The sequence below is a fragment of the Wenjunlia tyrosinilytica genome (assembly GCF_014646055.1).
GTDB lineage: Bacteria > Actinomycetota > Actinomycetes > Streptomycetales > Streptomycetaceae > Wenjunlia > Wenjunlia tyrosinilytica.
Window position 1 is genome coordinate 57,672 of record NZ_BMMS01000003.1, and the last position, 57,671, is coordinate 115,342.

Sequence of the window (57,671 nt, forward strand, 5' to 3'; positions counted from 1 at the left end):
CGAGGCGGACGACGGAGGCGTCCACGCCGTTGTCGGCGAGGTGCTTGGCGACCAGGCCGGAGAACGAGGTGGCCACCGTCATGCCGCCGAACTCGCTGACGTCCTTCGCCGTGCCCGGGAGCGTGGCGTAGCGGAACGTGGAGCGGGCGAAGCCGAGCTGGAGGATCTCCTCGGCGCAGGCCCCCGAGTCCAGGAGGAGGTCGCGGCCGGTGATGCCGATGTCGAGGCGTCCGGATCCGACGTAGACCGCGATGTCGCGCGGGCGGAGGAAGAAGAACTCGACGTTGTTCTCCGGGTCCACCAGGACGAGCTCGCGGGAGTCCTTGCGCTGGCGGTATCCGGCCTCGTGCAGCATCGCCGACGCAGGCTCGGACAGTGAACCCTTGTTGGGAAGTGCGATGCGCAGCATGGGAGGTCAGACCCTTCGGGAGGTTGTTCGCGGGATGCGGGGATGAGGGGATGCGGCGGATGTGCTGGACCTTCGCGGTGGCGGTGGGCCCGGACGGCGGGACCCGCCCGCCGTCCGGGCCGACGGCTCACAGATGAGCGTAGACGTCCTCGAGGCTGATGCCGCGGGCGACCATCATCACCTGAAGGTGGTACAGGAGCTGGGAGATCTCCTCGGCGGTGCGGTCGGCGCCCTCGTGCTCGGCGGCCATCCAGACCTCGGCGGCCTCCTCGACGACCTTCTTGCCGATCGTGTGCACACCCGCGGCGACGAGTTCCGCGGTACGGGACGAGGCGGGGTCGCCGGAGGCGGCCTTGTGCTGGAGCTCGGTGAAGAGCTCGTCGAATGTCTTCGCCATGGTGGCTACAACCTACCGGGTCGCGCGGGCGCCCCCGTCACCGCCATGGTTCGGAGACGGACCTCAGCGTGGCCGCGGTGGCGACGGCCGCGGTGACCGCCTCGTGCCCCTTGTCCTCGGTGGATCCGGCGATGCCCGCCCGGTCCAGGGCCTGCTCCTCGGTGTCGCAGGTGAGCACGCCGAAGCCGACGGGGACGCCGGTCTCGACGCCGACCTGCGTCAGTCCGTTGGTGACGCCCTGGCACACGTACTCGAAGTGCGGGGTGCCGCCGCGGATGACGACGCCGAGGGCGACGATCGCGTCGTAGCCGCGGGTGGCCAGGACCTTGGCGACCACCGGCAGCTCGAAGCTGCCGGGGACGCGCAGCACGGTGGGCTCGTCGATGCCGAGCTCGCCGAGAGCGCGCAGCGCGCCCGCGACCAGCCCGTCCATGACCTTCTCGTGCCACTGCGCGGCGATGACCGCCACACGCAGGTCCGCGCAGTTGCGTACCGAAATCTCGGGTGCGCCCTTACCGCTCACGTCTCTCCTCGGTCGTTCACAGCGTTTCAGTGCTTCGGGTGGTGCGTCAGGCGGGGTCGCCGAGCCACGGCAGGTCGTGGCCCATGCGGTCGCGCTTGGTCTGCAGGTAGCGCAGATTGTGCTCCCCGGCCTGCACGGGCAGGGGTTCCCGGCCGAGGACCTTCAGTCCGTGACGGGTGAGGGCCGAGGTCTTGTCCGGGTTGTTGGTGAGCAGGCGCAGCGAGTGGACACCGAGGTCGGCGAGGATCTGCGCGCCGGCTCCGTAGTCGCGTGCGTCGGCGGGCAGGCCGAGCTCGAGGTTGGCGTCGAGGGTGTCGCGGCCGAACTCCTGGAGCTCGTAGGCGCGCAGCTTGTGCATCAGGCCGATGCCGCGGCCTTCGTGCCCGCGCAGGTAGAGCACGACACCGCGGCCCTCGTCGGCCACCCGCTTGAGCGAGGCCTGCAACTGCGGGCCGCAGTCGCAGCGCTGGGAGGCGAAGACGTCGCCGGTCAGGCACTCGGAGTGCACTCGGACGAGGACGTTCTCGCCGTCGGCGAGGCGGCCGTACTCCAGGTCGCCCGCGACGAGCGCGATGTGCTCGACGCCGTCGGTGGTGCTGCGGTAGCCGAACGCGCGGAACGCGCCGTGGACGGTGGGCAACCGGGTCTCTGCCTCGCGGCGCACGGTCGGCTCCGCCTTGCGGCGGTAGGCGATCAGGTCCTCGATGGAGACGATCGACAGGCCGTGCTTGCGCGCGAACGGCACGAGCTGCGGCAGCCGGGCCATGGTGCCGTCCTCGTTGGCGATCTCGCAGATGACCGCGGTGGGGTGCAGTCCGGCCAGGCGGCACAGGTCGGGGCCGGCCTCGGTGTGGCCGTTGCGGGTCAGCACCCCGCCCTCGCGGGCACGCAGCGGGAAGATGTGGCCGGGGCGGACGAAGTCCCCGGGGACGGAGCCCGGGTCGACGAGCTGCCGGATGGTGCGGGCGCGGTCGGCGGCGGAGATGCCGGTGGTGGTGCCGTGCTTGGCGTCCACGGAGACCGTGAAGGCCGTGCGCATGCTCTCGGTGTTGTCCTCGACCATCTGCCGCAGCTCGAGCCGGTCCACGTCCGGGCCCTGCATGGGCACGCAGATCAGGCCCCGGCACTCGGTCATCATGAAGGCGACCAGCTCGGGGGTGACGAGCTCGGCGGCGAAGACCAGGTCGCCCTCGTTCTCGCGGTCCTCGTCGTCGACGACCACGACGGGCCGTCCGGCCGCGATGTCGGAGACGGCGCGCTCGATCGGGTCCAGACACAGGTCGTCCTCGCCGGCCAGTGCGTGCAGTGCGGCTGTTGAGGCGCTCATGCTGCGATCCCTTCGAGAACAGGCTGCTGCCTTGCGTTGACGCGCGAGCGCTGCCACCAGTCGCGCAGGCCGAACAGGACCATCACGAACATCACCCCGTAGACGAGAGCGGAGAAGATCAGACCGCTGTTGATCTGGAGCGGGATCCCGACCATGTCGACGGCGATCCAGACGAACCAGAACTCGACCCAGCCCTTGGCCTGTGCGTACATGGCGATGGCGGAGCCGACGAAGATGTAGGCGTCGGGCCAGGGGGCCCAGGACCAGCCGACGGTGTCGAGGAAGAGCGCGTAGCCGACGGTGGCGGCGCCCATGACGGCGACGAGCCCGAGGCGCTCGGCGTTGGTGGCGAAGCGGACCTTGACCGCGCCCTCGTCGCGGCGGTCGCGGTTCCAGCGGGCCCAGCCCCACAGGGCGGCCACGATGATGACGACCTGGCGGGTGGCGTTGCCGCCGAGGTGGGCGGACAGGCTGGCCGCGATGAGGAGCAGGGAGCCGGTGATCTGCACCGGCCAGCTCCACAGGGAGCGGCGCATGGCGAGGCCGATCGTCGCTGTGGCCAGGATGTTGCCGAACATGTCCGAGTACGGCACGGGCTTGCCCAGCGCGTGGAACGCGGGGTCGTTGAGCCAGGACAGGACGTTCACGCGGTCACCTCTCCGGGGACGCCGACGGCGGCGGGACCGCCGTGGGCGAGCAGCCGCTCGACGTACTTGGCCAGGACGTCGACCTCGAGGTTGACCGGGTCGCCGGGCTGCTTGATCCCGAGGGTGGTCAGTTCGAGCGTGGTGGGGATCAGGCTCACGGTGAAGTGGTCGGCGGCGGCGTCGACCACGGTGAGGCTGATGCCGTCCACCGTGATGGAGCCCTTCTCGACGACGTAGCGGGCGAGTTCGGCGGGCAGGGCGATCCTGACGATCTCCCAGTGCTCGCCGGGAATCCGTTCGAGGACGGTGCCGGTGCCGTCCACATGGCCCTGGACGAGGTGTCCGCCGAGGCGGCCGCCGAGCGCCATGGGGCGTTCGAGGTTGACGCGGGAGCCCGGCCGGAGCGCGCCGAGGCTGGAGCGCTTGAGAGTCTCCGCCATCACGTCGGCGGTGAACTCCCCGTCCGCGGTGTCGACCACGGTCAGGCAGACCCCGTTGACGGCGATCGAGTCGCCGTGCTTGGCGCCTTCGGTGACGACGGGGCCGCGCAGCCGCAACCGGGACGAGTCGCCCAGTTCCTCGACGGCGACGACCTCACCCAGTTCTTCGACGATTCCGGTGAACACTCAGCTCTCCTCGGTGGTGGCGGACGCCGCGGCCGTGACGCGCGTGTCCGGTGTCGCGGGCCGTGGGTAGGCGGTGATGCGCAGGTCCGGTCCGAAGCGCGTGGTTTCGGCCACATCGAGGCGCAACGCCCGTCCGATGGAAGTGATTCCGGCACCGCCCAGGGCGGTGGGTCCGGCGCCCAGCAGGGCGGGCGCGAGGTAGCCGACGACCTTGTCGACGAATCCGGCGCGGACGAAGGCTCCGGCGAGGGTGGGGCCGCCCTCCAGCAGGACCGAGCGCACATCCCGGTCGTGCAGGGCGGCCAGCAGCGCGGTCAGGTCGAGCCCGGTGCCGTCGGCGGCGCGCGGGAGCCGCAGGAGGCTGCCCCGCGGAAGGTGGGCGGCCTCGGCGTCCTCGGCCACGCAGATGAGGGTGGCGGCGGCCCCGTCCAGGACGCGGGCGCCGGCCTTGGTGGCGGTGGCCGCGGTGTCGAGGACGACGCGCAACGGCTGCGGCCGGCCGGGGTGTTCGTGGTCGCGGACGGCCAGGTGCGGATCGTCGGCGGCCATGGTGCCGGAGCCGACGACGACCGCGTCCGCCTCGGACCGCAACCGGTGGACGTCGGCGCGGGCCTGCGGCCCGGTGATCCAGCGGCTGCTGCCGTCGAGGGCAGCGATCCGGCCGTCGAGTGTGGCCGCGTACTTCCACAGCACGAACGGGCGGCCCCGCAGTACCGAGATCAGCCAGGCCTCGTTGGACGCGGCGGCCTCGTCGGCGAGCAGGCCGCCCTCGACGTCGATGCCGGCGGCGGCGAGCGTCGCGGCGCCGCCGTTCGCGAGGGGGTGGGGGTCGGCGACGGCGTGGACGACCCGGGTGATCCCGGCGTCGATGAGGGCGAGCGCGCAGGGGCCGGTGCGGCCGGTGTGGTTGCAGGGCTCGAGGGTGACGACGGCGGTGCCGCCGCGGGCGCGCTCCCCCGCCTGCCGCAGGGCGTTGACCTCGGCGTGGGGGCCTCCGGCGCGCTCGTGCCAGCCCTCGCCGACGACCTCTCCGGCGGGGTCGAGGACGACACAGCCGACGATCGGGTTGGGGCTGGTGGAGCCGAGGCCGCGCGCGGCGAGCAGGATGGCCCGGCGCATGGCGTCGGCTTCGGGGAGCGGTGCCACCGGAGTCCTCCTGCCGCGTCTTGGGCGCGGACTCCGGGGTGGCGGGAAAAGACGGGTCGCCGATTCGGGACGCGGCACCGCGGGGGCGTCCACTGGTCCTCGCGGACAGGTGGAACCGCTGACGGCGGCGTACCGGCTGACGCCCGCCGCGCACTGCCTCCCATCCGGACTTTAACCGTCGGTCCAGGAATTTCACCTGGTCAACCGGCCGCTGGTTGCGGCCGGGTCGCGGACTGTAACCGCCGGTTCGGAATTTCACCGACCCCGGAGTGCGCGAACGTCACTGATACGCGTCCAGTGTGCCACGTCCCGTCCACGCCGGTGGAGGGCACCGTCCTGTGGGCTCGATCACTCGGGCCCCGCTCCAGCGGCCCGCCACCGGCGCTCTGCGGTTGCTCGACGCGTTCTCCGCGCGGCCTCGGCCGGAGCATGCGGTCCCGGCCGAGTTCGGGTCTTCAGCCGAGGATGTTGTCCAGTTGCTCGGCGCCCGGGCGCAGGAGCCACAGGTCACCGCCCGGCGGGGGCTGGAGCCCGGCGACGGCCGCGCGGGCCTCGTCGTCCCCCTTGTCGGCGGCGGCGTGGACGATGTCGTCGGCCGCGTAGGCGTGGAAGTCGAGTTCGGGATGGGGCCAGGGCTGCTCGCCGGTGGCGGAGGGCAGCAGGAAGTCGACGGCCTTGAACAGCCCTGCGCCGTTGGGGCCGGTGTGGTGCCACAGGTCCACGCCCACGCGGTCCCCGACGGCGGCGAGCCGGGTGAACGCCACGAGGTTGAAGGTCGAGTAGTGCCAACTGCGGGTCCGGGCCAGCTCACCGGGCTGGCTGCCGTCGGCCGCGATCTGGGCGTCGACGCGCTTGGCGCGCGCCCGCGTGACGACGGAGCGGGCGAGGTCGCGCCGTCCGACCGCGGCGGCGAGGGCGGCCACCTGCATGTCGGCGAAGGTGCCGTGGTTGTTGAGGGCCGCCGACTCCTCCTTGCCGAAGTCGCTGTCCACCAGCCAGTCGAGGAACCGCTCGTTCCACTCCCTCATCCCCGTGCGGTCGGCGGAGGACCAGCCGGGCGCCCCGGAGTCGAGGATGGCGGCGGCGTCCACGACGCTGGTGAAGCCCTGCGAGAAGTCGATGATGCCGATGGCGCGGCCGTCGTACTTGCAGGGGATGAACTGGGCGTGCTGGAGGCTGGGGTTCATCCGGGTCGCCGGGGTCACGAACCAGGTGCGCAGGATCTCGGCGGCGTGCTCGGCGTAGGCGCGCTTGCCGGTGTAGTACCAGGCGAGGGAGAGCTCGTAGGCCGATTCGAAGACCTTGGCCCGCTCGGGATGGTCGGTGAGCTTGTCCACATCCGGATTGCGCCGGCCATCCTTCTGAACGTACGGGCAGCCGTAGGGGTTGTCCGCGGTCCTGGGCAGGGTGGGCCACCAGTAGGGCGCCTGGCTGAAGTAGTCGTGCTTGTCGCCGCCGGGCGGCACCTGGTCCTTGTCGGTGACGGTCCACGGGCCCTGCCCGAGCCAGGCGTCGGCCTGTGCGGTGAGGTCGCGCAGCGCCCGCTCGAGCTTCCGGTCGCCCGCCTTGAGCCGCACCTTGGTCCTCCACAGCCGCTTGCCGTCGAGGACCACGGTGCGGGGCACCGCGGCTGCGGGCGTCGGGGCTGCGGGCGCCGATGCACGGGGAATCGCGGCTGCGGGAGCCGAGTCACGGGGAGCCGACGCACGGGGAGCCGCGGCCGCGGCCGCCCCGGCACGCGGTCCGGGCTCGGCGGCGCCGGTGGCCGGCACCCCCAGCGCCGCGACGAGGGCGGCGGCCACGGCCGCGCGGACCAGTCGCCGGTGGACTCCTGATGGCGCACTCATCCCAGCACACTCCAATCAGATAGCTGAACGATGTTCAGAGTCACGACGGCGCGCCAGGCTATGCCCACCCCCCGGGCGGCACAACGGGGAAGGTTTGGTTCCGTTTGTGAACCGCGGGCCGCGGGCCGCGGGTCGGCGCGGGGTGCCGCCGCACGGCCGCGCGGGTTCGCCCGGGACGGCGGGTCCACGACCCGCCGCAGGAAGTGCGCGCCAACTCGCCTGCCGGGCGTGGCTCTTGGCCATTGGTACAGACCTATTGACGATCTGGTCTAGTCCTCCTAGGCTCCGTGGTACGAGGACCGTTCCGTCACTCGACACGAGTCACCCGGTGGCGGCAGTGGAACAGGGCGCCTGCCGTCACCGGGCCACCACCGCGCCCGGACGTGCGCTCACACCGTGGCGAACAGATCCCGCCTGGCGGCGTCCAGTGCGATGACCATCGCCCCGCGCAGCACGGGGCTGCCCTCCACCGTCCCGGCCCGCACCTGGGTGTGCAGCGGGGACAGCTCCTCCAGCCGCGTCTGGACCCGGCGGGTGAGTTCCGCTCCCCCGGCCCGCCCCACCTCGCCCCCGAGGACGACGCAGCCCGGGTCGAGAACCGCGGTCAGCGCTGCCGCGCCGATGGCGATCCGCCCGGCGAGCTCGTCCAGGAAGGCCCCGTTTCCCGTTCCCAGGGCCTCACCCAGCGCCGCCTCCGCCGCCGGAGGGTCGTCCTCGGACGCGGCCGCGATCCCATGGCGGCGGGCGAGCGCGCATACGGCGGCGCTTCCGGCGAGGGAGTGGAATCCGCCGTCGCACACCGTTGCCGAGGGCAGTCCCGAGGTGCCCGGCACAGGCAGGAATCCGATCTCGCCGGTCCCCCCGGACGCCCCCCGCCGCAGCCTGCCCTCCAGGATCACGGCGGCGCCCACTCCGTGTCCGAGCCACATCAGGACGAAGGTCTCGCGGTCCGCCGCGGCGCCGACCTGGGCTTCGGCGATCCCGGCGAGGTTGACCTCGTTGTCGAGCAGGACGGGTGCGTCAAGTCCCGTGCGCAGGGCGGCGACGAACTCGGCGTGCCAGGCGGGCAGCGCGCCGGTCGCGCTGAGCTCGCCAGTGGCCGGGTCGACCAGCCCCGGAGCGCCCACGACGATGGTGTGCAAGGTGGCGTCCGCCCCGCTCTCGCGCAGGGTGCGGCCGAGGGCGGACACGGCGTCCTCGACGATCCGGGCGGCGGGCCGCGACGGGTCCACCGGGAGCACGGTCTCGGCGAGCACTCCCCCGGCGAGGTCGGCCACGGCGAGGCTCACACTCCGGGTGCGCACGTCCGCGGCCGCGATGTGCGCACGGTCGGCGGCCAGTCCGTACAGGCGGGCATTGGGGCCGCGCCGCTGCTCCCCCGCCTCGCCGACGACCCGGATCAGTCCCCCGTCCCGGAGCCGTTCGACGAGGTCGGCGACGGTGGGGCGGGACAGCCCGGTGGCCTGCTTGAGCTGGTTCGCGGTCAGCGGGCCGCGCTCGACGAGGAGTTCGAGGGCGAGCCGGTCGTTGATGGCGCGAGCCGTTCGGGGCGAGGCCGTGCGGGCGGTCGTCATGGCGGGATCCTATGCAGACTGTTTCTATCAGGCAGGCTTCCTGATAGTTTACGTGGCATGCCGTCCATCCCATCCCCGCGGAGCGAGGCCGACGCCGACGGGGCCGAGGCGCGCCGGGTCCGCCGGGCCCGCGTCGCCGTCGCCACCGTCTTCGCCCTGCACGGCTGCGTCGCCGGCAGCTTCGCCACCCGGATCCCCTGGGTGCAGGACCGGCTCGACCTCTCCCCCGGGCACCTCGGGCTCGCCCTGTCGTTTCCCGCCCTCGGCGCCTCCCTGGCCATGCCGCGGGCCGGACGGCTCGTCCACCGCTGCGGCGGGCGCGCGGCGGTGCGCGGCCTGCTGACGCTGTGGTGCGCCGGACTCGCCCTGCCCGCCCTCGCCCCCGGCCTGCCCGTGCTCTGCGCGGTCCTGTTGCTCTACGGAGCCTCGGCGGGCATGGCGGACGTGGCCATGAACGGCCAGGGCGTGGAGGTCGAGCAGCGCTTCGGGCGCTCCATCATGTCGGGCCTGCACGGCATGTGGAGCCTGGGCGCCCTCAGCGGCTCGGCGCTGGGCGTCCTGGCGACCCACACGGGCCTGGACGCGCGGATCCATCTGTCCTCGGTCGCCGCCATCCTCGTCGTGGCCGGGCTCCTGGCGTGCCGCAACCTCCTCGACATCCGGCCGGAACCGGACGAGCAGGCGCCGCCCCGCTTCGCGCTCCCGCCCAGGTCCGCGCTGGCCATCGGCGGGGTCGGGATGTGCGCGGTGTTCGCCGAGGGGGCGAGCATGGACTGGTCCGGGGTCTACCTCAGGGACATCACCTCGGCGTCGGCGAGTGTGGCGGCGGCCAGTTACGCGGCCTTCGCCTCCACCATGACCGCCACCCGGCTGGCCGGTGACACGGCGGTACGCCGTTTCGGCCCGGTGCGGACCGTGCGCGCCGGCGCGGTGGTGGCCACGCTCGGCGGCCTGCTGGTCGTCCTGGCCCGCGTCCCCGCGCTCGCCATCGCGGGTTTCGCCCTGCTGGGCGTGGGGATAGCCGTGGTCGTCCCGCTGGCCTTCGCCGCTGCGGGCAAGAGCGGACGGGCCCCGAGCCAGGCCATCGCGGGCGTCGCGACCATCACCTACGCGACCGGGCTGCTCGCCCCGGCGGCGTTCGGCGCGATCGCCGACGCCTCGTCGCTGACCGTGTCGTTCGCGATGGTGACCACGGGCACGGCGGTACTGATCGTGGCCGCCGGGGCGCTCAAGCCCGCGGCCACGGGCGTGCGGGCGGGCAGCCCCGGGCCCGCCCCCTCGAAGGTCCCGGCGGACGGGGGCTAGCGGCCTCAGTCGCGTTCGGCGTTGTCCGGGTGGGTGAGGTTGACGCCGGTGGACGGATCGAAGACATGCGCCCTCGGCACGTCCAGCCACAGCTCGATCGGATGGCCCTCGCGTGCGCCCGTGGCCGCGTTGAGCCGGGCGACCACCTGGTGGCCCATGGACCCGGCGTCCTTCAGCCCCGACTCGGTGGCCAGTTCCTCCAGTTCGGAGGTGGCCGCCGGTCCCCCGGTCTCGGCGAAGTGCACATAGACGTCCGAGCCCAGCGACTCCAGCACGTCCACGGTGGTGGTGAAGGTGTGGCCGCCGCGCCCAGCCTCCACCAGTGCCGCGTCCTCGAAGTCCTCCGGGCGGAAGCCGACGATGACCGACCTCGGCGCGTTCTGCCGCTCCAGTTGCTGCCGCGTCCGGTCGTCCACGACCAGGTCGCCCAGGGAAGTGCGCAGCATGCCGTTCTCGAGGGTGGCGCTGAGGAAGTTCATCGCCGGTGACCCGATGAAGCCCGCCACGAAGATGTTGCGGGGCTCCTCGTACAGGTACTGAGGAGTGCCGACCTGCTGGACGAGTCCCCCGCGCATGACCACGACGCGGTCGCCGAGGGTCATGGCCTCGGTCTGGTCGTGGGTCACATAGACGGTGGTCGTGCCCAGCCGCTGCTGGAGCCGGGAGATCTGTGTGCGCATCTGGACACGGAGCTTGGCGTCGAGGTTGGACAGCGGCTCGTCCATGAGGAACGCCTTGGGGCTGCGTACGATCGCGCGGCCCATGGCCACCCGCTGTCGCTGGCCGCCGGAGAGGTTGGCGGGCTTGCGGTCGAGGTGCTCGGTCAGGTCGAGGATGCGGGCCGCCTCCTCCACCTTCTCCCGGATGGATGCCTTGTCGATCTTTGCCAGGCGCAGCGCGAAGCCCATGTTGTCCCGCACGCTCATGTGCGGGTAGAGCGCGTAGCTCTGGAAGACCATGGCGATGTCGCGGTCCTTGGGCGCCTTGTCGTTGACGATCTGGTCGCCGATGCGCAGGGTGCCCTCGGTGATGTCCTCCAGTCCGGCGATCATGTTGAGGGTGGTGGACTTCCCGCATCCCGAGGGGCCGACGAGGATCACGAACTCGCCGTCGGCGATGGTGAGGTTGACGTCCTTCACGGCGAGGGCGCCGTCGGGGTAGCGCTTGGTGATGCCCTCGAGCTGGATCTCGGCCACGGTGGTTCCTCCTTCTCCTCCGGCTTGTCCTGCGGTCGCCGGGCCGGTCAGCCCTTGACCGCCCCGGCGGTCAGACCTGCGACGATGTGCCGCTGGAAGAGCAGCACGAACGCGATGATGGGAATGGTGATCACGACCGCGGCCGCGGCGATCGATCCGGTGGGCTGCTGGAACTGCGAACTGCCGGTGAAGAACGCGATGGCCGCGGGCACCGTGCGTGCCCTCGTGGTGGAGGTCAGCGAGATCGCGAAGAGGAAGTCGTTCCAGCAGAAGATGAAGACCAGGATGGCGGTGGTGAACACTCCGGGCGCCGCCAGCGGGGCGATCACCATCCGGAAGGCCTGGGCGGGGCTGGCACCGTCGACCTTGGCCGCCTTCTCCAGGTCCCAGGGGATCTCCCGGAAGAACGCCGACAGCGTGTAGATCGCCAGCGGCAGGGAGAACGTCATGTACGGGATGATCAGCCCCGGCCAGGTGTCGAACAGGCCCAGGATCCGCTCGATGTTGAACAGCGGTGAGACCAGGGAGATCGGCGGGAACATCGCGATCAGCAGGGACATGCCGATCAGCAGCCGTTTGCCGGGGAAGCGCAGCCGCGCCACGGCGTAGGCGGCCATGGTGCCCAGGACTACCGCGATCACGGTGGAGATCAGGGCGATGCCGATCGAGTTGATCAGGGCCCGGGTGAACTCCGAGGTGCGGAAGATGCCCCGGTAGTTCTCGAACGTCCACTGCTCGGGGACGAAGTCGCCGTCCGTGAGGGTGCTGGGGGTCTTGAAGGACAGCGCCGCGATCCACCACACGGGGAACAGGGCGTACCCGACCACGATCAGGTTGATGACGGTCCAGCGTGCCAGGTACCTCTTGCCGGCGGCAGCCATCAGCGTCGCACCTCCGAGCCGGGCGCGGCGGCCCCGAACAGTTTGATGAACGCGAAGGCGATGATGCCCACGCAGATGAAGATCAGCACCGAGATCGCCGAGCCGATGCCCAGGTTGAGGGCCGTGAACAGGTTGTCGTAGCCCAGGATCGACACGGACTCGGTGCCGTTGGCGCCCCCGGTGAGCACATAGATGTTGTCGAAGACCCGGAAGGCGTCGAGGGTGCGGAACAGCAGCGCCACCAGGATCGCGGGCTTCATCAGCGGCACGGTGACGAAGAAGAAGCGCTGCCAGGCCGAGGCGCCGTCGACCATCGACGCCCGCAGTGTCTCCTCCGGCACGAGAGCGAGCCCGGCCAGCAGGAGCAGCGCCATGAACGGCGTGGTCTTCCAGACCTCGGCGAGGATGATCAGCCCGATGGCGTCCCAGCGTTCGGTCAGCGGGGCGCTGCCCTCGGGCAGCAGGCTCGCCAGGTAGCCGATGCCGGGAGTCCAGGCGTACTGCCAGGAGAACGCGGCGACGACGGTCACGATTCCGTAGGGGATCAGGACGGCGGTCCGTACGACACCTCGGCCGAAGATCGTGCGGTGCATCACCAGGGCGAGCATCATGCCGAGGACGAGTTCGACGGCGACGGAGACGGCGGTGATCACGACGGTCACCTCGAACGCCTGCCACCAGAAGTCCGAGGAGAGCACCGCCCCGTAGTTGCTCAGGCCGATGAAGTGGGCCTGGCTGGGGAAGCGCAGGTCGTAGCGCTGGAGCGAGAGGTAGACGGCGTAGCCGATCGGATAGGCCGTCACCGCGAGCATGACGACGACCGCCGGGGAGCACAGGAGCCAGCCGAGCCGGCGTTCCTGCCGGGCTCCCTCGGACAGCGCCTCGGCCGCCGCCCCGCTCTGTTCCGGCGCTCCCTCGGGTGCGGCGCCGGCCGGTGCGGCCCGACCGCTCATCGTGGCCTCCCTGGGGGTGCGGAGTGATCGGGAAGTGCGCTGCGGTGGCTCACGGGATCAGCCCCTTGGACTGCAGGGCGTCGTTGATCTGGCCCCTGAGCCGGTCGACGGCGCTGCGCGGCTGGATCCCGGACGGGGGCGAGAGCGTGTGGGAGATCGCGATCGACACGTTCTGGTACGCCGGGGTCTGGGGGCGCACACTGCCCAGTTGCAGCGCGGAGAGCACATCGGCGGCGAAGGGGTAGCTCTTGATGAGGGCGGGGTCGGAGTACAGGCTCCGCAGGGTGGGGGGCAGTCCGCCCTTGAGCGCCGCGGTCATCTGGTTCTGCCGGTTGCGCAGGCACAGCGCGGCCTCGAACGCCTCGTCGGGGTGGCGCGAGTAGGCGCCGATCGCCAGGTCGATGCCGCCGATGGTGGGCCGCGAGGGGCGGTCGGCGTCGACCCGCGGGTAGGGCGCCCAGCGGAAGACCTTGAACAGCTGCGGCTTGTTGGCCTTCATCGACGGATACACGAAGGGGTAGTTGACCTCGAAGGCGGCGGTTCCGGACTCCATGGCGAGGCGGTTCTGGTCCTCCATCTGGTTGGACAGGGAGGGGTCCGCCGCGGGCGAGTCGGCCAGGTCGCGCATGACACCCGCCGCGGTGACCGCGGGCGGCCCGAGCGAGGGGGCCATGGCGTTCGGCGTCAGGATCGAGCCGCCCGCGCTGACCACGAGCGAGTTGAACCACACGGTGAGGCCCTCGTACTGCGCGCCCTGGATCTCCACGTAGTGCGGTTTGTTCCTGGCCGCCAGGTCCCGGGACATGGCGATCATCTGGGCCCAGGTCTTCGGGGGGTGGGGGACCAGGTCGGTGCGGTACCACAGCAGCTGGGTGTTGGCGTTGTAGGGGACGGCGTACAGCTTGCCCTTCCACGTCGCCGTCTTCAGGGGGACCGCCAGCGTGCCCTTGGTGGCCCGGGCCTTGTTCGCCCCGGTCCACTCGCGGATCCAGCCGGCCTCGGCGAACTCCGGGGCCCAGGTCACGTCGAGCCCGAGGATGTCGAGCGCCGAGTCCTGCGCGGCCAGCCGCCGCACCAGCTGCTGGCGCTGGGCGTCGGCCGCCCTGGGCAGTTTGTTGTAGTGGATGACGTAGCGCCCGTTGGAGGCCCGGCCGCAGTTGGTAGCGGCCTCGGCGAGCGCGCCGGAGTCGTCGGAGAAGTTGTACCAGTTCAGGTCGACGGGGCCGGACGACCCTCCACCGCCGCAGGAGGCCAGGGTCGAGGCGAGCAGCGGCAGGACGGCCAGGGCCCGCAGGCGCCGTGCCCCACGCGCACGGGAGCCTGTCCCGGCGGGTCGCCCCGCGATCCGGTGGGCCCGTCCGTCCATGCGCTGTGCACCTCACTCCCGTGGAGCCCCGCCGCCTCGACCGATTACCCTGCGTAGCCCTTCTGGTACGGACACTAGAACCCGAGCAAAGCAATCACAAGCCAACATAAGGTTCAATTCGGTCACGGCCGCCACCGACGCGCTGAGAGCCCCTCCACCGAGGAGGCGCCGCCGCACCGTCCCTCCTGAGGGGGATGCCGGAAGCATGACCATTGCTGCCACTGTGTCCGCTATGACACCAGCGCAGCAGGCAGGACCGGTACGGCAGGCAGGACCGGAACACGAGACAGGGTCGGCACACGAGACAGGACCGGGGCGACCGGCACGACCCGCGAGCGTGGGCGCGGTGGTGGAGCGGATGCGGACGTTGCGTGACGAGCTGCCTCCCGGCGACGGCGTCGGCACGTTCAACCGGGTGTACCTGTCGGTCACCGAGGAGATGCTGCGGCGCCTCGGCAACGGGTACTTCGCCGCCCCGGTCGTGGCCGCGCGGCTCGATGTGCACTTCGCCGGGCGCTACCTTGCCGCGGTGGACGCCGTGGCGCGGGGCCGCCGCCCGCCGTCGTGCTGGCGCCCGCTCTTCCAGGCCCGCCACCATCCGGGCCTGCGTCCGCTGCAGTTCGCGCTTGCCGGGATCAACGCGCACATCGGCCACGACCTGGCGCTGGCCGTCGTCGGCACCTGCCGGGACCTGGGGATCGAGCCCGAGGACATGGAGGACGACTACCAGCGGGTGGGCGAGGTCCTGACGGCGCTGGAGGAACGCGTCCGCGAGGAGCTGATGCCGGGGCCCGACCTGCTCGACATCGCCGACCCGCTGACCCACCTCGTGGGGGCGTGGAGCCTGGAGCGTGCCCGTGAGGCGGCCTGGGCGGCGGGCCGGGCGCTGTGGCGGCTGCGCGGGCTTCCCGACGTCCACGACGAGTTCGCCCACCGCCTCGACCAGAGCGTCGGCCTGGTCGGCCGCTTCCTTCTGACTCCGCTGTGCGGCCGGTGAGCGCCCGGTGAGCGCCCGGCAGCGCGCCTTCGGAAAGCTTGCCCAACGGTGCGCCGCTTCGCCGCCCGGCGTCGGTACGTTCGTCGGGTCGCCCGCCCCCAGGAGGAAGTGCCGTGCCGTCAGTCGACCTCAAGGACCTCGCAGCCGCCCTCCCCGAAGCCTGGAGCTCCCGTGTGCTGGGGGTGGTGGGCAGCGCCTGCGTGAAGGTGCTGCGCATGAACGAGCTGCCGGTCGAGGAGGAGACCCACGACGCCCCGGAGGCGCTGCTCGTCCTCGACGGCATCCTCGAACTCGTCGTGGAAGGGCGCCCGGTGCCCGTCCGCGCGGGTGAGCTGTTCCTCGTGCCGGCCCGGACCCCGCACACGGTCGGCAGCGGCAGCCACGGGACGCTGGTGATCGTGGAACTGCTCGGCACCGTGTACGGCACCGGGGAACCCGTGGCGATGGCCGCGCCGTCCTCCCCCGGTGCGCGGCGATGACGCGCGGTCAGTCCCCGCGCGGCACGGCGATCTCGGCCCACACCTGCTTGCCGCCGCTGAGCGGCACCGTCCCCCAGGCGTCCGACATGGCCTCGACCAGCAGGATCCCCCGGCCGCCGGTCGCCTCCCAGCCGATGTTCCGGGGCTTGATCGGGGTGCGCGGGGAGGTGTCGCTGACCGCGATGCGCAACCGGTCGTGGATATAGGTCAGGTCAAGCTGCACCTGCCCCTCGGTGTGCACCAAGGCATTGGTGACGAGCTCGGAGACGACCAGCAGTCCGGCGTCGGACCCCTCCCTCAACCCCCACGACCGCATCGTGCGCGCGGTGAACCGGCGGGCGTGCGAGACCGCCTCGGGCAGACGCCACACCACCCACCTCGCGCGGACCGGCCGGACCGCCATGCCGTCGTAGCGCATGAGGAGCAGGGCCACGTCGTCGTCACGCCGGGTGGCGCTGCCGAGGACCGCGTCCGCCACCAGGCCGAGACGGGCGGGATCGGCGTCGGCGAGCGCCTGGCACAGCAGGTCGAGCCCGTCGTCGAGGGGCAGGGTCGCGGACTCCACGAGGCCGTCCGTGGAGAGCGCGAGGACGGTTCCGGGGGCCAGGCGCAGCGGGTTCATGGGGAACTCCGCGTCCTGGACGACCCCCAGCGGCGGCCCGCCCTCGGTCTCGGCCACGTGCGCCGTTCCGTCGGGGTGGCGCAGCACCGGGGGCAGATGCCCGGCCCGCACGCACCAGCCGGTGCCCTCCTCCAGGTTGAGCTCGACGTAGCAGCATGTCGCGAACAGGTCCGTCTCCATGCCGACGAGCAGGCGGTTGGCGTGGGAGACGACGACGTCGGGGGGATGCCCCTCCACCGCGTAGGCGCGGATCGCGGTGCGCATCTGGCCCATGAGGGTGGCGGCCTGGGCGTTGTGCCCCTGGACGTCGCCGATGACGAGGGCGGCCCGTCCGTCGGACAGCGGGATCACGTCGTACCAGTCGCCGCCGACCTCCAGGCCCACGGTCGCCGGAAGGTAGCGGGCCGCGGTGACGGCGCCCGCCAGCGCCGGAAGCCTTCGGGGCAGCAGACTGCGCTGGAGCATGCCGACGAGTTCGTGCTCGGCGTCGAAGGCGCGGGCCCGCACCAGGGCCTGTCCGACCAGTCCGGCGGTCGCGGTGAGCAGGGCGCGCTCGTCGCTGCCGAAGTCGTGCGGCTCGTCCCAGCCGACCAGGCAGGCGCCCACCACGCTTCCGGCGGCGGGCAGCGGCATGACCGCCAGGCCCCCGGGGCCGACACCGGCGACGGCGGCCTCGAGCGGGGCCCCGGCGGGCCAGAGGCAGACCCGCCCGGAGCGCAGCGCGGCCTCCAGGGTGGGCATGGCCCGCAGGGGTGCGTCCGGCCACTCGGAACGCCATTCGGTGCGCCACACCTCGGGCCAGGCATCGGCTTCGGGAGGGCTGAGGACGGTGACGACCAGGCGGTCGGACTCCAGTTCGGCGAGGGCGACCCGGTCCGCTCCCAGCGGGTGGCGCAGGGCGTCGACCACGGCCCGGCTGACGTCCTGGACGGTCACCGAGGTGGCGAGGGCGGCGGCAAGGCGCTGGACCCGGGCGACCTCGTCGACGCTGGGGCGCAGGTGGGAGGCGTCGGCCACGGTCCCCAGCAGCAGGCCGGGGCGGCCCTCGGAATCGAGGAGCATCCGGCAGCGCAGCCGCAGCCAGCTGAGCGCACCGCTGGGGCGGCGGATCCGGAACTCCAGCTCGCGGTCGCCGCCGACGGCCGCCCGGGCGGGTTCGACGAAGGAGAGCAGGGCGGGCAGGTCCTCCGGGACGGTCAGGGACAGCAGGGTCTCCACCCGCCCGTCGAAGTCCTGCGGAGGGAGGCCGAAGAGTTCGAGCACCCGCTCGTCGGCCTCGATCCGGCCCGTCTTGACGGTCAGGCTGAACGAGCCCGAGCGCAGCTCGCGGGGGTCGACGAGCGCGGCGCCGCCGGAGGGCCCGGCGCCATTGCCGGGCACCGGCCGGGCGGCGAGCTGGTCGGCGAAGAACTCCAGGCGGGACCGTTCCTCGGCGTCGAAGCCGCCCGGCTCGTCGGTCACGGCGAGCAGGCAGCCGAACCACCGGCCCTCCGCCCTCAGGGGAAGGACGGCCACCGAGGCGTCCGGCCGGCGCGGCCCGGCCGGCTGGGCGGGGGCGGTCCGGGGATCGGCGGCCCCGGGATCGGAGGCCTGGTGATCGGAGGTCCAGTGATGGGAGGCCCGGGGGTCCGAGGCCCGAAGGTCCGAGGCCCGGTGATCCGAGGTCCGGGGGTCCGAGGCCTGGGGGTCCGAGGCCTGGGGGTCCGAGGCCCGGGGGTCCGAGGCCCGGGGGTCCGAGGCCCGGGGGTCCGAGGCCCGGGGGTCCGAGGCCCGGTGATCGGGCGCCTGGTGATCGGAGGCCTCGCCACCGGCCGTGCCGGGGTGCGCGGCCTCACTGTGCGCCGCCTCACTGTGCGCCGCCTCACTGTGCGCCGCCTCACCGTGCGCGGCCTCACTGTGCGCCGCCTCACCGTGCGCCGCCTCGCCGTGCGCCGTCAGGCCATGGGCCGTCTCGGGGTGGGCGGCGAGCTCCCCGGCACTGAGCCAGACCGGTTCCCCGGAGCGGTAGGCGACGGCCACGGGCGACCCGCCGGTCGGCGGGTACCCCTCGCGCAGGCCGTAGAGGGAGCGGGGCACACCGACGCTCTCGACGAGACGAAGCTCGCCGCCGGTCTCGCCGCGCGAGTAGACGGCGGCCAAAGTAGCCTGCGTGAAGACGGGGACCTGTTCGAGTACGGCCCTCATCCGCTCGCGGGAGCCGACGTCCGCCTGTACCGCCCCGACGCTGGTCTCCGGGCGTAGCGACCTGGCTCCGCGTCTTTTCGCGCCGTCGCTGGCCACGTCGTCATTACACCGCCTTCCGGGGTCCCGTGCAGCCGATGTTCCACGACCGACGGGGAGGGGACCGGCTCCGACGGTTCAACCAGGCTCGGTAGTTTCGAACAGTTCGCCCTGGCCCGTCAATGGACACGCGGGATGGCGACCGGCCCGGTCACCGCAGCCGTGGCGCGGCCCGCGCGGTGGTGCGGTGAACCGCCCCTGGGGCGCTTGTGCGAACGCACCGGGGGCGGTGGCCCGGAATGAGCCCTTCGGCTCTGTTCTCCCCGAGCCCTTCGGCTCAGTTCTCGTCGAGCTCGACCGGGGCGATGCGGTCGTAGACGTCGCCGGGGCCGGGGTTGCTCGGGTCGGTGGCGCCGCCGAAGTGGTGCATGACGCCCCACACCGCGTTCAGCGCGGTCTGCACGGCTCCCTCGGCCCATCCGGCCGTCCAGGAGATGTCGTCGCCGGCGAGGAAGATGCCGCGCTTGTCCTCGGGCAGCCGGTCCTGCATGAAGTGCGTGAACAGGCGCCGCTGGTAGCGGTAGTGACCGGGCAGGTTGGCCTTGAACGCGCCCATGAAGTACGGCTCGGCCTCCCACGAGACGGTCACCGGGTTGCCGATGATGTGCCGCCGGATGTCGACGTCGGGGTAGATCTCCGCGAGCGACTTGAGCATGACCTCCATGCGCTCGTTGGCGCTCAGCGGCAGCCATTTGAGCGAGTCGTCGCACCAGGTGTAGGACAGGCAGATCACGGCGGACCTGTCGGGCCCGTTGTCCAGCAGGTAGGTGCCGCGGGTCATCCGGTCGGTGAGGGTCATGCTCATGACCTCACGGCCGGTCTCGGGGTCGATGTCCTTCCAGAACGGCCGGTCGACCGGGATGAACAGCTTCGAGGACTCCATGTAGTGCGTGCGCTCCATGGCCGTCCAGTGGTCCATGGGGAACAGCGACTCGTCGCACGCGATCTTCGACAGCAGCATCCAGGACTGCGCGGTGAAGATCGCCGCCGCGTAGGTGCGCACGTCGCCGGTGGCGTCGGTGACCGTGACGCGGTTGCCCGCGGTGCGGTGCAAACGGGTGACGGCCGGGCGCGGCTTCCCGCCGTGCAGGGACTTCAGCGTCGTGCCGCTGGGCCAGTGCACGCACTTGTCCGGCTCGCGCTCCCACAGGCGCACCGGCAGCTGCTGGCTGCCGCCCACGATCCCTCGGTGGTCGTCGTCCGCGCCGGTGTACACGACGCGAAGGATCTCCAGGATGGAGTTCGGGAAGTCGGTGTCCCAGCCGCCGGTGCCGAAGCCGACCTGGCCGAAGATCTCCCGGTGGCGGAAGGAGCGGAAGGCCTCGGAGGCGCACAGGAAGCCGTAGAAGGTCTGGTTGTCGAGCTGCTCGACCAGCTCGGCCCAGATCTTCCTGATGGTGTCGGTGTCCCGCTCGCGGATGGCGCGCTGCATCTCGCCGAAGCGGGCGCCGTTGTCCAGCGTGGCGTTCCACGCCTCGTTGACCTGGTGGTAGACCTCGGGCAGGTCCTCGGCGGTGCGGGCGTAGTGGGACTCGCCCTTGAGGTCGACCACCGTGCTGGAGGTGTCCGGGGCCAGCGGGTTCGGGAACGGCTCGGTCTCCAGGCCCGCCTTGTCGATGTAGTGGCCCAGCGCGGTGGAGCACGGCGGGAACCGCATCGCGCCCATCTCGGCGGTCAGGCCGGGGTCGCAGCCCTCGAAGCCCACGGTCCGCAGACGCCCGCCGATCCGGTCCGCCTCGTAGACGACGGGCTTGAGGCCCATCTTCATCAGCTCGTACGCGGCCACGATCCCGGACAGGCCGCCTCCGATGACGGCGACCTCCTTGCCGTGCTCGGTCGCCGGTATCGAGCCGAGCCCGGCGGGGTGGGCCAGGTAGTCGTCGTAGGCGTAGGGGAAGTCCGGGCCGAACATCGTCAGGGGCGGCTGCTGGGCAGCGGCCTGCTCGTCGTGGACGGCGGTGGGCACCGTGGACGTCATCGGGTGGACTCTCCTTGCGGGCGGAACGTGCGGGGGAAGGCGGGGGCGGGTGCCCGGGCCGGGGGTTTGCGGCCCCGGTAGGGCTGGGGGGTCTGCGGCCCCGGTGGGGCTGGGAGGTTTTGCGGCCCCGGTGCGGCCGGGGGCGCGGCGGGCGTCAGTAGAGCTCGGGGCGGCGGTCGGCCAGGTAGGTGTTGGCGGCTCGCGAGGCCTTGAGGAACTGCGGGTCCACGTCGGCGGCGATCAGCTCCTCGCCGCATCCGGCACGGGCCCGCTCGATCCCGTCGGGGCCGACCAGGCAGCTCAGGCCGGTGTACTCCAGGTCGCCCTCGGCGCCGCAGCGGTTGGCGTAGGCCAGGTAGAGCTGGTTCTCGAAGGCCCGGGCGGGAACGATGGTGCGCGGAACGATCTCGTACGGGCGCATCAGGCCGGTGGGCACCACGAGGAGCTCGGTCCCGTTGAGCGCGTGCTTGCGGACGTTCTCGGGGAACTCCACGTCGTAGCAGACCAGGACGCCGACGCGGACGCCGTCGATGTCGGCCTGGGCGAGCGCCGTCGCTCCGGGGGCGAAGTGCTTGTTGTCGTAGTCGCCGAACAGATGCGTCTTGCGGTAGCCGGTCAGGCGTGAGCCGTCGGCCGCGAGGACGTTCACCGCGTTGTAGACCGCGTCGCCGTCGCGCTCGGGGTATCCGTAGACGAGGGCGATTCCGTGCTCGGCCGCGATCTCGGCGGCCCGCCGGAAGGAGGGGCCGTCCGCGGGCTCGGCGAGGCGGTCGGTCTCCTCGCCGATGATGTAGCCGCTGAGGAACATCTCCGGGCAGACGAGCAGCCGGGCGCCCCGCGAGACCGCGTCACGGGCCGCCTCGTCCAGCAGCCCGAGATTGCGCTCCGGGGTTCCGGAGCCTTCCGGGCCCTGGTACAGCGCGATGCGCAGCGGCGTCATGGGGTCCTCTCGGGCGGGTCTGGTCAGGCTTTCCTACCGACTCCCCGACGGTACAAAGCACACGCGATGAGCGACAAGGCGCGGTTATTGCGCATAGGAGAGCGATTCATTGCGTGTTTTCGGCCACCGACGGCGGATCATTGCGCACGGGCGTCGGGGTCCGCGGTGAGGCGCTCATGAGCGCCCGGCCTGGGGCTTCGAGGCCGCCGGCCGGGGCCGCGGGTGTCCTAGCCCGGGGCGCCGGAGGAGAAGCGGCGCAGCAGCGGGGACAGGACGAGCACGGACTTGGTGCGCTCGACGAACGGCTCGCCGTTGATGCGCTCCAGCACCTGCTCGAAATGCCGTACGTCCGCGGCGAAGACCTGGAGGATGGCGTCCGCGTCGCCCGTCACGGTCGACGCGGACACCACCTCCGGGTAGCGCGCCATCACTCGCCGGATGTCGTCCGGAGAGGTGCTGCTGCGGCAGTACACCTCGATGAACGCCTCGGTGGACCAGCCGAGCGCGGCCGGGTCCACCCGCACGGTGAATCCCTTGATCGCGCCGGCCGCCAGGAGCCGGTCCACCCGGCGCTTGACGGCTGGCGCGGACAGGCCGACTTCGCTGCCGATGTCGGCGTAGGAGCGCCGGGCGTCCTGCGCCAGGGCATGGACGATGCGCTCGTCGAGGTCGTTCAGTCGCACGGGGTCTACTCGATCACTCGGTGGTCGGACACGGGTGGATCAGGGCGTGTTCACTGCTGGGTCGGCGCCGGGTCGGCCGACGCCAGTGTGGACCTGCGTCGGCTGTAGGTGAAGTAGATCACGAGGCCCACGGCCATCCAGCCCAGGAAGGCGACCCAGGTGACCGGTTCCAGACTGGCCGTCATCCACACGCACAGGCCGAACCCGATGAGCGGGGTGACCGGCGAGAACGGCACCCGGAAGCCCCGCTTCATGTCCGGGCGGGAGCGCCGCAGGACGATGACGGCGATGTTGACCAGGCCGAACGCGAACAGCGTGCCGATGCTGGTGGCGTCGGCGAGCTCGCCCAGCGGGACGAACGCGGCCAGCAGACCGCAGAACGCCGAGACGATGACCGTGTTGGCCCGCGGGCTGCCGGTGCGCGGGTCGACCTTGGAGAAGACCTTGGGCACCAGGCCGTCGCGGGACATGGTGAACAGGATCCGGGTCTGCCCGTACAGCACGGTCAGGACCACGCTGGCGATGGCGACCACGGCGCCGACGGCCAGCAGGACCGCCCAGATGTTCTGCCCGGTCACGTCCTGGAGGATCGCGGACAGGCCCGCCTCGGAGTCGGCGAAGTCCTTCCACGGGGAGGCGCCGACGGCGACGACGGCCACCAGGCAGTACAGGGCGGTGACGATGCCGAGCGAGAGCATGATCGCCCGGGGCATGTCGCGCTGCGGGTTCTTGGCCTCCTCACCGGCGGTGGAGGCGGCGTCGAAGCCGATGTAGGAGAAGAACAGGGTGGCTCCGGCGGCGCTGACACCGGCCATGCCCAACGGCATGAAGGGGGTGTAGTTGCCGGCCTTGATGCCGGTGAAGGCGACCGCGCAGAACAGCAGCAGGGCGGCGGTCTTGACCACCACCATGACCGTGTTGGCGCGGGCGCTCTCGCGGGCCCCGCCCAGCAGAAGCGCCATGGCGATCAGCACGACCAGCAGCGCCGGGAGGTTGAATACGCCGCCTCCGGAGCCCGGCGGGCCGGCCAGCGCCGCCGGGATGGTCGCTCCTATGGTGCCGTCCAGCAGCTCGTTGAGGTATTCCCCCCAGCCGACCGCGACCGCCGCGACCGAGACGCCGTACTCGAGCATCAGGCACCAGCCGCAGACCCAGGCGACGAGCTCGCCCATGGTGGCGTAGGCGTAGGAGTACGAGGAGCCGGAGACCGGGATGGAGCCGGCCAGCTCGGCGTAGGACAGCGCCGAGAACAGCGCGGTCAGCCCGGCGACGACGAACGAGATGACGACCGCGGGGCCGGCCTTGGGCACCGCCTCGCCCAGGACGACGAAGATGCCGGTGCCCAGCGTGGCTCCGATGCTGATCATCGTCAGCTGCCACATACCGAGTGTGCGCCGCAGCTGCCCGCCCTCGCCCTGCCCGCTCTCGGCGACCAGGCGCTCCACGGGCTTGCGGCGCGTCAGGGAGGCGAGCGGCCCGGTCGGCCGCGGTACGGGGTGGTGCTGAGGGGTGGTGTCGGGGGGTGCGGCTGCTGTGCCGTGATCCACCACGGAGCTCCTTCGGAGTCGGTACCTGCGGCTCGGTGGCGGCGAAGGGAGCCCGGCAGGACGCGGCCATGCCGAAGGCGCGAGAGCGCGCAGCGACGGGGGACCGCGAGCTCGGGTTCTCCGCCGCTCCACGTACGGCAGCCGACACTACGAGGTGGCGCGGGCCGTGCGTAATGCGCATTCGTTGCGCATTGTGCGCCGAATGTTGCGCGGCGCCGTGCGGGTGGGGCGAATCATTGCGCCCCACCCGCCCAGAACGCCGATCGCGGGTGAACGGCGGGCGGCGAGGGGGTCAGGACCAGCTCGCGTGCAGCGGCTTGCCCTCGGAGTACCCGGCCGCGCTCTGGATGCCGACGATGGCCTGGTCGTGGAACTCGGCGAGGTTGCCCGCGCCCGCGTACGTGCACGAGCTGCGCACTCCCGCGATGATCGAGTCGATCAGGTCCTCCACACCCGGGCGACTGGGGTCGAGGAACATGCGGGAGGTGGAGATGCCCTCCTCGAACAGCGCCTTTCGGGCGCGGTCGTAGGCGGACTGCTCGCTGGTGCGGTTGGCGACGGCGCGGGCGGAGGCCATGCCGTAACTCTCCTTGTACAGGCGTCCGTCGGCGGCCTGCTGGAGGTCTCCCGGGGACTCGTAGGTGCCCGCGAACCAGGAGCCGATCATCACATTGGAAGCCCCCGCGGCCAGCGCCATGGCGACGTCGCGGGGGTGGCGGACCCCGCCGTCCGCCCAGACGTGCTTGCCGAGGCGGCGCGCCTCGGCGGCGCACTCGAGCACGGCGGAGAACTGCGGGCGGCCCACGCCGGTCATCATGCGGGTGGTGCACATGGCACCGGGGCCCACACCGACCTTGACGATGTCGGCGCCGGCCTCCACGAGGTCGCGCACCCCCTCGGCGGCCACGACATTGCCCGCCACGACGGGCACCCGCGGATCCAGGCCGCGCACGGCGCGCAGGGCCTCGACCATGCGCTCCTGGTGGCCGTGGGCCGTGTCCACCACGAGGGTGTCGGCGCCCGCGTCGAGCATGGCCTTGGCCTTGCCCGCCACGTCGCCGTTGATGCCGACGGCCGCGGCGACGCGCAGTCGGCCCCCGGCGTCGACGGCCGGGGTGTACAGGGCCGCGCGCAGGGCGCCCTTGCGGGTGAGGATGCCGACGAGGTCGCCATCGGCGTCCACGGCGGGGGCGAGCTTGCGGTGCGCGTCATCCATCCGGGTGAAGGCCTCGCGCGGGTCCACCCCGGCGTCGAGCAGGAGCAGGTCGCGGGACATGACCTCGGACAGCTGGGTGAAGCGGTCCACTCCCGTCAGGTCCGACTCGGTGACCACACCCACCGGCCTGCGGTCCTCGACCACGACGACCGCGCCGTGCGCCCGCTTGTGGAGCAGGGACAGCGCCTCGGCGACGGTGGCGGAGGGGGCGAGGGTGATGGCGGTGTCGTGCACGAGGTGCCGCCGCTTGACCCAGCCGATGACCTCGGTGACCACGTCGATCGGGATGTCCTGCGGAATGACCACGAGGCCGCCCCGGCGGGCCACGGTCTCGGCCATCCGCCGGCCGGCGATGGCGGTCATATTGGCCACGACGAGGGGGATGGTGGTCCCGGTGCCGTCGGGCGAGGCGAGGTCGACGCCGTGGCGCGAGCCGACGGCGGACCGGCTGGGCACCATGAAGACATCGTCGTAGGTGAGGTCGTACGGGGGAATTGTCTCATTCAGGAAACGCACGTACTTCATTGTCACACGCGGACCCGCCCTTTCCCCCCTTGGACATAAGTCCAGTGGCGGGCGGATCCGCTTGCGTCTTCCTCCAAGAGCGGCTTCCGGAGCGGCTCGCCGATGGATCCGCGACAGCTCCGGGACAGCGCCCGGAACAGGCGGTTCACCGGCCGCTCCGCCGTGCCCGCGGCCGGTGCGCGCCCGGTCAGTGGGCGCAGCGGGAGGCCTCCGCCTGCGTCCTCAGGCGCCGAACGGCCTCGGCGGGGTCGTCGGCGCTGTATACGGCCGAGCCCGCAACGAATACGTCCGCGCCCGCCTCGGCGCAGCGCTCGATGGTGGAGGCGGAGACCCCGCCGTCCACCTGGAGCCACAGCTGGAGGCCGTGCTTGGCGATCAGCTGCCGGGTCCTGCGGATCTTGGGAAGCATGATGTCGAGGAAGGGCTGCCCGCCGAAGCCGGGCTCGACCGTCATCACGAGCAGCATGTCCAGTTCGGGGAGCAGGTCCTCGTAGGGCTCGATCGGGGTGGCGGGCTTGAGCGCCATCGAGGCGCGTGCCCCCAGGGCGCGGATCTCCCTGGCGAGGCGCACGGGAGCCCCCGCCGCCTCCACGTGGAAGGTGACCGAGCCCGCTCCCGCCTCGACGTACCGCGGTGCCCAGCGGTCCGGGTTCTCGATCATCAGATGGCAGTCCAGCGGGGTGTCGGTCGCCTTGCGCAGCGACTCCACCACCGGCACGCCGAGCGTGAGGTTGGGGACGAAGTGGTTGTCCATTACATCGACGTGGAGCCAGTCGGCTCCCTCGACCGCCCGCGCCTCGTCGGCGAGTCGGGCGAAGTCGGCGGACAGGATGCTGGGATTGATCTGCACGGCCATGGGACCAGTATCGCGGCGGCGTCCCGACGGATTCGAGGTGCCCCCGGCAGTTGATCACTCTAGGATTGCCGCCGGGGGATTTCTTGGTGCCGTCGTCGGGCGGGCCGGGCCGGTGGAGCCCGTGGGAGACCGGACCCCGAAGGAGCCAGGAGAAGGGTCTGCATGCACTCCGATCACGGTTCTGCGGCACGGGGGGAGCCCTCGCTCGCCCAGGCGGCCGAGGCGCTTGTCTTCGACGCCCTGACGGCCCTGGGCATGGGACTGGTGCGGTGGGAGGCCGGGAACGGCACGGTCGAACTCGACGCCGAGGCCGCGCGCCTGGTCACCCTGGCCCCGGAGCACACCGTGGTGCGCGCGAGCGTGGTGCGGGCGTGCTTCCACCCGGAGGACTTCGTCGAGCTCGGCACACGGGTCGTCCTCGCCCTGACCGAGAACTCCGTGGCGGAGGCACTGCTGCGGGTGGTGGCCGACGACGGCCGGGTCCTGCGGGTGGTCAGGGCCCGGATGCGGCCGCTGGGCGGTGAGCGCCCGGATGTCGTGGTCGGCACACTCCACGAGGAGCACCACCTCGACGGCGCCCCGGACGGGGTCCGGCCGCAGCTGACGCTGCCGCCGCTCGGCGAGACGGAGTGGCGGCGCTCGCGGGAGGCGTTCCTGCTGGACGCCGGCCGCGCCCTGGCGGAGGCCACGAGCACCAGCGCGGTCCTTCGCGTCGCGGCGAACCTGTCGATGCCCGGCTTCACCCCCGACGGTCTCGCGGTCTTCGGGGTGGAGGGCGACCGGCTCTCCGCCATCGGGTTCCACGGGTACGGCGCCGGCGAGGAGGACGCGTTCGACTCGATGCCGCTGAACACCGAGTACCCGGCGGCGCTCGTGGCGCGCACCGGTCGCGCCATCTACCTGCCCACGCAGGAGTCGTACAAGGAGCGGTTCCCCGGCACCTGGCCGCTGGTCAGACCGTTCGGGCGCAACTCCTGGGCGTTCTTGCCGCTGGTGGTGGGCGGGCGCACCATCGGTGCCTGGATGGCCTCGTTCGTGCAGCCGGTGACCTTCACACCGGACGAGCGGGCGGTGCTGACCACCATCGCCCGGATGCTCGCGCAGGCCCTCGACCGCGCCCGCGTCCACGAGTCCGAGCGCGCCCTGTCCGACGGCCTCCAGCGCACCATGCTCCCCAAGACCCTGCCCACCGTGGAGGGGATGACCGTCGCCGCGCGCTACGTGCCCACCGGCGGCGGCCTCCAGGTGGGCGGCGACTGGTACGACGTCATGTCACTGCCCAACGGCAGGACGGCGATCGCGATCGGCGACGTGCAGGGGCACGACGTGCGCGCCGCGGGCATCATGGCGCAGCTGCGGATCGCGCTGCGCGCCTACGCCTCGGAGGGGCACCGGCCCGACGCGGTGCTCGCCCGCGCCTCCCGCTTCCTCGCGGGCCTGGACACGGACCGGTTCGCGACCTGCCTGTATCTCGAACTGGACCCGGTCAACGGCGCTCTGGACATCGCCCGGGCGGGACATCTGGATCCGGCGATACGGCTGAGCGACGGCACCTGCGTGGTGCGGCCGGTGCCGGGAGGACTGCCGCTGGGCGTCGACCCCGACGACGACTACCCCGTCACCCGCCTGGTTCTCGACCGCGGCGAGGTGATGCTGCTGTGCACCGACGGGCTGATCGAGACCGGCGGCCACGACCTGGACTCGGGCAGGCACCGGCTGCACGGTGTCCTCGGCCCGGACAGCGCCGAGGACATGGAGTCGCTGGCGGACGACCTGATCGGCGCCGTCCACGGGCCGGCGTCGCACCACGCCACGGGCCCGCTGGCCGACCGGCGCCAGGACGACATCGCGCTGGTCCTGCTGCGCCGCGACCTCGCGTGCGCAAGGGTGGCGGGCGCCGCCCGCCGCACCGTGCTGACGATCTCCCAGGCCGAGACGAGCCGCATCGCGGCCGCCCGCGCGGACGTCCGGGCCACGCTCCACAACTGGGCCGTCCCCGAACTGGTCGACGTGGCCGAGCTGCTGGTCTCCGAACTCCTCACCAACGTCCTGGTGCACACCGACTGCGACGCGATGCTGACCGCCGAGCTGACCGGTCCGCAGGAGCGCCGCAGGCTCAGGGTCGAGGTCAGCGACCAGAGCCAGCAGCTCCCCCACCGGCGCAGCCCCGGAGAGCTGGCCTCCTCCGGCCGCGGGCTGCTTCTGATGGACGCCCTCGCCGACGCCTGGGGAGTGGAACCGCGCGGGTACGGCAAGAGCACATGGTTCGAGCTCAGCGAGGGTGTCTGACCCCTCCGGCCGCGTCACCGCCCCACCCGTTCACCTGATTGCCCCGCTTCGCAGCAGGGGCCGTTGTCGGTCCCCCGTGCCATGCTGTGGCCGACTCGGCGAAAGAGACGGGGGCACACTCATGAGTCCGCAACTCAACGGGGTCGGGAGGGTGGCCACGCTGGTCTGCGGCCGCCGCTCCAAGTGGATCGTGCTGGTCCTGTGGATCGTGCTGATCGTGGCGGCGGCGCCCGCGGCGGCCAAGCTCACGGACGCGCAGAACAACGAGGCGTCCTCCTGGCTGCCCGGGAGCGCCGAGTCGACCAAGGTGGTCGAGCTCACCAAGCAGTTCCGCCCGGACACCGTGCCCGCGGTCGTCCTCTACGCCCGTGACAGCGGCCTGACCGCCGCGGACAGGGCGAAGATCGCGGCGGACGTCGCCGAGCTGCACACCCTGCGCTCGCACGGCACCCAGGGCGCCAAGGTGCGCGGCCCGTTCTTCGACCGCGCGCGGAATCCGCGCGCGGCCACCGTCCTGGTCCCGGTCGTCATCGGCACCAACGGGTGGAACGACCTGGCCAAGGCCGTCGACGACATGCGCGCCATCACCGGCAAGGGCGGCCCCCCGGGGCTCCAGACGCACATCACCGGACCCGCCGGCACCGCCGCCGACCAGGCCGACGCCTTCGCGGGCATCGACGGCACCCTGCTGTACTCCGCGCTGACCGTCGTGATCATCATCCTGCTGTTCACCTACCGCAGCCCGACCCTCCTGCTGGTGCCCGTCCTCTCCGTCATCGGCGCGCTGCTGAGCGCGCAGGCGGTGATCTATCTGCTCGCCCGCCATGCCGACCTCGTCGTCAACGCGCAGAGCGCGGGCATCCTGACCGTGCTCGTCTTCGGCGCCGGGACGGACTACGCGCTGTTGCTCGTGGCCCGCTACCGCGAGGAGCTGCGCCGCCACGAGGACCGGCACGAGGCGATGGCGCTGGCCCTGCACCGGGCGGGGCCCGCCATCATCGCCAGCGCCGCCACGGTGGCCCTGAGCATGCTGGTCCTGCTCGTCGCCGACATGAACTCCACCAGTGGCCTCGGCCCCGTGGCCGCCGTCGGCATCACGGTCGGCCTGATCGCGATGATCACCCTGTTCCCCGCCCTGCTGGTCATCTGCGGCCGGTGGGTCTTCTGGCCGGTGATCCCGCACGTCGGCTCGCCCGAGCCCACCAAGACCGGGGTGTGGGCCCGCATCGGCCGCAGGATCGCCCGCCGCCCGCGCACGGTGTGGGTGACCACCGCGGTGATCCTGGCGGCCCTGGCCTGCGGCCTGACGACGCTCAAGGCGGACGGCCTCAGCAACGCCGACAGCTTCACCGGCACCCCCGACTCCATCGTGGGCCAGCGTGTGCTGGCCAAGTACTTCCCCGCCGGGTCCGGGGAGCCGCTGGTGGTGATCGCCAACGTCGGCAAGGCCCGGCAGGTCGGGGAGGCGGTGGCCCGCGATCCGGGAGTCGTCCCCGACTCGGTCGGCCCGGCGCCCGGCCAGCCCCCGGTGAAGAACGGCCGGGTCTATCTCGAGGCCACGATGAAGAACCCCTCCGACAGCTCCGCCGCCGAGCACACGGTGGAACGCGTGCGGGACGCCGTCCACCCGATCCCCGGCGCGGACGCCAAGGTGGGCGGAGACACCGCCGTGCGCCTGGACGCCGACCGGGCCGCGGCCCGCGACCGGAATCTGATCATCCCGCTGATCCTGGTGGTCGTGCTGATCATCCTGTCGGTCCTGCTACGGGCGCTGGTGGCCCCGCTGGTCCTCATCGGCACCGTCGTGCTGTCCTTCGCCGCGGCACTGGGCATCAGCGCCCTGGCCTTCCGCCACGTCTTCCACTTCGCCGGCGAGGACACCTCGTTCCCGCTGTTCGTCTTCGTCTTCCTCGTCGCGCTCGGCATCGACTACAGCATCTTCCTGATGACCCGGGTGCGCGAGGAGACGGCCACGGTCGGCACCCGCGAGGGCACCCTGATCGCGCTCGCCGCCACCGGAGGCGTCATCAGCTCCGCCGGCCTGGTCCTGGCGGGCACCTTCGCCGCCCTGGCGACCCTTCCGATCGTGGCCTTCACGGAGTTGGGCTTCGCGGTGGCGCTGGGCGTCCTGCTCGACACCTTCGTCGTGCGCTCGGTCCTGGTCTGCGCGATCTCGCTCGACGTCGGCCCGAGGATGTGGTGGCCCAGCCACCACGACCCGGAGTCGTCGGGGAAGGCCAAGGCCCCCGCCGACGCCCCCGGCGGGTGACCCGCCGGGGGTCCGCCTGCCCCGGCCTTCAGGCGGTTCTGCGCAGCAGGGCCAGGTACATCGCGTCGGTGCCGTGGATGTGCGGCCACAGCTGGATGTCCGGTCCCTCCCCGAGGTGCTCGACTCCCGGCAGCAGCGGGCGGGCGTCGATCCACTCGGCGCCGACGGCCGGGCCGCCCCGGCCGCGCAGGACGTCCTCGACGACCGCGCGGGTCTCGGCCAGGTGCGGCGAGCACGTCGCATAGCCCACGACGCCGCCGACCCGCACCGCTTTGAGCGCCGAGCGCAGCAGACCGCGCTGGAGCGGGGCGAAGTTCCGCACATCCTCGGGGCGGCGGCGCCACCGTGCCTCGGGACGGCGGCGCAGCGCGCCCAGCCCGGTGCACGGGACGTCCACGAGGACCCGGTCGAACGCGTCGGGCCGCCAGGCGGGCATGGTGCCGTCGGCGGTGATCACCTGGTAGGGGCCCGGGTTGCCCTCCAGGGCCTTGGCGACCAGCCGGGAGCGGTGCGGCTGCCGCTCCGAGGCGACCAGGGCGGCCCCGCGCCGAGCGGCCACGGCGGCGAGCAGGGCGGCTTTGCCGCCCGGTCCCGCGCAGCCGTCGAGCCAGCGCCTGTCCTCCCCTTCGAGGGGCGCCGAGGCCAGGGCGAGAGCCACGAGCTGGCTGCCCTCGTCCTGCACTCCCGCGCGGCCCTCGCGCACCGCCTCCAGGGACGAGGGGTCACCGCCCGCCGCGAGCCGCACCGCGTGGGGCGACCAGCGGCCGGGGCGCCCGGCGTCCTCGGGGAGCGCCCGCAGCAGTTCCGCGGCGTCGGAGCGCCCGGGGCGGGCGACCAGGGTCACCTCGGGACGCTCGTTGTCGGCCGCCAGCAGCTCCTCGATCCCCTTGCGGCCGCCGCCGAGCGCGTCCCACAGGGCGGAGACGACCCAGCGCGGGTGCGAGTGGACCACGGACAGGTGGTCCTCGGGGTCCTCGTCGTAGGGCGGGGCGACCTCGTCGAGCCAGGCGTCGAGGTCGCGGGCGGTGATCCGGCGCAGCACCGCGTTGACGAACTTGGCCCGGCCGTCGCCGAGCACCACCCTGGCCAGGTCCACGGTGGCGGAGACGGCGGCGTGGGAGGGGATACGGGTGCTCAGCAGCTGGTGCGCGCCGAGGGCGAGGACATCCAGCACGGGCGGGTCCACCTCGCGCAGGGGACGGTCCACGCAGGCGGCGATGATCGCGTCGTAGGTGCCCTGGTGGCGCAGGGTGCCGTAGACGAGCTCGGTGGCGAACGCGGCGTCGCGCCGGTCCAGTTCGCCGCGGGACTCGGCCTCGCGCAGCAGGGCGGGCAGGACGAGGTTGGCGTAGGCGTCGCGCTCGTCGACGGCGCGCAGCACCTCGAACGCGAGGATGCGCACCGGGTCCCGCTGGGGACGCCGGTAGGGACGGGAGCCCCCGCGCGGCCGGTCGGGGCGCTGGCGCTTGTCGTTCACTGGACTCATTTCTCCCTGGAATGCGCGCCGAGCCGCTCGCCGGACTCGATGCGGACCCCGCGTGCCCAGTCTGCCGCCCGCATGGCCTTCTTGCCCTGGGGCTGCACCTGCGTCAGCTCCACGGCATGGCTGCCGGTGCCGACGTGGACGGAGTTCTTGCCGACGGCGAGCTGGCCCGGGGCCAGGTCGGCGCGGGCCGCGTCCGGCTTGACCGGGGCCAGCTTCAGCCGCTCGCCGCGGAAGGTGGTCCAGGCGCCCGGCGCCGGGGTGCAGCCGCGCACGACCCGGTCCACCCGCAGCGCGGGTGCCCGCCAGTCCACATGGGCGTCCTCGACGGTGATCTTGGGGGCGAGGGTGATGCCTTCGCCGGGCTGCGGCACCGCTTGCAGCGAGCCGTCCTCGACCCCGTCCATGGTGGCCGTCAGCAGCCGGGCGCCGGAGTGGGCGAGGCGGGTGAGCAGGTCGCCGCTGGTGTCGGTCGGCCGCACGTCCTCGGTCACCACCCCGTAGACCGGTCCGGAGTCGAGGCCGCGTTCGATGAGGAACGTGGTGGCGCCGGTGACCTCGTCGCCCGACAGCACGGCGTGCTGCACGGGGGCCGCGCCCCGCCAGGCCGGGAGCAGGGAGAAGTGCAGGTTGATCCAGCCGTGGGCGGGGATGTCGAGGGCGGCCTGCGGCAGCAGGGCGCCGTAGGCGACGACGGGGCAGGCGTCGGGGGCGATCTCCCGCAGCCGCTCCAGGAACTCCGGCTCGCGCGGACGCTCCGGCTTGAGGACCTCGATCCCCGCTTCCTGCGCGCGGTGCGCGACCGGGCTCGCCACCAGCCTGCGGCCTCGCCCCGCGGGTGCGTCGGGCCGGGTGACGACGGCGACGACCTCGTGCCGGTCGGATGCCAGCAGGGCGTCGAGCGCGGGGACGGCGACCTCGGGGGTGCCGGCGAAGACGAGCCTCATCGTTGGTGTGGTGCCTCTCGGTTGGCGTTGGCGGGGTGCTGTCCGGCGCTCGCCCGGGGTCGCCCGGCGGTCAGATGGCGCGGCCGAAGGTGCTGTGCGGGGAGACCTTCACCCGGGGCACGGCCTCGCCCGCCCACTCGGCCTCGCGTATCGCCTTCATCGCCGCCTTGCGCTGCTCGGCGTCGAGGCGGTCGATGAAGACGATCCCGTCCAGGTGGTCGGTCTCGTGCTGGATGCAGCGGGCGAGCAGTTCGGTGCCCTCCAGGACCACCGGGTCGCCGTGCATGTTGAAGCCCCTGGCGACGGTGCCGTGGGCGCGTTTGCAGTCGTACCGCAGCCCGGGCAGGGACAGGCAGCCCTCGGGACCGTCCTGCTCCTCCTCGGTCAGTGTCAGGTCGGGGTTGATCAGATGCCCGGTCTCGCCCGCCACGTGGTAGGTGAACACCCGCAGCGAGATACCGAGCTGCGGGGCGGCCAGTCCGGCGCCGGGGGCGTCGAGCATCGTGTCGGTGAGGTCCTTGACGAGGGTGCGCAGCTCCTTGTCGAACGTGGTCACCTCGCGTGCCCTCATACGCAGGACCGGGTCGCCGAACAGCCGGATCGGCTTCACTGACACGTGCGTGCCTCCAGGGGCCGGGGAGTGGTTCGCGGGCAGCGCTCCAGTCTACGAGTGCGGCGGCCGACGCAGGCTCACCCCCCGTGCAGCGTGACCGAAAGGGCAGGTGGCGCGTTGGTCAAAGGAGATTGACCGCAGCGGGCCGTTGTGCGGCCCCACCTTCAACGCAACGCCGGTTCGAGAGGCATTCCATGGCCGACCACGCCACCCACGACGCCCAAGCCCGGGCCAGCCTGCATCTGCTGGTGCGGGACATCGAGCGGGTCCGCCGGCAGGTGGACGCCCTGCGCACCCTCACCGCTCAGCTCGGCAATGTCTACCGCCCGCGCCGCACCGGTCCATCGGCCGGCTTCGTGGTCTACGGGCGTGCGCCCGCCCCCACCGTGCGGCTCGCGCAGGAACTGCGGGACAGCGTCGAGACGCTGGTGACCGCGGCGGTGGACTTCGACCGCTCCCTCGGCTTCTCCTGGGACGCCGTGGGGTCCGCGCTCGGGGTCACCAAGCAGGCGGTCCACCGCCGCTACGGCGCCCGCAGGTCCACCCCCGCCCCCGGGATCCAGGAGGGTGAGCCGACCGCGGCGACGCTCCCCGAGCAGGCACCGCGCACCGTGCCGACGGCCCGCACCGCCCCCGGCCATCCCGCCCGGCTGGCCCACGAGGAGCCGCGCCACAACGTCTTCCCCGGCCCCCGCACCGGCTGACCCGGCCTCCCCCGATCCACCCGGCCGCTTCGTCCACGAGCGGCCGGGTCCAGCAGAAGCGCATGCGAGCGGCCCGGCGTCCCGCGTGCGTTCCGAGCGGGACTCAGCCGATGTCCGGCGGGTCGATGCGGACCCGGACCGGGTCGGGCTCCTTGCGCGCGATGCGCACCGCTTGGGCCGACTTCAGGGCCGCGGCGAGCGCGGCCCCCTGGCCCGGGCGCACCCTCAGGAGCACGCGCTCCAGCGGCTCGTCGCCCCACTGGGCCGTCGGTGGAGCGGGCACGGGGCCGAGGATGTCGGTGTCGTCGGGCAGGGGCGTCGTCGCGAGCAGATCGGCGACCGCCGCCGGTTTCCCGGTGACCGCGGCCATCCGGGACACGGGCGGGAAGCCGAGCTGCGCGCGCTCCGCCAGCTCACGCACCGCGTGGCCCGCCGGATCCCACCGGACCAGCGCCTGGACCGGACGCAGCGAGGGCTCGGCGACCACGACGACCGTGCCGCCCTCGCTCTGCGGGCGCACCAGGGCGGCGGCGCCCAGCCAGCGCCGCAGCGCCTCCTCCCCCGCTCGCAGATCCGGCCGGTTGAGCAGGGCCCAGCCGTCGAGCAGGAGCGCCGCGGCATAGCCGCCCTCCGCCACGGGCTCGGCCCCCGGCGTCGAGATCACCAGCGAGGGCCGACCGGGCACCGAGGCGATGACGCCGTCGCGCCCCGAGGTGCGCACGGGCACCTTGGGGAAGGCACGGCCCAGCTCGTCGGCCGTGCGCCGGGCACCGACGACCTGGGCGCGCAGCCGGGTGGAGCCGCACGCCAGGCAGTGCCAGGCCGTCTCCGGCCGCCCGCACCACGCGCAGTGCAGCACACCGTCCTCGTCCCGTATCTCCAGCGGACCCGCGCAGACCTGGCAGTGCGCGGGCTCCCGGCAGCGCTCACAGGCCAGCCGGGGGACATAGCCACGGCGGGGCACCTGGACCAGCACCGGCCCCCGCTCGAGCGCGTCACGCGTGATCTGCCAGGCGAGGCTGGGCAGCCGGGCGGCACGGGCGGCGGCGTCCCTGGCCTGGTCGTTGTCCCCCACCGTGCGCACCAGCGGCGCGGCGGCGCGCAGGGCCTCCCTGGGCGCCGCCAAGGGCAGTGCCCACCGGGTGTCGACGAGCTGGGCGCCCTCGGCGGTGCAGGTGAGCCCGCCGAGGAGGAAGCCGGTCCGCTCGTTGGCCGCCCGGAGCACCAGGACGTCACGGGCGTGCGGCTGCGGGGCGTGCTGCTCGGAATGGCTGGAGTCGCCGTCGTCCCACAGCGCGACCAGTCCCGGATCCCGCACGGGGGCGAACATCGCGGCGCGGGTCCCGACGACGGCCCGCACCGCGCCGCGGCTGAGCGCCAGCCATCTGCGGTACCGCTCCCGCGGGCCGGACTCCGCGGTGAGCACGACATGGTGCCCCTCGCCCACCAGCGAGCTGAGGGCCGCGTCCACACGCGCCGCGGCGCGGCCGTCCGGGACCACGACGAGCGCGCCCCGGCCCGAGGCCAGCGTGGCCACGACCGCGCGGGCGAGCTCCTGCGGCCAGTGCGGCCCCGGCAGCGCCGTCCACACCGCGCGGGGGGTGTCACCGCGCCGCAGGGCCTGGAGGAACGCGGACCCCGCCGGGTAGCGGGACCAGGTCCCCGGCTCGGGCGGGTCCGGTGCCGGCCGGGGCTCGGGGGACGGTTCGGCCTCGGCACGGCCGTGCCGGGGCGGGACGGCGAGCTGGAGGACATCGGCGAGGGTGCCCGCGTACCGGTCGGCGACGGAGCGTGCGAGGGCTAGCAGATCGGGGCTGAGCACGGGCTCGGGCGAGAGCACGGAGGCGAGGGGCGCGAGAGGGCCCCGGTAGTCGCTGGACTCGCGCCGCTCGACGATGTACCCGTCGACGAGCCGGCCGCCGGTGCGCCTGCCCTTGTCCGCCTTGGCGACGTGGCCGCCGAACCGGACCCGGACCCGGGCTCCGGGGACCGCGTCGGCGTCCATCGAGGACGGCACCGAGTAGTCGTAGAGCCGGTCGAGGTGTGAGAGCGCCTTGTCGACGGCCACGCGGGCCACGGGCAGCCGCTCGGCGGTCGGCACGGCCTTGCGCGCCCGCGGCTTCGCCTTGCGGACGGCTTCCCGGATCAACGCGAGCTGCTCGGGTCCCTCCTGGCCCTGCCCCTCGCCGCCGTTCTCGCTGCTCACGCACAAGTCCTACCAGATGGGCAGGACAGATGAACCGTCGGCGAGGTCTCCCGAGACCAGTCCGGCGGCGGCGTCACGCGGTATCGAACCGCACGCGGCGAGCGCGCCTCATCCAACGCCTCACCCGACGAAGTAGCCGCTGCCCTCGCACCGGGAGGACTCCGGGCCGGAGACCGCGCCCCGCCCCCGCCACACCATTGCGCGAAACCCCGCGCGTTGTCCCCGAGCACGACGGCGGCCCCCGACCGGCGAGGTCGGGGGCCGCCGCGGACGTGCGGGGTGTCAGACGCCCGTGACCTCGCGCAGGGCGTCCACGCGGTCGGTGCGCTCCCAGGTGAAGTCGGGCAGCTCCCGGCCGAAGTGCCCGTAGGCAGCGGTCCGGGCGTAGATGGGCCGCAGCAGGTCGAGGTCGCGGATGATCGCGGCCGGACGCAGGTCGAACACCGCCGCGATGGCCTGCTCGATCTTCTCGACCTCGATCTTCGCCGTGCCGAAGGTCTCCACGAACAGACCCACCGGCTCGGCCTTGCCGATCGCGTACGCCACCTGCACCTCGCAGCGCGAGGCGAGGCCCGCGGCCACCACGTTCTTGGCGACCCAGCGCATGGCGTACGCGGCGGAGCGGTCCACCTTGGACGGGTCCTTGCCCGAGAAGGCGCCACCGCCGTGGCGGGCCATACCGCCGTACGTGTCGATGATGATCTTACGGCCGGTCAGGCCCGCGTCACCCATGGGGCCACCGATCTCGAACCGGCCCGTGGGGTTGACGAGCAGCCGGTACCCCTCGGTCTCCAGCTTGATCCCGTCCTCCAGGAGCGCCTTCAGCTCCGGCTCCACCACGAACTCGCGGATATCGGGCGCCAGCAGCGAGTCGAGGTCGATGTCCGAGGCGTGCTGGGAGGAGACGACGACGGTGTCCAGGCGGACGGCCTTGTCACCGTTGTACTCGATGGTGACCTGGGTCTTGCCGTCCGGGCGCAGGTAGGGGATGGTCCCGTTCTTGCGCACCTCGGAGAGCCGCTTGGACAGCCGGTGGGCCAGCGTGATCGGGAGCGGCATGAGCTCGGGCGTCTCGTCGCAGGCGTAGCCGAACATCAGGCCCTGGTCGCCCGCGCCCTGCTTGTCCAGCTCGTCCTCGTCGCCCTCGACGCGGGACTCGTACGCCGTGTCGACACCCTGCGCGATGTCCGGGGACTGCGCACCGATGGAGACCGACACACCGCAGGAAGCGCCGTCGAACCCCTTCTTGGAGGAGTCGTACCCGATCTCCAGGACCTTGTTGCGCACCAGGGTCGCGATGTCCGCGTAGCCCGAGGTGGTCACCTCACCGGCCACATGGACCTGGCCGGTCGTGATGAGCGTCTCTACGGCGACCCGGGAAGTGGGGTCGTCCTTGAGGAGCGCGTCGAGAATGGTGTCGCTGATCTGGTCAGCGATCTTGTCGGGGTGCCCCTCGGTCACGGACTCCGAGGTGAACAGGCGGCGAGACACATCGCTCCCTGGGGTTGCAGCGGCTGCTGGCTTGTACCCCTCCGACCCGACGGCGGGAAGGAGGGCGGGACTAGGCACCGTACAGGGCTGCGCCTGCGCGATGCCGTGACCAGTTTATCGGGCAGCTCACTCGAGCGGGCGTCGTGTCTCGCGGACTGGATCAGATGTGTCGCGGCACATACCCCGATGCAGCAGCGCTCGACCCCCAGGTCGGCGGGGTCGCGACACGCGGACGCTACCGGGTGAGGCGCTCGCGCACCAGGTCCCAGACGACGTCGGCGAGGGCTTCCTTGGGGCCGAGGGGAACGGGGGTCTCGGTGCCGTCCGCGCCGAGGACGACAGCCTCGTTCTCGCCCGTGCCGAACGCCTTGCCGTCCCCCACCTCATTGACGACCAGCAGGTCGCAGCCCTTGCGGTCGAGCTTGGCGCGGCCGTTGGCCAGGACGTCGTCGGTCTCGGCGGCGAAGCCCACCACGAGCTGCCCGGCACGCAGGCGCCGACCCGAGATCTCGGCGAGGACGTCGGGGTTGCGGACCAGCTCGACGGGGGCGGGCTCGACACCGTCCTTCTTCTTGATCTTGCCCGGGGTGTACACCGCCGGGCGGAAGTCGGCCACGGCGGCGGCCATGACCACGGCGTCGGCGTCGACCGCGGCCTTCAGGACCGCCTCGCGCAGCTGGACCGCCGTGCCGACACGGACGACGTCGGCGCCGACCGGGTCGGGCAGCTCCGCATTGGCCGACACCAAGGTCACCGCGGCGCCGCGGGCGACGGCCGTGCGGGCCAGGGCGTACCCCTGCTTGCCCGACGAGCGGTTGCCGAGGTAGCGGACGGGGTCCAGGGGCTCCCGGGTCCCGCCGGCGCTGACCACCACATGGCGGCCCGCCAGATCTGCGGTGACGCCCTCGGCGCCCCGGGCGAGCACCCGGCGGCAGGTCTCGAAGATCTCGGCGGGGTCGGGGAAGCGGCCCTTGCCGGTGTCGGCGCCGGTCAGCCGCCCGACGGCGGGCTCGATGACGACCGCGCCCCGGCGGCGCAGTGCCGCCGCGTTCTCCTGGGTGGCCGGGTGCTCCCACATCTCGGTGTGCATGGCGGGGGCGAAGACGACCGGACAGCGCGCGGTCAGCAGCGTATTGGTCAGCAGGTCGTCGGCGAGTCCGTGGGCGGCCTTGGCCAGCATGTCGGCGGTTGCGGGGGCGACCACGACGAGGTCGGCGCCCTGGCCGATCCGCACGTGCGGGACCTCGTGGACGTCCTCCCAGACCTCGGTGGACGCGGGGTTGCCCGACAGCGCCGCCCAGGTCGCCTCGCCCACGAAGTGCAGCGCGGACGCCGTGGGCACCACGCGGACGTCGTGCCCCGACTCGGTGAGGCGGCGCAGCAGCTCGCACGCCTTGTAGGCGGCGATGCCTCCGCTCACACCGAGGACCACCTTCGGCTTGCCCATCGACCCTCCCGGTCGGGTGAGCGCACACCTTGGGCCCGGCGGCCGCGGCCGCCGGGCCCAAGGTGTGCTGCAGACGTCGTGTGCCTACGGGGCCGTGCCGACTACTGGGCCGTCTCGATGGCCTCGGCGGTCAGCATGCCCGCGTTGATCTCGCGCAGGGCGATGGAGAGCGGCTTCTCGTGGACGTGGGTGTCCACCAGCGGGCCGACGTACTCGAGCAGGCCCTCGCCGAGCTGCGAGTAGTAGGCGTTGATCTGCCGCGCGCGCTTGGCCGCGTAGATCACGAGGCTGTACTTCGAGTCCGTGGCCTCGAGCAGCTCGTCGATCGGCGGGTTGATGATGCCCTCGGGCGCGGTAATGGAAGAGGACACGATCTGCCTTTCGCTGCTTTCAAACAAGGGGAAGAAGATCGGACACCCGGCCCGGACATCCAGCGAACCCTCGGTGTCGAACCTTCAGTATCCGAATCTTCAGGCATCCGGACCTTCAGGCGCCCGACGCTTCAGGCACCGAACACTTCAGGCGCCCGATGCTTCAGGCATCCGACGCTTCAGGCACCGAACATTTCAGGCATCCGGCCGGGAGTCCTCCTGGGGGTCTTCCCCAGGCGTACTCAGCATCAAGGCTAGCAGCTCACGCGCCACGTCCTCGACGGAAGTGTTGACCAAGGTCTCGTCGAACTCCGACTCCGCCGCGAGCTCGACCTTGGCCGCCTCGAGACGGCGCTGGATCACCTCGGGCGGCTCCGTGCCCCGCCCGGTCAGACGACGGACGAGTTCGTCCCAGGAGGGCGGGGCGAGGAAGACCAGCTGCGCCTCCGGCATCGACTGCCGGACCAGGCGGGCGCCCTGCAGGTCGATCTCGAGGAGCACCGGCTCACCTCGTTCGAGCCGCTCCTGCACCGCCTTGCGGGGGGTGCCGTAGCGGTTTCCCGCGAACTCCGCCCATTCGAGCAGCTCACCATTGGCGATGAGCTTGTCGAACTCGTCGTTGTCGACGAAGAAGTAGTGCACCCCGTCCTTCTCACCAGGCCGCGGTTTGCGGGTGGTGGCAGAGACCGAGAGCCATACCTCGGGGTGTTCCTTGCGCATATGGGCGACGACCGTGCTCTTGCCGACTCCCGAAGGGCCGGAGAGCACGGTCAACCGCGGACGATGGGTCATGGGACCGATTATCCCGGTTCCGGGCCGTGCCGCGGAACGTCAGGCCGCGCCGCCGCCGAACTCTCGCTCCAAGGAGGCGATCTGGTTGGACCCGAGACCGCGCACGCGGCGGCTCTCGGAGATACCGAGACGCTCCATGATCTGCTTGGCGCGGACCTTTCCCACGCCGGGCAGGGATTCGAGCAGGGCGGAGACCTTCATCTTGCCGATCACGTCGTTTTCCTGACCGGCCTTGATCACCTCGTGGAGCGAAGCGCCGCTGTGCTTGAGCCGGTTCTTGACCTCGGCGCGCTCCCGGCGAGCCTCAGCGGCCTTCGCGAGCGCGGCTGCGCGCTGTTCAGGGGTCAGGGGCGGAAGTGCCACGCCTAGTCACCTCAGTGGAGTTCGAATACAGGATGTGAGACGCAGAGGAACCTAGTGGCTCCGGCCGGACCGGAGCAACGAGAAACGCCCTGCTGGTGGAACCTACCGCCGGAGCGTAGCCCCCTTGAACAGCCGCGTCAGGAAAAGAAACCGAAAAGTCCAGATCAGCAGCGTGCGACAGGGACTTTTCAGGACTTACGGGACAGTTTTTTCCAGGAAATCTCGCTGGTCAGGCCAGTGCCGCCCGAATCTCGCCCACAAAGCGGTCCGAAGCCTCGCGCAGCGCCTGCGGGGAGGGGCCGTGCCGCAGCACGTCCCGGCTCACGCTCGGGACCACGTTGCCCACCGCCTCGCCGAACACCTTGGGAAGGTCCGCGGGGGTCGCGCCCTGGGCACCGATGCCGGGGGCGAGCAGCGGGCCATTGACGCCGAGGGCCACGCCCGCCTCCGCGAGGGTGGCGCCGACGACCGCGCCGACGGAGCCGAGCGGCAGCGCACCCTCGTTCTCGCGGGCGATGTGGTCGAGCATCACCTGGGCGACGGACGGGCCGCCCGCGGTCGTGGCGCGCTGGACCTCGGCGCCCTCGGGGTTGGAGGTCAGGGCGAGGACGAAGACGCCGGCACCATTGGCGCTCGCCGTGTCCAGGACCGGGCGCAGCGAGCCGAAGCCGAGGTACGGGCTGACGGTGACGGCGTCGCAGAACAGCGGGGAGGACTCCTCCACGTAGGCGGCGGCGTACGCGGCCATCGTGGAGCCGATGTCGCCGCGTTTGGCGTCCATGAGCACCAGGGCTCCCGCGGCGCGGGCGTCGGCGACCGCGCGCTCGAGGACGGCGACGCCCCTGCTGCCGAAGCGCTCGAAGAAGGCCGACTGGGGCTTGAGGACGGCGACGCGGTCGGCGAGGGCGTCGACGACGGTGCGGGTGAACCGCTCCAGCCCGGCGATGTCGTCGCCGAGGCCCCACGCGGACAGCAGTGCGGCGTGCGGGTCGATGCCGACGCACAGCGGGCCCCGCGTCTCCAGGGCGGTGCGCAGACGGGCGCCGAACGGCTCGCGGGGCATCATGCGGTGTTCTCCTCGCTGTCGGGGTCGGGGCTGCCGGGGACGGCTTCACGGCCGCCGGGGGCGGCTTCACGGCCGCCGGGGGCGGCTTCACGGCCGCCGGGGTGCGCTTCGGGCCGCGGCCCGTCGTTCCCGTCGGCCGATGCGGGGGCGGGCTCCGCCTCGGCGGGTGCGGGCTCGGGGACGGCGTCGGCGCCGACGGCCTCGGCCAGGGTGCCGTAGGGGCTCGCCTTCAGCCGGGCGGCCAGTCCCCGGTGGATCCGGCGGCACCAGAACGGGCCCTCGTAGATCAGGGCGCTGTAGCCCTGCACGAGCGTCGCTCCGGACAGGATCCGCTCCCAGACGTCGTCCGCGCTCTCGACCCCGCCCACGGCGATCAGGGTGAGCCGGTCGCCCGTGCGGGCCCGCAGGCGGCGCAGGACCTCCAGCGAGCGGGCCTTGAGCGGGGCGCCGGACAGCCCGCCGGCCCCGATCCCCTCGACGGTCGCGGCGTCGGTGGCCAGGCCCTCGCGGCCGATCGTGGTGTTGGTGGCGATGATGCCGTCCAGGCCGAGTTCGAGGGCGAGGTCGGCGACGGCGTCGACGTCCTCGTCGGCGAGGTCCGGGGCGATCTTCACCAGGAGCGGCAGCCTGCGCCTCTCGGCCGGTCCGCGGCGCTCGGCCGAGTTGTCGGCGGCCGCGCGCACCGCGCTCAGCAGCGGCCTCAGCCGGTCCACCGCCTGGAGGTCGCGCAGCCCGGGCGTGTTGGGCGAGCTGACGTTGACCACGAGGTAGTCGGCGTGCGGGGCCAGCCGCTCGGTGCTGGTGACGTAGTCGGCGACGGCCTCCGACTCGGGGACGACCTTGGTCTTGCCGATGTTGACACCGATGACCGTTTTGCGGCGCCAGGGCTGGTCGGCACGGGCGGCCAGGCGGGCGGCCACGGCGGAGGAGCCCTCGTTGTTGAAGCCCATGCGGTTGATCAGCGCCCGGTCCTCGACGAGGCGGAAGAGCCGGGGTGCGGGGTTGCCGGGCTGGGGCTCGGCGGTGACCGTGCCGATCTCGACGTGGTCGAAGCCGAGCATCGACAGGCCGTCGATCCCCATGGCGTTCTTGTCGAAGCCCGCGGCGAGGCCGAAGGGCCCGGGCATCTCCAGGCCGAGCGCCTTGACGCTCAGGGAGCGCTGCCTGGGGGCGAGCAGGAAGGCGGTCAGCGAGCGCACCCCCGGCAGGGCGGCGGCGACGCGGATCCAGGTGAAGGCGCTGCGGTGGGCCTTCTCCGGGTCCATCCGCTTGAAGATCAGGTTGAAGAAGAGGCGGTACATGAGGGCCTTCTGGGAGCGGGGGCGAGGGGGCGGCGGGAGGGGGACACCGGGAGGGCACCGCTGCGGTGTCCCCCCCTCCCCGCTCAGTCCTCGCGAGCGGCGTTCAGGTGCTCCGCGTGCTCCTGGAGGGAGCGGACGCCGACCTCTCCCCTGGTGAGCGCGTCGATGCCCTGCACGGCGGCGGCGAGCGCCTGGACCGTGGTCAGGCAGGGCACACCGCGGGCGACGGCGGCGGTGCGGATGTCGTACCCGTCGAGGCGCCCTCCGGTGCCGAACGGGGTGTTGACGATCAGGTCGATCTGACCGTCGTGGATGAGCTGGACGACGGTCGGCTCGCCGTTCGGGCCCGCCCCCTCGCTCTGCTTGCGGACCACGGTGGCGTTGATGCCGTTGCGGCGCAGCACCTCGGCCGTGCCGGAGGTGGCCAGCAGTTCGAAGCCGTGCTCGGACAGGGCGCGGGCCGGGAAGACCATGGCGCGCTTGTCGCGGTTGGCGACCGAGACGAAGGCACGCCCCTTGGTCGGCAGGGCGCCGTAGGCGGCGGACTGGGATTTGGCGTAGGCGGTGCCGAACACCGAGTCGATGCCCATGACCTCGCCGGTGGAGCGCATCTCCGGCCCGAGGACGGTGTCCACGCCACGGCCGTGCACGTCGCGGAAGCGGCTCCAGGGCAGGACCGCCTCCTTGACGGAGATGGGCGAGTCCAGCGGCAGCGTGCCTCCGTCGCCGCTGCTGGGAAGCAGGCCCTCCTCGCGCAGCTCGGCGATGCTGGAGCCGAGGCTGACGCGGGCGGCGGCCTTGGCCAGCGGCACGGCGGTCGCCTTGGAGACGAACGGGACGGTGCGCGAGGCACGGGGGTTGGCCTCGAGCACGTAGAGGATGTCCCCGGCGAGCGCGAACTGGATGTTGATCAGCCCGCGGACGCCGACGCCCTTGGCGATGGCCTCGGTGGAGGCGCGCAGCCGCTTGATGTCGAAGCCGCCGAGGGTGATCGGGGGCAGGGCGCAGGCCGAGTCGCCGGAGTGGATGCCGGCTTCCTCGATGTGCTCCATGACGCCGCCGAGGTAGAGCTCGCGGCCGTCGTAGAGGGCGTCGACGTCGATCTCGATGGCGTCGTCGAGGAAGCGGTCGACCAGGACCGGGTGCTCGGAGATCAGGCCGGCGTGCCGGGTCAGGTACTCGGCGAGCGAGGGCTCGTCGTAGACGATCTCCATGCCCCGGCCGCCGAGCACGTAGGAGGGGCGGACCAGGACGGGGTAGCCGATCTCGTCCGCGATGGCCTTGGCCTCCCCGAAGGAGAAGGCGGTGCCGTGCTTGGGCGCGGGCAGTCCGGCCTCGACCAGGACACGGCCGAAGGCGCCGCGCTCCTCGGCGAGGTGGATGGCCTCGGGCGAGGTGCCGACGATCGGCACGCCGTTGTCCTTGAGCGCCTGGGCGAGGCCCAGCGGGGTCTGGCCGCCGAGCTGCACGATCACTCCGGCGACCGGTCCCGCCTGGGTCTCGGCGTGGACGATCTCCAGGACGTCCTCCAGGGTGAGCGGCTCGAAGTACAGCCGGTCGGAGGTGTCGTAGTCGGTGGAGACGGTCTCGGGGTTGCAGTTGACCATCACGGTCTCGTAGCCGCCCACGGGGGTGGGGGCTTCGCTGAGCGCGAAGGAGGCGTGGACGCAGGAGTAGTCGAACTCGATGCCCTGGCCGATGCGGTTGGGGCCGGAGCCGAGGATGATCACCGCGGGCCTGGTGCGCGGGGCGACCTCGGTCTCCTCGTCGTAGGACGAGTAGTGGTACGGCGTGGCGGCGGCGAACTCGGCGGCGCAGGTGTCGACCGTCTTGTAGACCGGCCGGATCCCGAGGGCGTGCCGCACCTGGCGCACCACGTCCTCGCCGAGGTCGCGGATCCCGGCGATCTGCTGGTCGGAGAAGCCGTGCCGCTTGGCCTCGCGCAGAATGGCGGGGCTGAGCTCGGGGGCCGCGCAGAGCTCGTCGGCGACCTCCTTGAGCAGGAAGAGCTGGTCGATGAACCAGGGGTCGATCCGGGTCGCCTCGAAGACCTCCTCGGGGGTGGCCCCGGCGCGCACGGCCTGCATGACGGTGTTGATCCGGCCGTCCGTGGGGACCTTGGCGGCCTCCAGGAGCACGGCCTTGTCCCCGGGGTCGCCGCGGAAGGAGAACTGCGAGCCCTTCTTCTCCAGGGAGCGCAGCGCCTTCTGCAGTGCCTCGGTGAAGTTGCGGCCGATGGCCATGGCCTCGCCGACCGACTTCATGGTGGTCGTCAACGTGGCGTCGGCCAGCGGGAACTTCTCGAACGCGAACCGGGGGACCTTGACCACGACGTAGTCGAGCGTCGGCTCGAAGGAGGCCGGGGTCTGCTGGGTGATGTCGTTGGGGATCTCGTCCAGCGTGTAGCCGACGGCGAGCTTCGCGGCGATCTTGGCGATGGGGAAGCCGGTGGCCTTGGACGCCAGCGCCGAGGAGCGGGAGACGCGGGGGTTCATCTCGATGACGATGACCCGGCCGTCCTCGGGGTTGACGGCGAACTGGATGTTGCAGCCGCCGGTGTCCACCCCGACCTCGCGGATCACGGCGATGCCTATGTCGCGCAGGGTCTGGTACTCGCGGTCGGTCAGGGTCATCGCGGGGGCGACGGTGATGGAGTCGCCCGTGTGCACGCCCATGGGGTCGAAGTTCTCGATGGAGCACACGACCACGACGTTGTCGTTCCTGTCGCGCATCAGCTCGAGCTCGTACTCCTTCCAGCCGAGGATGGACTCCTCCAGGAGCACCTCGGTGGTGGGAGACAGGGCCAGGCCCTGGCCGGCGATGCGGCGCAGCTCCTCCTCGTCGTGCGCGAAGCCGGAGCCCGCGCCGCCCATGGTGAAGGAGGGGCGCACGACGACGGGGTAGCCGCCGAGCCCGTCCACGCCCGCCAGGACCTCGTCCAGGGTGTGGCAGATGACCGAGCGGGCGGACTCGCCGTGGCCGATCTTCCCGTTGACCCGCTCCACCACGCCCTTGAACTGGTCGCGGTCCTCGCCGAGCTCGATGGCCTCGACATTGGCCCCGATGAGCTCGACGCCGTACTTGTCGAGGACCCCGGACTCGGCGAGCGAGATGGCGGTGTTGAGCGCGGTCTGGCCGCCGAGGGTCGGCAGGAGGGCGTGGGGGCGCTCCTTGGCGATGATCTTCTCGACGTACTCGGGGGTGATCGGCTCGACGTAGGTGGCGTCGGCGATCTCCGGGTCGGTCATGATCGTGGCCGGGTTGGAGTTGACCAGGACGACCCGCAGGCCCTCGGCCTTGAGGACACGGCACGCCTGGGTGCCGGAGTAGTCGAACTCCGCGGCCTGGCCGATGACGATCGGGCCGGAACCGATGACCAGAACGGACTGGATGTCGGTGCGCTTAGGCACGCTGGCCCTCCAACGGTGCGGTGCGGTGCTGGTCGCCGTCGCGCATGAGCTCGACGAACCGGTCGAACAGGTAGGCCGCGTCGTGCGGGCCCGCTGCCGCCTCGGGGTGGTACTGCACGCTGAACGCGGGGGCGTCGAGCAGTTGCAGTCCCTCGACCACGTCGTCGTTGAGGCAGACGTGGCTGACCTGGACACGGCCGAACGGGGTCTCGCTCACCTCGTCCAGCGGCGCGTCCACGGCGAAGCCGTGGTTGTGCGCGGTGACCTCGACCTTGCCGGTCGTGCGGTCCTGGACGGGCTGGTTGATACCGCGATGGCCGTACTTGAGCTTGTAGGTGCCGAACCCGAGCGCGCGGCCGAGGATCTGGTTGCCGAAGCAGATGCCGAACAGCGGCGTCCCGCGCTCCAGCACGCCCCGCATGAGGGCGACGGGGTGGTCGGCGGTGGCCGGGTCGCCGGGGCCGTTGGAGAAGAACACTCCGTCGGGCCCGACCGCGTAGACGTCCTCGAGCGTCGCGGTCGCGGGCAGGATGTGCACCTCGATGCCGCGCTCGGCCATGCGGTGCGGGGTCATGCCCTTGATGCCGAGGTCGACGGCGGCGACGGTGAGGGTCGCGGATCCGGCGGGGAGGGGTTCTCCGTCGGGGCCGAGAGCCGGGACGACGTACGGCTCGGTGGTGGCCACCTCGGCGGCGAGGTCGGCGCCCTTCATCTGCGGCGCGGCCTGCACCTTCGCCAGCATGGCGGCCTCGTCGGCCACCGCGTCGCCCGAGAAGACGCCGACGCGCATGGCGCCGCGCTCACGCAGGTGGCGGGTGAGGGCGCGGGTGTCGATGCCGCTGATGCCCACCACGCCCTGGGCGGCGAGCTCCTCGTCGAGGGGGCGGCGCGAGCGCCAGTTGGACGGGACGCGGGCGGGGTCGCGCACGACGTAGCCGGCCACCCAGATGCGCCTGGACTCGGGGTCCTCGTCGTTGACGCCGGTGTTGCCGACGTGCGGGGCGGTCATCACGACCACCTGGCGGTGGTACGAGGGGTCGGTGAGCGTCTCCTGGTAGCCGGTCATCCCGGTGGAGAACACGGCCTCGCCGAAGGTCTCCCCCACCGCTCCGTAGGCGCGGCCCCGGAAGGTGCGCCCGTCCTCGAGGACGAGTACGGCAGGGACCCTGCGGGCCTGCGTCGGTGCGGTCATCGTGCGCCTTCCTGGTGGTGCATGTCTTCGGGGTCAGCGGGTGCGTCCGCGGCGGACGCGGCGGACTCGGCGGGCGCGACGGGCGCGGCGGGCGCGACGGGCGCGACGGCGGTGGGAGCGGCGGGCGCGGCGGGCGCGACGGCGGTGGGAGCGGCGGGCGCGGCGGGCGCGACGGCGGATGCCGCGGCGGCGGGCGTGGCGGCGGCGGGCGCCTTGGACGAGGCGATCGACCGGACGCGCTCCACCCAGGCCGCGTGCTCCGCGGGGTGGTCGGCGCGGAAGCCGGAGTCGATCAGCCGTCCGCCGTGCTCCCAGGTGATCACCAGCAGGCCGCCCTCGGTGACGACCTTGCCCGCGATGCCCTTGTCGAGCCTGGCTCCGCGTACGGCGCCGGACGGGATCAGGAAGCTCGCGGCGCCCTGGCGGCGTACGGCGATCCCCTCCTCGCCCGCGGTCAGCTCGACCAGGCTGCGGGTGCCGAGGCCGTGGGCGACTATCCGGTCAAGCCAGTCGCCGGAGGTGGTGCTGCCGTGGTATCGGCCGGTCAGCCTCGCGGCCCCGGGTGTCCCGGCGCCGTCCGGGGCGGCGCCGGTCTGCGGCAGCGCGGGAAGCTCGGGCAGGTCGCCATGGCGGGCGGCGCGCCGCTTCCAGGCCCGCCACATCAGCACGTACACGGCGAGGACGACCACGACGAGCGCCGCGACCCACAGCAGCCGCTCCGTGAGGTCCGTGGTCTTCGCGGAGTGCTCCCCCGCCGCCAGCACCGCCAGTTGCGTCGTCGAGGTCATACGAGCTTCCCGTCCAGAACAGTCGCCTTGCCCCGCAGGAAGGTGGCCGTCACCCTGCCCGGCAGCTCCAGCCCGGCGTACGGGGTGTTGCGGCTGCGGGAGGCGAAGCCCGCGGGGTCCACGGCACCACGGTAGTCCGGGTCGACCAGGGTGAGGTTGGCCGGCTCACCGGTCGAGACGGGGCGGCCGTGGCCGCTCAGCCGCCCGATCAGGGCCGGGCGGAACGACATGCGGTCGGCCACCGCGGCCCAGTCCAGCAGCCCGGTATCGACCATCGTGTGCTGCACGACGGACAGAGCCGTCTCCAGGCCCACCATGCCCATGGCCGCCACCGCCCACTCGCAGTCCTTGTCCTCGGACGGGTGCGGGGCGTGGTCGGTCGCGACGCAGTCGATGGTGCCGTCGGCGAGGGCCTCGCGCAGCGCGCGGACGTCCGCCTCGGTGCGCAGCGGCGGGTTGACCTTGTAGACCGGGTCGTAGGAGCGCACGAGCTCGTCGGTCAGCAGGAGGTGGTGCGGGGTGACCTCCGCCGTGACGTTCCAGCCCTTGGACTTCGCCCAGCGCACGATCTCGACCGAGCCCGCCGTGGACAGGTGGCAGATGTGCACGCGGGAGCCGACGTGGGCGGCGAGCAGGACGTCGCGCGCGATGATCGACTCCTCGGCGACGGCCGGCCAGCCGCGCAGGCCCAGCTCGCCGGAGACGGGGCCCTCGTTCATCTGGGCGCCCTCGGTGAGCCGGGGCTCCTGGGCGTGCTGGGCGACGACGCCGTCGAACGCCTTCACGTACTCCAGTGCCCGGCGCATGATCACCGCGTCGTCCACGCATTTGCCGTCGTCGGAGAAGACCCGCACTCCGGCCGCGGAGTCCGCCATGGCGCCGAGCTCGGCGAGCTGCTTGCCCTCGAGTCCGACGGTGACGGCGCCGACCGGCTGGACGTCGCAGTAGCCGGACTCCTTGCCGAGGCGCCAGACCTGCTCGACCACGCCGGCGGTGTCGGCGACGGGGAAGGTGTTCGCCATGGCGTGCACGGCGGTGAATCCGCCGACGGCGGCGGCGCGGGTGCCGGTCAGGACGGTCTCGGAGTCCTCACGGCCGGGCTCGCGCAGATGGGTGTGCAGATCGACCAGGCCGGGCAGCAGGACCTGTCCGGCCGCCTCGACGACGGTGGCGCCCTCGGGGTCGAGGCCGGTGCCGACGGCGGCCACGGTGCCGTTCTCGATCAGGACGTCCTGCTGGTCGCCGCCGAGTACCTTGGCGCCGCGGATCAGGGTCTTGTCGGTGCTCAACTGTTCTTCTCCTCGGTACGGGCGGTGGCTGCGGCGGGGAGCTCGGCCGGGGGCGCGGCGCCGCCGAGCAGGAGGTACATCACGGCCATGCGGACGCTGACGCCGTTGCTGACCTGCTCGACGATGGTGGAGCGGACGGAGTCGGCGACCTCCGCGGCGATCTCCATGCCGCGGTTCATCGGGCCCGGGTGCATCACGATGGCGTGCTCGGGCAGCGCCGCCATGCGCGCGGCGTCGAGGCCGTAGCGGCGGCTGTACTCCCGCTCGGTGGGGAAGAACGCGGCGTTCATCCGCTCGCGCTGCACCCGCAGCATCATCACGGCGTCGGACTTGGCCAGGACGGCGTCGAGGTCGTACGAGACCTCGCAGGGCCAGTTCTCGATACCGATCGGCAGCAGGGTGGGCGGCGCGACGAGGGTGACGTGCGCGCCCAGGGTGCCCAGCAGGTGGACGTTGGAGCGGGCGACCCGGCTGTGCAGGACGTCGCCGACGATGGTGACCCTGCGGCCCTCGAGGTCGCGGCCGGTGCCGTCCCCGGGGCCCCGGTGGTGGACCGGGCCGCCGTCGGCCGCGCCCGCGAGGTGGCGGCGCATGGTGAAGGCGTCGAGCAGCGCCTGGGTGGGGTGCTCGTGGGTGCCGTCCCCGGCGTTGACGACACTGCCGCCGATCCAGCCGGAGTTGGCCAGGCGGTGCGGGGCCCCGGAAGCGTGGTGCCGTATCACGACGGCGTCGGCCCCCATGGCCTCCAGGGTCAGCGCGGTGTCCTTGAGGGACTCGCCCTTGGAGACCGAGGAGCCCTTGGCGGAGAAGTTGATGACGTCCGCCGACAGGCGCTTGGCGGCCGCCTCGAAGGAGATGCGGGTGCGGGTGGAGTCCTCGAAGAAGAGGTTCACGACGGTGCGCCCGCGCAGCGTGGGGAGTTTCTTGATGGGGCGGTCGGCGACGCGGGCCATCTCCTCGGCGGTGTCGAGGATGAGGATGGCGTCGTCGCGGGTGAGGTCGGCGGCCGAGATGAGATGGCGCTTCACGTGGGTCACTCCGGAGGAGACATCGGACGGCGGGCATACGGGTGCCCCGCGGGCGGGGCAGCGGCGGTTACTCGCGCCCGGGGGCGGCGTCGCCCACCCCGCCCAGGAGGACGGCGTCCCGGCCGTCGTTCTCGGCGAGTAGGACCTTGACGGTCTCGCGCAGCGATGTGGGCAGGTTCTTGCCGACGTAGTCGGCGCGGATGGGCAGCTCGCGGTGGCCCCGGTCGACCAGGACGGCGAGCTGCACTGCGCGGGGGCGGCCGATGTCGCCGAGGGCGTCGAGCGCCGCCCGGATCGTGCGGCCGGAGAAGAGCACGTCGTCGACGAGGACGACGAGGCGGCCGTCGACGCCGTCGGCGGGGATGTCGGTGCGCGCGAGGGCACGGGCCGGGCCCATCCGCAGGTCGTCGCGGTACATGGTGATGTCGAGGGAGCCCACCGGGATTTTGCGGCCGGTGATGCCGGCGAGCTTGTCGGCGAGGCGGCGCGCGAGGAAGACACCGCGGGTGGGGATGCCGAGGATCACCACGTCGTCGGCGCCCTTGGCGCGTTCGACGATCTCGTGGGCGATGCGGGTGAGTACCCGCGCGATGTCGGGTGCTTCGAGCACCGGTCGGGCCTGGGGCAGCCGCGCCGCGTCAGCGGCGGATGTCGCGTCGGACATGCCTGTCGGACCTCCTTCCCCGCCTCACGGGACGGGCCTTAAAGGATGTCTGGGTTACCCCGCCACCGTACCAGGGCGGGAATGACTCCCGTTCCCGGGTCCTGTCGCACAAGCCGTACACCTGCGCTAACCGGCCAGAGTGCGAGGTCCGGCGGCACGAGTGGACCTTTCGGCTTGACGAAGCCAAATTACGCTGCGTAACCTCACAGTGAGTGACTGCGGCGCCTGCCGGAGATGGGGGACATCGAGCCGGCGGACCTGCCGCACAGTTGTCCGTTGCCGCCGAGTACTTCGTCCGGGGAGTCATATGTCCAGCGACTACGCCAAGCAGCTCGGGGCCAAGCTCCGCGCCATCCGCACTCAGCAGGGCCTCTCCCTCCACGGAGTCGAGGAGAAGTCGCAGGGTCGTTGGAAGGCCGTGGTCGTCGGCTCCTACGAGCGCGGAGACCGGGCGGTTACCGTGCAGCGTCTCGCCGAGCTCGCGGACTTCTACGGCGTGCCCGTGCAGGAGCTGCTTCCCGGCGGCTCGCCGCGCGGCGCCGCCGAGCCGCCGCCGAAGCTCGTCCTCGACCTCGAGCGCCTGTCCCAGGTGCCGCCGGAGAAGGCCGGGCCCCTCCAGCGCTACGCCGCCACGATCCAGAGCCAGCGCGGCGACTACAACGGCAAGGTGCTCTCGATCCGCCAGGACGACCTGCGCACCCTCGCCGTGATCTACGACCAGTCGCCCTCGGTACTGACCGAGCAGCTCATCAGCTGGGGCGTGCTCGACGCGGATGCGCGCCGCGCCGTGCCGCAGGATGAGAGCTGACCTGCTGAAACGTCACATCCGTTGATCCACGTCCCATGAGCACGGTCCGGCAGCGCGAGGGCCGGGCCACGAACCCTGGGGTTCGTGGCCCGGCCCTTCTGCTTGGCCGCCGACCGCGGCTCCCGCCCCGCCGCGCTCGCGGCTCAGCCGCGGCGCAGCGTGGGCTTGAGATCCTTCAAGCGGCCCAGCAGGCCGTTGACGAAGGCCGGGGAGTCGTCCGTGGAGAACTCCTTGGCCAGCTCCACCGCCTCGTCCAGCACGACGGCGTCGGGGACGTCGTCCTCCCAGATCAGCTCGTACGCGCCGAGCCGGAGGACATTGCGGTCCACGACCGGCATGCGGTCCAGGGTCCAGCCCACGGCGTAGGTGGCGATGAGCTCGTCGATACGGGTCGCGTGCCCGGTGAATCCCTCGACGAGCTGCATCGTGTACTCGGTGACCGGCGGCTGCCGGTCGTCGGTCCGCGCGAGCCGGATCCAGTCCGCGAGGACCGTCGTCGGCTTCTCGCCCCGCTGGTCGGCCTCGAAGAGGATCTGGAAGGCGCGCTTGCGGGCCTTGTTGCGGGCAGCCACGGTTAGCTGTTCACCCGACCGAGGTACTCACCCGAGCGGGTGTCGACCTTGACCTTCTCGCCGGTGGTGATGAACAGCGGAACGCCGATCTCGTACCCGGTCTCGAGGCGTGCGGGCTTGGATCCGCCGGTGGAGCGGTCGCCCTGGACACCCGGCTCGGTGTACTCGATGACGAGCTCGACGGAGGCGGGCAGCTCGACGTAGAGCGGCGAGCCCTCGTACATCGCCACCACGGCGTCGAAGCCCTCGAGGAGGTAGTTGGCGGCGTCGCCCACGGTCTCCGGGGAGATGTGGATCTGGTCGTAGGTCTCGGTGTCCATGAAGACGAAGTCGGCGCCGTCCTTGTAGGAGAACTGCATGCCGCGCTTGTCGACGTTGGCCGTCTCGACCTTCACCCCGGCGTTGAAGGTCTTGTCGACGACCTTCCCGGAGAGCACGTGCTTGAGCTTCGTACGGACGAAAGCCGGGCCCTTGCCGGGCTTGACGTGCTGGAACTCGACTACGGACCAGAGCTGGCCCCCGTCGAGCTTGAGCACGATGCCGTTCTTGAGGTCGTTCGTGGTGGCCACGGTTGCGGAATCTCCTGAAGTGCTGCTTCGGCGACCCAGGGGCGCCCCTGTCCGGCACCTCGCGGGCGCTACAGGGCGAGCAGCTCCTTGGTCGTGATGGTGAGTAGCTCGGGTCCGCCGTCCGCCGCGTGGCGGACGACGAGCGTGTCATCGATCCGGACCCCGCCCCGGCCCGGGAGGTGGACCCCCGGTTCGACGGTGACCGGCACGCAAGCGTCCAGTTTACCCATGGCCGCAGGGGACAGCCGAGGGTCCTCGTGGATTTCGAGGCCCACGCCGTGCCCGACGCAGGGACCGAGCAGGTCGCCGTACCCGGCCGCCTCGACCACCTGACGTGTCACGCGGTCCACGTCCCGGTGGGCGACGCCGGGAACGAGCGCCTCGCGGCCCGCCCGCTGGGCGGCGAAGACGACCTCGTACAGCTCGATCTGCCAGGCCGCCGGCTCGGTGCCGATCACGAAGGTGCGGCCGACCTCGCAGCGGTAGCCGCGGTAGCGCGCGCCCAGGCAGACGGTGAGGAAGTCGCCCTCCTCCACCCGGCGGTCGCTGGGTGTGTGGTGGGCCGCTCCGGCGTTGGGCCCGGTGCCGACGCAGGTGGGGAACGCCGCTCCGTCCGCGCCGTGGTCGACCAGGCGGCGCTCCAGCTCCAGCGCGAGGTGCCGCTCGGTGCGGCCGACCAGGATGGACTCCAGCAGCTCGCCGAGGGCCTGGTCGGAAATCTCCGCGGCGATCCGGATCGCGGCGATCTCCTCGTCCTCCTTGACCAGCCTGAGCTGCTCGACCACGCCGCCGAGGTCGTTCAGGCGCAGCCGAGGGGCGACCTTCGCGATGGCCCGGTGCCGGGCGACGGTGAGGTGGTGCTCCTCCACGGCGAGGCCGTCGGCGCCGAAGCCGGGGGCCAGATCCGCGGCGGCGACCGCCGGGTCCCCTTCCGGCGAGGGCAGTACGACATGGCCGACGTCCTCGGGCATCCGGCCCTCGGCGGGGTCGCCCGAGGGCTCGCGGGGCAGCACCAGCAGATCGCGGTCGGGGGCGAGCAGGAGGACGGCCCCCGCGGGCGCGTATCCGCACAGGTAGCGGACGTTCGGCTCCCGCGAGACCAGCGCGGCGGTACTGCCCGCCGCCGCGCAGCGCTCGCGCAGCCGCAGGCGTCTCGCCGCGTGCACCTCGGACATGATGCGAGCCTACGAGGCTCGCGGCGGCCCGGCCCGCTCAGCGGGGCCACTCGGATGTCCGGCCGGCCCGGATCACCAGACCGGAGGGCCCACCACACTGCGAGCGACCACCCGATCGAGTGCTTCGGCGGCGGTGGCGACATCGAGCTGGGAGTTGTCGATGATCGGCAGGCCGGAGCCGTACCAGCCCGCCATCCGGCCGTGGATGCGGGCGACCTCCTCGTCGGACAGGCGCCGGTTGCCGCTGCGCTCGGCGTTGCGGGCGAGCACCACCTCGAGGCCGGGCAGCAGGACCACGGGGAGCAGGCCGGGGCCGACGTGGCGCTTCCAGCCGCCGAGGCCGACGACCGGGCGGTCGGGGAAGACGGCGTCGTCGATGATGCAGGAGATGCCGTTGGCCAGGAAGTTGCGGGCCGCGAAACCGCAGGTCCGCCGGGCCAGCCGGTACTGGGCCTCGGAGTGCTCGTTCCAGCCGGACTGCGGGTCGGCGAAGCCCGAGCGCACCCACTCGCGCACGTCGTCGAGGCTGATGTGCGCGGTGGACGCCGGACGGCGGTCGGCCCAGTGGCGGGCGATGGTGGTCTTTCCCGCGCCCGCCGGTCCGATCAGCAGGACGGCGATCGGCGCCGTCGTGCCGGGCTGGTGCTGGGGCGTCGGTGTCGGTGTGGGCGTCGGCGGGGGCGGGGGCGTGGGCAGCTGGACCGTGCTGGGCGGGGGAAGCGGGAAGTGCCCGGTGCTGGTCGGCTGCGGTGTCGGCGGCTGCCCGGTGGGCCCGGGGTAGCCGGAGCCCAGCGGTCCCGGTCCGGCGCGGTGGCCGGCCCCGGCGGCGCGGTGGTCGGCCCCCGAGGGACGGCCCGCCTCGGCGGGCCGGGGAGCCCGGCCGTCGGGGTGCCCGTGCGGGACACCGGACGGCGGGGGCAACGGCACCCCCCCAGCATGCTGCATCTCTGCCCACTCCGTCTCCTGGGGCGCGGCGCCCTCTCCCTCGGGCGGCCCGCGCGCTGGCAACCGAACGGTACCGTCCCCAGCGGGGTCTGTGGGAAGGGTGGCCGGTCAGGAGCCTTTTATAGCTCATCCGCCAGGGCCCGCAGGGCGAGCCGGTAGGAGCCGATGCCGAAGCCCGCGACGGTTCCCGTGGCCACCGCGGCGACCACCGAAGTGTGGCGGAACTCCTCGCGCGCGTACGGGTTGGAGATGTGGACCTCGATGAGCGGGGCGGTGCGCTGGGCGGCCGCGTCGCGCATGCCGTAGGAGTAGTGGGTGAACGCCCCGGGGTTGAGAACGACGGGAATTCGCCCGTCCGCGGCCTCGTGCAGCCAGCGGATGAGCTCGCCCTCGTCGTTGGTCTCGCGGACCTCCACGTCGAAGCCGAGCTCCTTGCCGAGCGCCGTGCACTCCTCGACGAGCCCGGCGTAGGAGGTGGCGCCGTACACATCCGGCTCACGGCTTCCGAGCCGGCCGAGATTCGGCCCGTTGAGCACCAACACCCTTGTGTTGTTTGTCACTTGGAGACCTCACCGTATGCCGCGACCAGCAGCGAGGGGTCCGGGGACTCCAGGATCGCGGGCTTGGCGAGCCCGTCGAGGACCACGAAGCGCAGCCGGTCGGCGCGGGACTTCTTGTCCACCCGCATCGACTCCAGGAGCTTGGGCCAGGCGTCCCCGCGGTAGGCCAGCGGCAGGCCCACGGACTCCAGGACGGCGCGGTGGCGGTCCGCCGTGGCGTCGTCGAGACGGCCGGCCAGGCGGCCGAGTTCGGCGGCGTAGACCATGCCGACGCTGACGGCGGCGCCGTGCCGCCACTGGTAGCGCTCGTTCTTCTCGATGGCGTGGCCCAGGGTGTGCCCGTAGTTGAGGATCTCCCGAAGACCCGACTCCTTCAGGTCCGAGGACACCACGTCCGCCTTGACCCGGATGGAGCGCTCGATCAGCTCCGCGGTGTGCGGGCCGCCCGGCGTACGGGCGGCGGCCGGGTCGGACTCGATGAGGTCCAGGATCGCCGGGTCGGCGATGAAGCCGGCCTTGATGATCTCCGCGAGCCCGCCGACGTAGTCGTTGACCGGCAGGGAGTCCAGCGTCGCCAGGTCCGCGAGCACCCCGGCGGGCGGGTGGAAGGCGCCGACGAGGTTCTTGCCCTCGGCGGTGTTGATGCCCGTCTTGCCGCCGACGGCGGCGTCCACCATGCCCAGCAGCGTGGTCGGCATGGCGATCCACCGCACCCCGCGCAGCCAGGTGGCGGCGACGAAGCCCGCGACGTCGGTGGTCGCGCCCCCGCCGATACCGACGATCACATCGGTGCGGGTGAAGCCGGTCTGCCCGAGGACCTTCCAGCAGTAGGCGGCGACCTCGGCGGTCTTGCTCTCCTCGGCGTTGGGGAGCTGGAGTGCGATGGCCTCGTAGCCCTGGTTCGCCAGGTCGTCGCGCACGGCCTCGCCCGTGGCCGCCAGCGCCTCGGGGTGCAGGACGGCCACGCGCCGGGCGCTGCGCCCGATCAGGCCGGGCAGGTCGTCGAGGA

49 protein-coding genes, 1 pseudogene and 1 riboswitch (2 of these 51 cut by a window edge) are annotated in these 57,671 nt (G+C 72.4%); of the genes and pseudogenes, 7 read left to right on the forward strand and 43 right to left on the reverse strand.

The features are described 5' to 3' along the window. The 9 genes from hisG to IEY86_RS04145 form a co-directional block, all read right to left on the reverse strand. A protein-coding gene (hisG, locus tag IEY86_RS04105) for an ATP phosphoribosyltransferase (RefSeq protein ID WP_189130117.1) crosses the window boundary here: on the reverse strand, positions 1-409 show its beginning. Its footprint begins 440 nt before the window's first position; the window shows 409 of its 849 coding nt (coding positions 1-409); the start codon lies at positions 407-409; its stop codon lies off the left edge, out of view. A gap of 127 nt (positions 410-536) precedes the next feature. After that, on the reverse strand, positions 537-806 hold the full coding sequence (locus IEY86_RS04110; RefSeq protein ID WP_189130118.1) for a phosphoribosyl-ATP diphosphatase: 270 nt from the start codon (positions 804-806) through the stop codon (positions 537-539). Between the two features lie 37 nt (positions 807-843). Continuing rightward, complete coding sequence (gene ribH / locus IEY86_RS04115; RefSeq protein ID WP_189130119.1) at positions 844-1,329, reverse strand: 6,7-dimethyl-8-ribityllumazine synthase; 486 nt, start codon at positions 1,327-1,329, stop codon at positions 844-846. 46 nt (positions 1,330-1,375) lie between these two features. Continuing rightward, complete coding sequence (locus tag IEY86_RS04120) at positions 1,376-2,656, reverse strand: bifunctional 3,4-dihydroxy-2-butanone-4-phosphate synthase/GTP cyclohydrolase II (RefSeq protein WP_189130120.1); 1,281 nt, start codon at positions 2,654-2,656, stop codon at positions 1,376-1,378. Further along, positions 2,653-3,303: a nicotinamide mononucleotide transporter family protein gene (locus IEY86_RS04125; RefSeq protein WP_189130121.1), complete on the reverse strand. Its 651-nt coding sequence runs from the start codon at positions 3,301-3,303 to the stop codon at positions 2,653-2,655. The genes IEY86_RS04120 and IEY86_RS04125 overlap by 4 nt, the downstream gene beginning before the upstream one ends. After that, positions 3,300-3,929 carry a riboflavin synthase gene (locus tag IEY86_RS04130; protein WP_189130122.1) on the reverse strand — a complete coding sequence of 210 codons (630 nt, stop codon included), beginning with the start codon at positions 3,927-3,929 and terminating at the stop codon, positions 3,300-3,302. The genes IEY86_RS04125 and IEY86_RS04130 overlap by 4 nt, the downstream gene beginning before the upstream one ends. Then, a complete protein-coding gene (gene ribD, locus IEY86_RS04135) occupies positions 3,930-5,048 on the reverse strand; it encodes a bifunctional diaminohydroxyphosphoribosylaminopyrimidine deaminase/5-amino-6-(5-phosphoribosylamino)uracil reductase RibD (protein WP_189130340.1) in 1,119 nt (372 codons plus the stop codon). A 173-nt stretch (positions 5,049-5,221) separates the two neighbouring features. Then, positions 5,222-5,352: riboswitch (FMN riboswitch) on the reverse strand. Between the two features lie 178 nt (positions 5,353-5,530). Next, positions 5,531-6,922 (reverse strand): alginate lyase family protein, encoded by a 1,392-nt coding sequence (locus IEY86_RS04140; protein ID WP_189130123.1) that lies wholly within the window; start codon positions 6,920-6,922, stop codon positions 5,531-5,533. Between the two features lie 389 nt (positions 6,923-7,311). Then, positions 7,312-8,496, reverse strand: coding sequence for an ROK family transcriptional regulator (locus IEY86_RS04145; RefSeq protein ID WP_189130124.1), 1,185 nt, complete (start codon positions 8,494-8,496; stop codon positions 7,312-7,314). A 57-nt stretch (positions 8,497-8,553) separates the two neighbouring features. On the opposite strand from IEY86_RS04145, the gene IEY86_RS04150 reads away from it, so the two are divergent. Further along, positions 8,554-9,801 (forward strand): MFS transporter, encoded by a 1,248-nt coding sequence (locus IEY86_RS04150; protein ID WP_189130125.1) that lies wholly within the window; start codon positions 8,554-8,556, stop codon positions 9,799-9,801. 5 nt (positions 9,802-9,806) lie between these two features. On the opposite strand, the gene IEY86_RS04155 is transcribed toward IEY86_RS04150, so the two are convergent. From IEY86_RS04155 to IEY86_RS04170, 4 genes are read right to left on the reverse strand one after another with little or no spacing between them, the layout of a single operon-like run. Beyond that, positions 9,807-10,997, reverse strand: a complete 1,191-nt coding sequence (locus tag IEY86_RS04155; protein WP_189130126.1) for an ABC transporter ATP-binding protein — start codon at positions 10,995-10,997, stop codon at positions 9,807-9,809. A 47-nt stretch (positions 10,998-11,044) separates the two neighbouring features. Next, positions 11,045-11,878 (reverse strand): carbohydrate ABC transporter permease, encoded by an 834-nt coding sequence (locus tag IEY86_RS04160; protein ID WP_189130127.1) that lies wholly within the window; start codon positions 11,876-11,878, stop codon positions 11,045-11,047. Further along, the gene (locus tag IEY86_RS04165) at positions 11,878-12,831 is read right to left on the reverse strand and encodes a carbohydrate ABC transporter permease (RefSeq protein ID WP_189130128.1); all 954 of its coding nucleotides are present in this window, start codon (positions 12,829-12,831) and stop codon (positions 11,878-11,880) included. The genes IEY86_RS04160 and IEY86_RS04165 overlap by 1 nt, the downstream gene beginning before the upstream one ends. A gap of 49 nt (positions 12,832-12,880) precedes the next feature. After that, positions 12,881-14,197 carry an ABC transporter substrate-binding protein gene (locus tag IEY86_RS04170; protein ID WP_189130129.1) on the reverse strand — a complete coding sequence of 439 codons (1,317 nt, stop codon included), beginning with the start codon at positions 14,195-14,197 and terminating at the stop codon, positions 12,881-12,883. 232 nt (positions 14,198-14,429) lie between these two features. On the opposite strand from IEY86_RS04170, the gene IEY86_RS04175 reads away from it, so the two are divergent. Together IEY86_RS04175 and IEY86_RS04180 are read left to right on the forward strand one after the other, a co-directional pair. Then, a complete protein-coding gene (locus IEY86_RS04175) occupies positions 14,430-15,194 on the forward strand; it encodes a DUF5995 family protein (protein ID WP_373286949.1) in 765 nt (254 codons plus the stop codon). A gap of 113 nt (positions 15,195-15,307) precedes the next feature. Next, entirely contained in the window at positions 15,308-15,673 is a 366-nt protein-coding gene (locus tag IEY86_RS04180) for a cupin domain-containing protein (protein ID WP_189130131.1), read from the forward strand. Between the two features lie 7 nt (positions 15,674-15,680). On the opposite strand, the gene IEY86_RS04185 is transcribed toward IEY86_RS04180, so the two are convergent. The 7 genes from IEY86_RS04185 to rpe form a co-directional block, all read right to left on the reverse strand. After that, positions 15,681-18,575: a SpoIIE family protein phosphatase gene (locus IEY86_RS04185; RefSeq protein ID WP_229698147.1), complete on the reverse strand. Its 2,895-nt coding sequence runs from the start codon at positions 18,573-18,575 to the stop codon at positions 15,681-15,683. A gap of 277 nt (positions 18,576-18,852) precedes the next feature. Next, positions 18,853-20,553, reverse strand: coding sequence for a flavin monoamine oxidase family protein (locus IEY86_RS04190; RefSeq protein ID WP_189130132.1), 1,701 nt, complete (start codon positions 20,551-20,553; stop codon positions 18,853-18,855). A gap of 154 nt (positions 20,554-20,707) precedes the next feature. Next, positions 20,708-21,493 (reverse strand): carbon-nitrogen hydrolase family protein, encoded by a 786-nt coding sequence (locus IEY86_RS04195; protein WP_189130133.1) that lies wholly within the window; start codon positions 21,491-21,493, stop codon positions 20,708-20,710. Between the two features lie 227 nt (positions 21,494-21,720). After that, positions 21,721-22,176 (reverse strand): Lrp/AsnC family transcriptional regulator, encoded by a 456-nt coding sequence (locus IEY86_RS04200; protein ID WP_189130134.1) that lies wholly within the window; start codon positions 22,174-22,176, stop codon positions 21,721-21,723. Between the two features lie 50 nt (positions 22,177-22,226). Then, positions 22,227-23,726 carry an amino acid permease gene (locus tag IEY86_RS04205; RefSeq protein WP_189130135.1) on the reverse strand — a complete coding sequence of 500 codons (1,500 nt, stop codon included), beginning with the start codon at positions 23,724-23,726 and terminating at the stop codon, positions 22,227-22,229. A gap of 289 nt (positions 23,727-24,015) precedes the next feature. Then, positions 24,016-25,464: a GuaB1 family IMP dehydrogenase-related protein gene (locus IEY86_RS04210; protein ID WP_189130136.1), complete on the reverse strand. Its 1,449-nt coding sequence runs from the start codon at positions 25,462-25,464 to the stop codon at positions 24,016-24,018. Between the two features lie 187 nt (positions 25,465-25,651). Then, the gene (gene rpe / locus IEY86_RS04215; RefSeq protein WP_189130137.1) at positions 25,652-26,320 is read right to left on the reverse strand and encodes a ribulose-phosphate 3-epimerase; all 669 of its coding nucleotides are present in this window, start codon (positions 26,318-26,320) and stop codon (positions 25,652-25,654) included. A 255-nt stretch (positions 26,321-26,575) separates the two neighbouring features. Between rpe and IEY86_RS04220 the strand changes: the two genes are divergently transcribed. Together IEY86_RS04220 and IEY86_RS04225 are read left to right on the forward strand one after the other, a co-directional pair. After that, positions 26,576-28,609: an ATP-binding SpoIIE family protein phosphatase gene (locus IEY86_RS04220; protein ID WP_229698165.1), complete on the forward strand. Its 2,034-nt coding sequence runs from the start codon at positions 26,576-26,578 to the stop codon at positions 28,607-28,609. Between the two features lie 121 nt (positions 28,610-28,730). Next, on the forward strand, positions 28,731-30,878 hold the full coding sequence (locus IEY86_RS04225; RefSeq protein ID WP_189130139.1) for an MMPL family transporter: 2,148 nt from the start codon (positions 28,731-28,733) through the stop codon (positions 30,876-30,878). 28 nt (positions 30,879-30,906) lie between these two features. On the opposite strand, the gene IEY86_RS04230 is transcribed toward IEY86_RS04225, so the two are convergent. The 3 genes from IEY86_RS04230 to def form a co-directional block, all read right to left on the reverse strand. Next, a complete protein-coding gene (locus IEY86_RS04230) occupies positions 30,907-32,355 on the reverse strand; it encodes an RsmB/NOP family class I SAM-dependent RNA methyltransferase (RefSeq protein ID WP_373286950.1) in 1,449 nt (482 codons plus the stop codon). A gap of 5 nt (positions 32,356-32,360) precedes the next feature. Continuing rightward, positions 32,361-33,308 carry a methionyl-tRNA formyltransferase gene (fmt, locus tag IEY86_RS04235; RefSeq protein WP_189130141.1) on the reverse strand — a complete coding sequence of 316 codons (948 nt, stop codon included), beginning with the start codon at positions 33,306-33,308 and terminating at the stop codon, positions 32,361-32,363. A gap of 70 nt (positions 33,309-33,378) precedes the next feature. Beyond that, positions 33,379-33,924, reverse strand: a complete 546-nt coding sequence (gene def / locus IEY86_RS04240; protein ID WP_189130142.1) for a peptide deformylase — start codon at positions 33,922-33,924, stop codon at positions 33,379-33,381. Positions 33,925-34,115: 191 nt separating this feature from the next. Between def and IEY86_RS04245 the strand changes: the two genes are divergently transcribed. Further along, the gene (locus IEY86_RS04245) at positions 34,116-34,625 is read left to right on the forward strand and encodes a hypothetical protein (RefSeq protein ID WP_189130143.1); all 510 of its coding nucleotides are present in this window, start codon (positions 34,116-34,118) and stop codon (positions 34,623-34,625) included. A gap of 103 nt (positions 34,626-34,728) precedes the next feature. Here IEY86_RS04245 and IEY86_RS04250 read toward each other — a convergent pair whose 3' ends face one another. The 14 genes and pseudogenes from IEY86_RS04250 to pyrR form a co-directional block, all read right to left on the reverse strand. Then, a complete protein-coding gene (locus tag IEY86_RS04250; RefSeq protein ID WP_189130144.1) occupies positions 34,729-36,831 on the reverse strand; it encodes a primosomal protein N' in 2,103 nt (700 codons plus the stop codon). A gap of 282 nt (positions 36,832-37,113) precedes the next feature. Then, positions 37,114-38,322, reverse strand: a complete 1,209-nt coding sequence (metK, locus tag IEY86_RS04255) for a methionine adenosyltransferase (protein WP_189130145.1) — start codon at positions 38,320-38,322, stop codon at positions 37,114-37,116. Positions 38,323-38,557: 235 nt separating this feature from the next. Further along, positions 38,558-39,769, reverse strand: a complete 1,212-nt coding sequence (coaBC, locus tag IEY86_RS04260; RefSeq protein WP_189130146.1) for a bifunctional phosphopantothenoylcysteine decarboxylase/phosphopantothenate--cysteine ligase CoaBC — start codon at positions 39,767-39,769, stop codon at positions 38,558-38,560. A gap of 101 nt (positions 39,770-39,870) precedes the next feature. Then, positions 39,871-40,140: a DNA-directed RNA polymerase subunit omega gene (gene rpoZ / locus IEY86_RS04265; protein ID WP_189130147.1), complete on the reverse strand. Its 270-nt coding sequence runs from the start codon at positions 40,138-40,140 to the stop codon at positions 39,871-39,873. Positions 40,141-40,335: 195 nt separating this feature from the next. Further along, positions 40,336-40,932 (reverse strand): guanylate kinase, encoded by a 597-nt coding sequence (gene gmk, locus IEY86_RS04270; protein ID WP_189130148.1) that lies wholly within the window; start codon positions 40,930-40,932, stop codon positions 40,336-40,338. Positions 40,933-40,971: 39 nt separating this feature from the next. After that, complete coding sequence (locus IEY86_RS04275; RefSeq protein WP_189130149.1) at positions 40,972-41,295, reverse strand: integration host factor; 324 nt, start codon at positions 41,293-41,295, stop codon at positions 40,972-40,974. A gap of 229 nt (positions 41,296-41,524) precedes the next feature. Continuing rightward, positions 41,525-42,358, reverse strand: a complete 834-nt coding sequence (pyrF, locus tag IEY86_RS04280; RefSeq protein WP_189130342.1) for an orotidine-5'-phosphate decarboxylase — start codon at positions 42,356-42,358, stop codon at positions 41,525-41,527. Continuing rightward, the gene (locus IEY86_RS04285) at positions 42,358-43,662 is read right to left on the reverse strand and encodes a quinone-dependent dihydroorotate dehydrogenase (RefSeq protein WP_189130150.1); all 1,305 of its coding nucleotides are present in this window, start codon (positions 43,660-43,662) and stop codon (positions 42,358-42,360) included. Before IEY86_RS04285 ends, pyrF begins: the two co-directional genes overlap by 1 nt. A gap of 83 nt (positions 43,663-43,745) precedes the next feature. After that, complete coding sequence (gene carB / locus IEY86_RS04290; protein WP_189130151.1) at positions 43,746-47,072, reverse strand: carbamoyl-phosphate synthase large subunit; 3,327 nt, start codon at positions 47,070-47,072, stop codon at positions 43,746-43,748. Beyond that, complete coding sequence (gene carA, locus IEY86_RS04295) at positions 47,065-48,264, reverse strand: glutamine-hydrolyzing carbamoyl-phosphate synthase small subunit (RefSeq protein ID WP_189130152.1); 1,200 nt, start codon at positions 48,262-48,264, stop codon at positions 47,065-47,067. The genes carB and carA overlap by 8 nt, the downstream gene beginning before the upstream one ends. Positions 48,265-48,461: 197 nt before the next feature. Next, positions 48,462-49,052, reverse strand: a pseudogene (locus tag IEY86_RS04300) (PH-like domain-containing protein); the annotation flags it as partial. After that, a complete protein-coding gene (locus tag IEY86_RS04305) occupies positions 49,049-50,341 on the reverse strand; it encodes a dihydroorotase (RefSeq protein ID WP_189130153.1) in 1,293 nt (430 codons plus the stop codon). The pseudogene IEY86_RS04300 and the gene IEY86_RS04305, both read right to left, overlap by 4 nt. After that, entirely contained in the window at positions 50,338-51,369 is a 1,032-nt protein-coding gene (locus tag IEY86_RS04310) for an aspartate carbamoyltransferase catalytic subunit (RefSeq protein WP_189130154.1), read from the reverse strand. The genes IEY86_RS04305 and IEY86_RS04310 overlap by 4 nt, the downstream gene beginning before the upstream one ends. 67 nt (positions 51,370-51,436) lie before the next feature. Further along, positions 51,437-52,033, reverse strand: a complete 597-nt coding sequence (gene pyrR, locus IEY86_RS04315; protein WP_189130155.1) for a bifunctional pyr operon transcriptional regulator/uracil phosphoribosyltransferase PyrR — start codon at positions 52,031-52,033, stop codon at positions 51,437-51,439. 307 nt (positions 52,034-52,340) lie between these two features. Here pyrR and bldD point away from each other — a divergent pair, with 307 nt between their 5' ends. Continuing rightward, positions 52,341-52,841: a transcriptional regulator BldD gene (bldD, locus tag IEY86_RS04320; protein WP_189130156.1), complete on the forward strand. Its 501-nt coding sequence runs from the start codon at positions 52,341-52,343 to the stop codon at positions 52,839-52,841. Between the two features lie 143 nt (positions 52,842-52,984). Here the strand turns inward: bldD and nusB are convergent, their stop codons facing one another. From nusB to aroB, 6 genes are all read right to left on the reverse strand, one after another. Further along, positions 52,985-53,413, reverse strand: coding sequence for a transcription antitermination factor NusB (nusB, locus tag IEY86_RS04325; RefSeq protein ID WP_189130157.1), 429 nt, complete (start codon positions 53,411-53,413; stop codon positions 52,985-52,987). A gap of 2 nt (positions 53,414-53,415) precedes the next feature. Further along, on the reverse strand, positions 53,416-53,982 hold the full coding sequence (gene efp / locus IEY86_RS04330) for an elongation factor P (RefSeq protein ID WP_189130158.1): 567 nt from the start codon (positions 53,980-53,982) through the stop codon (positions 53,416-53,418). Between the two features lie 68 nt (positions 53,983-54,050). Continuing rightward, complete coding sequence (locus tag IEY86_RS04335; protein WP_189130159.1) at positions 54,051-55,157, reverse strand: aminopeptidase P family protein; 1,107 nt, start codon at positions 55,155-55,157, stop codon at positions 54,051-54,053. 72 nt (positions 55,158-55,229) lie between these two features. Further along, positions 55,230-56,102: an AAA family ATPase gene (locus IEY86_RS04340; RefSeq protein WP_189130160.1), complete on the reverse strand. Its 873-nt coding sequence runs from the start codon at positions 56,100-56,102 to the stop codon at positions 55,230-55,232. Positions 56,103-56,221: 119 nt separating this feature from the next. After that, positions 56,222-56,662, reverse strand: coding sequence for a type II 3-dehydroquinate dehydratase (aroQ, locus tag IEY86_RS04345; protein WP_189130161.1), 441 nt, complete (start codon positions 56,660-56,662; stop codon positions 56,222-56,224). Continuing rightward, positions 56,659-57,671: the 3' portion of a 3-dehydroquinate synthase gene (aroB, locus tag IEY86_RS04350; RefSeq protein WP_189130162.1), read on the reverse strand. 79 nt of this gene lie beyond the right edge of the window; 1,013 of the gene's 1,092 nt are visible here — the last part of the coding sequence; the start codon falls outside the window, past its right edge; it ends in the stop codon at positions 56,659-56,661. The genes aroQ and aroB overlap by 4 nt, the downstream gene beginning before the upstream one ends.

Coding starts and splice junctions, on each gene's coding strand:
- IEY86_RS04110 (WP_189130118.1), bottom strand. CDS start 806: ATGGCGAAGACATTCGACGAGCTCTTCACCGAGCTCCAGCACAAGGCC.
- IEY86_RS04120 (WP_189130120.1), bottom strand. CDS start 2,656: ATGAGCGCCTCAACAGCCGCACTGCACGCACTGGCCGGCGAGGACGAC.
- ribD (WP_189130340.1), bottom strand. CDS start 5,048: ATGCGCCGGGCCATCCTGCTCGCCGCGCGCGGCCTCGGCTCCACCAGC.
- IEY86_RS04140 (WP_189130123.1), bottom strand. CDS start 6,922: ATGAGTGCGCCATCAGGAGTCCACCGGCGACTGGTCCGCGCGGCCGTG.
- IEY86_RS04145 (WP_189130124.1), bottom strand. CDS start 8,496: ATGACGACCGCCCGCACGGCCTCGCCCCGAACGGCTCGCGCCATCAAC.
- IEY86_RS04150 (WP_189130125.1), top strand. CDS start 8,554: ATGCCGTCCATCCCATCCCCGCGGAGCGAGGCCGACGCCGACGGGGCC.
- IEY86_RS04160 (WP_189130127.1), bottom strand. CDS start 11,878: ATGGCTGCCGCCGGCAAGAGGTACCTGGCACGCTGGACCGTCATCAAC.
- IEY86_RS04165 (WP_189130128.1), bottom strand. CDS start 12,831: ATGAGCGGTCGGGCCGCACCGGCCGGCGCCGCACCCGAGGGAGCGCCG.
- IEY86_RS04170 (WP_189130129.1), bottom strand. CDS start 14,197: ATGGACGGACGGGCCCACCGGATCGCGGGGCGACCCGCCGGGACAGGC.
- IEY86_RS04175 (WP_373286949.1), top strand. CDS start 14,430: ATGACACCAGCGCAGCAGGCAGGACCGGTACGGCAGGCAGGACCGGAA.
- IEY86_RS04190 (WP_189130132.1), bottom strand. CDS start 20,553: ATGACGTCCACGGTGCCCACCGCCGTCCACGACGAGCAGGCCGCTGCC.
- IEY86_RS04195 (WP_189130133.1), bottom strand. CDS start 21,493: ATGACGCCGCTGCGCATCGCGCTGTACCAGGGCCCGGAAGGCTCCGGA.
- IEY86_RS04210 (WP_189130136.1), bottom strand. CDS start 25,464: ATGAAGTACGTGCGTTTCCTGAATGAGACAATTCCCCCGTACGACCTC.
- rpe (WP_189130137.1), bottom strand. CDS start 26,320: ATGGCCGTGCAGATCAATCCCAGCATCCTGTCCGCCGACTTCGCCCGA.
- IEY86_RS04220 (WP_229698165.1), top strand. CDS start 26,576: ATGGGACTGGTGCGGTGGGAGGCCGGGAACGGCACGGTCGAACTCGAC.
- IEY86_RS04225 (WP_189130139.1), top strand. CDS start 28,731: ATGAGTCCGCAACTCAACGGGGTCGGGAGGGTGGCCACGCTGGTCTGC.
- fmt (WP_189130141.1), bottom strand. CDS start 33,308: ATGAGGCTCGTCTTCGCCGGCACCCCCGAGGTCGCCGTCCCCGCGCTC.
- IEY86_RS04245 (WP_189130143.1), top strand. CDS start 34,116: ATGGCCGACCACGCCACCCACGACGCCCAAGCCCGGGCCAGCCTGCAT.
- coaBC (WP_189130146.1), bottom strand. CDS start 39,769: ATGGGCAAGCCGAAGGTGGTCCTCGGTGTGAGCGGAGGCATCGCCGCC.
- gmk (WP_189130148.1), bottom strand. CDS start 40,932: ATGACCCATCGTCCGCGGTTGACCGTGCTCTCCGGCCCTTCGGGAGTC.
- pyrF (WP_189130342.1), bottom strand. CDS start 42,358: ATGCCCCGCGAGCCGTTCGGCGCCCGTCTGCGCACCGCCCTGGAGACG.
- IEY86_RS04285 (WP_189130150.1), bottom strand. CDS start 43,662: ATGTACCGCCTCTTCTTCAACCTGATCTTCAAGCGGATGGACCCGGAG.
- carA (WP_189130152.1), bottom strand. CDS start 48,264: ATGACCGCACCGACGCAGGCCCGCAGGGTCCCTGCCGTACTCGTCCTC.
- pyrR (WP_189130155.1), bottom strand. CDS start 52,033: ATGTCCGACGCGACATCCGCCGCTGACGCGGCGCGGCTGCCCCAGGCC.
- bldD (WP_189130156.1), top strand. CDS start 52,341: ATGTCCAGCGACTACGCCAAGCAGCTCGGGGCCAAGCTCCGCGCCATC.
- IEY86_RS04335 (WP_189130159.1), bottom strand. CDS start 55,157: ATGTCCGAGGTGCACGCGGCGAGACGCCTGCGGCTGCGCGAGCGCTGC.
- IEY86_RS04340 (WP_189130160.1), bottom strand. CDS start 56,102: ATGCAGCATGCTGGGGGGGTGCCGTTGCCCCCGCCGTCCGGTGTCCCG.